Source organism: Streptomyces sp. HP-A2021 (assembly GCF_022807935.1).
In the GTDB taxonomy this organism is placed as follows: Bacteria; Actinomycetota; Actinomycetes; order Streptomycetales; family Streptomycetaceae; genus Streptomyces; species Streptomyces afghaniensis.
The window spans coordinates 7,225,303-7,282,398 of sequence record NZ_CP094344.1; the positions used below are offsets into that span (position 1 = coordinate 7,225,303).

Consider the following 57,096-nt stretch of genomic DNA (forward strand, 5'->3'; position numbering starts at 1 on the left):
CCGCGACGACGGCCCGCGCGAGCACGCCAGCAAGCGCGGGACGCCGACCATGGGCGGTATCGCCTTCATCCTGGCGACGGTCGCCGCGTACTTCCTGGCCAAGGTGATCACGGGCTATCTCGACCCGGACGTCGACGCGGCGCCGACCTTCTCGGGTCTTCTGGTGCTCGGCCTGATGGTCGGCATGGGTTTGGTGGGCTTCCTCGACGACTACATCAAGATCGTCAAGCGGCGTTCGCTGGGTCTGCGGGCCAAGGCGAAGATGGCCGGCCAGCTGATCGTCGGCATCGGCTTCGCGGTGCTCTCGCTCCAGTTCGCGGACAACCGCGGCAACACCCCGGCCTCCACGAAGCTGTCGTTCATCACGGACTTCGGCTGGACGATCGGACCCGTGCTGTTCGTGGTCTGGGCGCTGTTCATGATCCTCGCGATGTCGAACGGCGTGAACCTGACCGACGGTCTGGACGGTCTGGCCACCGGCGCCTCCGTGCTCGTCTTCGGCGCCTACACCTTCATCGGCGTCTGGCAGTTCCAGGAGTCCTGCGCCAACGCGCAGACGCTCACCAACCCGGGCGCGTGCTACGAGGTGCGCGATCCCCTCGACCTGGCGGTGGTCGCCTCCGCGCTGATGGGCGCCTGCCTGGGCTTCCTGTGGTGGAACACCTCGCCGGCCAAGATCTTCATGGGTGACACCGGATCGCTCGCGCTCGGCGGTGTGCTCGCCGGCCTCGCGATCTGCTCGCGCACCGAGCTGCTGATGGCCATCCTCGGCGGCCTCTTCGTCCTGATCACCATGTCCGTGGTGATCCAGGTCGGCTCCTTCCGCCTCACCGGGAAGCGTGTCTTCCGGATGGCGCCACTCCAGCACCACTTCGAACTCAAGGGCTGGTCCGAAGTGCTCGTCGTGGTCCGCTTCTGGATCATTCAGGGCATTTGTGTGATCGTCGGACTAGGCCTCTTCTACGCAGGATGGGCAGCGGACAAGTGACCTCCTCGGTGTCTTCGGAGCTCAAGGGCAAGCACGTCACCGTCGCCGGGCTCGGCGTCTCCGGCGTCCCGGCGGCCAAGGTGCTGCACGGCCTCGGCGCGATCGTCACGGCCGTCAACGACGGCGCCGACGAGCGCGCGCGGGCGCAGGCCGCCGAGCTGGAGGCGCTCGGCATCACCGTGCGCCTCGGTGACGGCGACACCCTGCCCGAGGGCACCGAGCTGATCGTCACCGCGCCCGGCTGGAAGCCGGACAAGCCGCTGTTCGCGGCGGCGGAGCGGGCGGGCGTCCCCGTCTGGGGCGACGTCGAGCTGGCCTGGCGCCTGCGCGGCCCCGACGCCGCCCCCTGGCTGGCCGTCACGGGCACCAACGGCAAGACCACCACCGTCCAGATGCTCGCCTCGATCCTGAAGGCCGCGGGCCTGCGCACGGCCGCCGTCGGCAACATCGGTGTCTCCCTCCTGGACGCGGTGCTCGGCGAGGAGCAGTACGACGTGCTGGCCGTGGAGCTGTCCAGCTACCAGCTCCACTGGGCGCCCTCGCTGCGCGCCCACTCGGCCGCCGTGCTCAACCTCGCCCCCGACCACCTCGACTGGCACGGCTCCATGGAGGCGTACGCCGCCGACAAGGGCCGTATCTACGAGGGCAATCGTGTCGCCTGCGTCTACAACGCCGCCGACAAGGCCACCGAGGACCTGGTCCGCGAGGCCGACGTCGAGGAGGGCTGCCGCGCCGTCGGGTTCACCCTCGGCACGCCCGCGCCCTCCCAACTCGGCGTCGTGGAGGGCATCCTGGTCGACCGTGCCTTCGTCGAGAACCGGCAGAAGAACGCCCAGGAGCTGGCCGAGGTCGCCGACGTCAATCCGCCCGCCCCGCACAACATCGCCAACGCCCTCGCGGCGGCGGCCCTCGCGCGGGCCTACGGCGTGCCCGCCAAGGCCGTACGGGACGGGCTGCGGGCCTTCACCCCGGACGCCCACCGCATCGCGCACGTGGCCGACGTGGACGGGGTCGCGTACGTCGACGACTCCAAGGCCACCAACACCCATGCCGCGGAAGCCTCGTTGGCGGCCTACGAGCCGATCGTGTGGATCGCGGGCGGGCTCGCGAAGGGCGCCACCTTCGACGAACTGGTCACCAAGTCGGCGCCCCGGCTGCGCGCTGCCGTGCTGATCGGCGCGGACCGCGCGCTGATCCGCGAAGCCCTGGCGCGACACGCCCCCGAAGTACCCGTCGTCGACCTCGACCGGACCGACACTGGGGCGATGCGCGCGGCGGTTCAGGAGGCGCGACGGCTCGCTCAGGCCGGTGACACGGTGTTGCTGGCTCCGGCCTGCGCCTCCATGGACATGTTCGCCAACTACAACAAGCGCGGGGACGCTTTCGCGGACGCCGTTCGCGAGCTCGGCTCCGTCGACGGCTGACCCGGGTCCGCCTCGCCCGGCGGCGGTGCCGGGCGTATCTGGGAGGGACGCGTGACACGGATGTGGCTGGTGCCCGAGCGGCCGGGGAGCGTGCGCGGCACGACCTTCCCCTCCGGCAAGGCGGGGTGAGCGGCGATGCCCACCAGCCGCACCGGACGGCCCCCGGCCCCCCGCGCTCCCCGGCGCCCCGCCGCTCCCCGGCTCGCCCGCGAGAACCCCGTCCTGGCCTTCTACAGCCGTGCGCGCAGGGGCTGGGACCGGCCGCTGACCGCCTACTACCTCATCTTCGGCGGCAGTCTGCTGATCACCGTGCTGGGCCTGGTGATGGTCTACTCGGCCTCCCAGATCACCGCGCTCCAGATGTCGCTGCCCGGCTCGTACTTCTTCCGCAAGCAGATGCTGGCCGCCGTGATCGGCGCCGGGCTGCTCCTCGCCGCCTCACGGATGCCGGTGAAGCTGCACCGGGCCCTGGCCTACCCGATCCTCGCCGGCGCCGTCTTCCTCATGGCCCTCGTGCAGATCCCCGGGATAGGAGTGTCGGTCAACGGCAACCAGAACTGGATCGCGCTCGGCGGCTCCTTCCAGATCCAGCCCAGTGAGTTCGGCAAGCTCGCGCTCGTGCTGTGGGGCGCCGACCTGCTCGCCCGCAAGCAGGACAAGAAGCTGCTGACCCAGTGGAAGCACATGCTGGTTCCGCTCGTGCCGGCCGCCTTCATGCTGCTCGGGCTGATCATGATCGGCGGCGACATGGGCACCGCGATCATCCTCACGGCCATCCTGTTCGGCCTGCTCTGGCTGGCCGGCGCACCCACGCGGCTGTTCGCCGGAGTGCTGTCGATCGCCGCCGTACTCGGCCTGATCCTCATCAAGACCAGCGCGAACCGCATGGCGCGCCTGCAGTGCCTCGGCGCCACCGAACCCCAGTCGGGACCGGTCGACTGCTGGCAGGCCGTGCACGGCATCTATGCCCTCGCCTCCGGCGGAATCTTCGGTTCCGGGCTGGGTGCGAGTGTGGAGAAATGGGGGCAACTCCCCGAAGCCCACACCGACTTCATCTTCGCCGTCACCGGTGAGGAACTGGGCCTGGCGGGGACGCTGTCGGTACTCGCCCTCTTCGCGGCTCTAGGCTATGCGGGTATCCGCGTGGCCGGACGCACGGAGGACCCCTTCGTGAGGTATGCCGCGGGAGGCGTGACCACCTGGATCACGGCCCAGGCCGTGATCAACATCGGTGCGGTGCTCGGTCTGCTGCCGATCGCCGGCGTCCCCCTCCCGCTGTTCTCCTACGGGGGATCCGCCCTGCTGCCGACCATGTTCGCCATCGGGCTGCTGATCGCCTTCGCGCGCGACGAGCCCGCTGCGCGGGCGGCGCTTGCGATGCGGCAACCCCGCTTTGGTAGAAAGCGGGGGGCTGGGGGAACCGGTTCCGGCCGGAGTCCCCGGAGATGGAACACGATGCGACGGCGCGCCTCGGTGGCGCGCTCGTCCGGAGAGCGGTGAATTTCGGTGCATGTCGTACTCGCCGGCGGAGGAACCGCGGGCCACATCGAGCCCGCGCTCGCCCTCGCGGACGCCCTGCGCAGGCAGGACCCGAGCGTGGGCATCACGGCCCTGGGCACGGAGCGCGGCCTCGAGACCCGTCTCGTACCCGAGCGCGGGTACGAACTCGCGCTGATCCCCGCCGTCCCGCTGCCACGCAAGCCCACCCCCGAGCTGATCACCGTCCCGGGCCGGCTGCGCGGCACGATCAAGGCGACCGAGCAGATCCTGGAGCGCACCAAGGCGGACGCAGTGGTCGGCTTCGGAGGCTACGTCGCCCTGCCCGGCTATCTCGCGGCCAAGCGCCTCGGTGTGCCGATCGTCATCCACGAGGCCAACGCCCGCCCGGGCCTGGCCAACAAGATCGGCTCGCGCTACGCCAGCCAGGTCGCCGTCTCCACCCCGGACAGCAAGCTGCGCAACTCCCGCTACATCGGCATCCCGCTGCGCCGCTCCATCGCCACCCTGGACCGGGCCGCCGTGCGCCCCGAGGCCCGCGCCGCGTTCGGGCTCGACCCCAACCTGCCCACGCTCCTGGTCTCCGGCGGCTCCCAGGGCGCCCGCCGGCTCAACGAGGTCGTGCAGACGGTCGCGCCCTGGCTCCAGCAGGCCGGAATCCAGATCCTGCACGCGGTCGGCCCGAAGAACGAACTGCCGCAGGTCCAGCAGATGCCGGGAATGCCCCCCTACATCCCGGTAAGTTACCTGGACCGGATGGACCTCGCGTACGCCGCGGCCGACATGATGCTCTGCCGCGCGGGCGCGATGACCGTCGCCGAGCTCTCCGCCGTCGGGCTCCCCGCCGCCTACGTCCCGCTGCCGATCGGCAACGGCGAACAGCGGCTCAACGCCCAGCCGGTGGTCAAGGCCGGTGGCGGCCTGCTGGTCGACGACGCGGAGCTGACCCCCGAGTGGGTCCAGCAGAACGTCCTGCCCGTGCTCGCCGATCCGCACCGGCTGTACCAGATGTCCCGCGCCGCCGCCGAGTTCGGCCGCCGGGACGCCGACGACCTGCTCGTCGGCATGGTGTACGAGGCGATCGCCGCCAGTCGTGCACACCGCTAGGACCGTATGACGGAAGGCAGGGGAGCGTGGCCGGATCGACCACCGCCGAGCGCGGTGAACGCCAGCAGGAGTCGTCCGGCCCGCCGCCCGTCAGGCGTCTGAGGCGACGTCACCTTCGTGTGATCGTCATCCTGGGGCTGGTCCTGGTGTTCCTCGGCATCCCGACGGTTTGGCTGTTCTACGGCTCCGACTGGCTGCGCGCCGAGCAGGTCTCCGTGTCGGGGACACGGGTCCTGACGCCGGATCAGGTCGAGGCGGCCGCCGACGTCCCCCTCGGGAAGCCGCTCATTTCCGTCGACACCGATGCGATCGAGACGCGACTGCGGCAAAAATTGCCCCGAATTGACTCGGTTGACGTGGTCCGCTCCTGGCCCCATGGAATCGACCTGAAAGTGGTCGAGCGGACTCCGGTTCTGATTGTCCAAAAAGCCGGAAAGTTCATCGAAGTGGACGATGAAGGTGTCCGTTTCGCCACGGTTTCCCAGGCGCCGAAAGGCGTGCCCGCACTGGAATTGACGCTCTCCCGGTCCAGCTCCGCCGCCGCGAGCCTGCGCCGCTTCGGCGAGACCCGGCTGGTGCGCGAGGCGGTGCGCGTCGCCCGTGCCGTTCCGGCCGCCGTCGCACGCGACACACGGACCGTCAAGGTCCGTTCCTACGACGACATCTCGCTGGAGTTGAGGGACGGCCGTACGGTCGCCTGGGGGAGCAGCGAGAAGGGCGCCGCGAAGGCCCGTACGCTCACCGCCCTGATGAAAGCCTCGCCCGGCGCGCGGTACTTCGACGTGAGTGTTCCCACCGCGCCCGCGTCATCAGGGAGTTGACGCACATCCGCGCAGGCCAGCACCCTGGTTGGGCAGTGCTACGGCTGATCACATAGGGTGAAAAGAAAAACGGGAGGTTCGGCGTGTTCGTTGAAGGAGCGCCACTTGTCGACTTAGTGTCCTGTTCAGAAGACTCCAAGGAACAGACACACTGGTAACCCTAAACTTCAGGGTTAGGGTTCGGGTCGGCGATACGGACCGTCCCATTCGGCATCAGTCGTCGGGTCGCGGGGCGCAGCGCGCCACGGTGATTCGGCGACACGTAACTCGAGGCGAGAGGCCTTCGACGTGGCAGCACCGCAGAACTACCTCGCAGTCATCAAAGTCATCGGTGTCGGCGGCGGTGGTGTCAATGCCATCAACCGGATGATCGAGGTCGGTCTCAAGGGCGTCGAGTTCATCGCCATCAACACCGACGCGCAAGCTCTGTTGATGAGCGACGCCGACGTCAAGCTGGACGTCGGCCGTGAACTCACCCGCGGACTCGGCGCCGGAGCCAACCCGGCCGTGGGCCGCAAGGCCGCCGAGGACCACCGCGAGGAGATCGAGGAGGTCCTCAAGGGGGCCGACATGGTCTTCGTGACAGCCGGTGAAGGCGGCGGCACCGGCACCGGCGGCGCGCCCGTCGTGGCCAACATCGCCCGCTCGCTCGGTGCCCTCACCATCGGTGTGGTCACGCGCCCGTTCACCTTCGAGGGACGGCGCCGCGCGAACCAGGCCGAGGACGGCATCGCGGAGCTCCGCGAAGAGGTCGACACCCTCATCGTCATCCCGAACGACCGGCTGCTGTCCATCTCGGACCGCCAGGTCTCGGTGCTGGACGCCTTCAAGTCGGCCGACCAGGTCCTGCTCTCCGGTGTCCAGGGCATCACCGACCTCATCACCACCCCGGGCCTCATCAACCTCGACTTCGCCGACGTCAAGTCGGTCATGTCCGAGGCCGGCTCGGCCCTGATGGGCATCGGCTCCGCTCGCGGCGACGACCGCGCGGTGGCCGCCGCCGAGATGGCGATCTCCTCGCCGCTGCTGGAGGCGTCCATCGACGGCGCCCGCGGTGTGCTGCTCTCCATCTCCGGCGGTTCGGACCTCGGTCTGTTCGAGATCAACGAGGCCGCCCAGCTGGTGAGCGAGGCCGCCCACCCCGAGGCCAACATCATCTTCGGTGCGGTGATCGACGACGCCCTCGGCGACGAGGTCCGGGTCACCGTGATCGCGGCCGGCTTCGACGGCGGCCAGCCCCCGGCCCGCCGGGAGAACGTGATCGGCTCGACCTCGGCCAAGCGCGAGGAGCCGGCCCCGGCACGGCAGACCGAGAGCCGCCCGTCCTTCGGTTCGCTCGGCAGCGTGACCCCGAAGGAGGACCCGGAGCCCGCTCCGGAGCCGGTCAACGACATCCCGGTCGCGCCGCCGGTCCCCCCGGCGCCGCGGACCTACTCGGACAGCGCGGCCGAGGAACTGGACGTACCGGACTTCCTCAAGTGATCCTTCTGACGTGATAGGACAGCGCGAAAGCGTGAGCGGCGCCCACTTCGCCTTCACCGACCGGTGGGGCGGGGTGAGCGCCGCTCCGTATGAGGAGCTCAATCTCGGCGGAGCGGTCGGTGACGACCCCGACGCCGTACGCACCAACCGCGAACTGGCGGCGAAGTCCCTGGGCGTCGATCCGGACCGGGTGGTCTGGATGAACCAGGTGCACGGGGCCGATGTGGTGGTGGTGGACGGGCCGTGGGGATCTTCGTCCGAGATCCCGTCGGTCGACGCGATCGTCACGACGCGGCCGGGGCTCGCCCTCGCCGTGCTCACCGCCGACTGCGTGCCGGTCCTGCTCGCCGACCCCGTCGCCGGGATCGCCGCCGCGGCCCACGCGGGCCGGCCCGGCATGATCGCCGGAGTCGTCCCGGCCGCGCTACGCGCGATGACGGACCTGGGGGCCGAGCCCTCCCGGATCGTCGCCCGCACCGGACCCACCGTCTGCGGCCGGTGTTACGAAGTGCCCGACGCGATGCGCGCCGAGGTGTCCGCCGTCGAGCCGGCGGCGTACGCCGAGACGAGTTGGGGCACACCGGCGGTCGACGTGAGCGCCGGAGTGCACGCACAACTGGACCGGCTCGGAGTACGTGACCGGGCGCAATCGCCGGTGTGCACGCTGGAGTCGGACGATCACTTCTCGTACCGCCGCGACCGTACGACCGGTCGGCTCGCGGGTTATGTGTGGCTGGACTGATAGGCATGACGGACCGTAAGGACGAACTCGCCGCGAATCTGGCGAAAGTGGAGCGGCGTATCGCCGACGCGTGCGAGGCCGCGGGGCGCGGGCGTGACGAGGTGACCCTGATCGTGGTCACCAAGACCTACCCCGCGACCGATGTGCGGATCCTCGCGGAACTAGGCGTGCGCCACGTCGCCGAGAACCGTGACCAGGACGCGGCGCCGAAGGCCGCCGCCTGTATGGATCTGCCCCTTTCTTGGCATTTTGTCGGTCAACTCCAGACCAACAAGGTGCGATCCGTGGTCGGTTACGCGGACTTCGTGCAGTCCGTCGATCGTTCCAAGCTCGTCACAGCTCTGTCGAAGGAGGCCGTCCGCGCCGGACGAGAGCTCGGGTGTCTCATTCAGGTCGCACTCGACGCCGGCGAGAGCGAGCGGGGTGAGCGCGGAGGCGTCGCGCCCGCCGGGATCGAGGAGTTGGCCGACCTCGTCGCGCAGGCTCCGGGGCTGCGGCTCGGCGGACTGATGACCGTCGCACCGCTCACCGGGGAGTACGCGGGGCGCGAACAGGCGGCGTTCGGGCGGTTGATGGATTTGTCGACTGACCTGCGCCGGAGCCATCCGGCTGCCACCATGGTCTCGGCAGGGATGAGTGCGGACCTCGAACAGGCCGTGGCGGCCGGAGCGACACATGTGCGCGTCGGCAGCGCGGTACTCGGAGTCCGCCCCAGGCTCGGGTAACGTCGCCAGGAAGTCGGACCACAGCAGAAAATATGGTCATTGCCGCCGATAGGCGGATTCAAGGACCACGTGGATCGCGGGCACTTGGCAGTCGTCAGCCGATCCACCACAGAGCGGAGGACTCAGAGCATGGCCGGCGCGATGCGCAAGATGGCGGTCTACCTCGGCCTCGTGGAGGACGATGGGTACGACGGCCGCGGATTCGACCCCGACGACGACTTCGAACCCGAACTGGACCCGGAGCCCGAGCGGGACCACCGACGGCACGAGCCGTCCCACCAGCCGCACGTCTCACATCAGCCCCAAAGGGACGAAGAGGTACGAGTCGTACAGCCGTCCGCACCTCGTGAACCGGCCGCCCGTTCCGCTTCGCTACCCGCGGAATCCGGCCGCCCGGCGCGCATCGCGCCCGTGGCATCCATCACACAAGAACGCGCAAGTCTGGAGAAGAACGCACCGGTGATCATGCCCAAGGTCGTGTCCGAACGAGAGCCTTACCGGATCACCACGCTCCACCCACGGACCTACAACGAGGCCCGTACCATCGGGGAACACTTCCGTGAAGGCACTCCGGTGATCATGAATCTGACTGAGATGGACGACACAGACGCGAAGCGACTTGTCGACTTTGCGGCCGGTTTGGTGTTTGGTCTTCACGGCAGTATCGAGCGGGTGACGCAGAAGGTGTTCCTGTTGTCGCCTGCTAACGTCGATGTCACGGCGGAGGACAAGGCCCGCATCGCAGAGGGCGGGTTCTTCAACCAGAGCTGAGACGTAACACCGGAAGCAGCAGCAACAGCAGGGCACAGGGGAGAGGGAAGCAACAGGTCATGAGCGTGGTTTTGGATGTCGCCTACATCGCGCTGATGTGCTTCCTCATCGTGCTCATCTTCCGGTTGGTCATGGACTACGTCTTCCAGTTCGCCCGCTCATGGCAACCAGGCAAGGCGATGGTGGTCGTTCTGGAGGCCACCTACACTGTCACGGATCCACCGCTCAAGCTTCTGCGGCGGTTCATTCCGCCGCTGCGTCTCGGGGGCGTGGCGCTCGACCTGTCCTTCTTCGTGCTGATGATCATCGTCTACATCCTGATCTCGATCGTGAGCCGGCTGTGAGCGATGTGAACTACGGTCTTGCCGAATGCCGACGACTACGTTGAGGTGAAGAGATGCCGTTGACCCCCGAGGACGTGCGGAACAAGCAGTTCACGACCGTCCGCCTCCGAGAAGGCTATGACGAGGACGAGGTCGATGCCTTCCTCGACGAGGTCGAAGCCGAACTGACCCGCCTGCTCCGCGAGAACGAGGACCTGCGCGCCAAGCTGGCCGCGGCCACGCGCGCTGCTGCCCAGAACCAGCAGAACATGCGCAAGCCTCCGGAGCAGCAGGATCAGCAGCAACAACAGCAGCAGCAGGGCATGCGCGGTCCTGGTGGTCCTGTTCCCGCCGGCATATCGGGCCCGCCGCAGCAGCAGATGGGTGGCCCCATGGGTGGTCCGCCCCAGCTGCCGAGCGGTGCCCCGCAGCTGCCCGCCGGTCCCGGCGGTCAGGGTGGCCCGCAGGGGCCCGGCCCGATGGGCCAGGGTCCGGGCGGTCCGGGCCCGATGGGCCAGCCCCCCATGCAGCAGCAGATGGGTGGTCCGATGGGCGGCCCCATGGGCGGTCCGATGGGCGGCCCCGGTCAAGGAGGCCCCGGTGGCGACAGCGCCGCCCGTGTCCTCTCGCTGGCCCAGCAGACCGCCGACCAGGCGATCGCCGAGGCCCGTTCCGAAGCCAACAAGATCGTCGGCGAGGCGCGTTCGCGTGCCGAGGGTCTGGAGCGTGACGCCCGTGCCAAGGCCGATGCCCTGGAGCGGGACGCGCAGGAGAAGCACCGCGTCGCGATGGGCTCCCTGGAGTCCGCCCGCGCCACGCTGGAGCGCAAGGTCGAGGACCTGCGCGGCTTCGAGCGCGAGTACCGCACGCGCCTGAAGTCGTACCTGGAGTCGCAGCTGCGTCAGCTGGAGACCCAGGCCGACGACTCGCTGGCCCCGCCGCGCACTCCGGCGACCGCGTCCCTCCCGCCGTCCCCGGCGCCTTCCATGGCACCGGCCGGCGCGAGTGCCCCGTCGTACGGCGGTGGCAACCAGACGATGGGCGGCGGTCCCTCGCCGTCCGGTCCGTCCTACGGCGGTCAGCAGCAGATGTCTCCGGCGATGACCCAGCCGATGGCGCCGGTGCGTCCGCAGGGCCCGTCGCCGATGGGCCAGGCGCCCTCGCCCATGCGGGGCTTCCTGATCGACGAGGATGACAACTGACGGCCTGATGGCCAGTAGTACGGCATAGACGTCGGCAGCGTTCAGGGCGGGGCCCCGGGTTTGCACCCGGGGCCCCGCCCTTTGTCGCGCGCGCCGTCCCTTTGCCACACGCGTTCGTGCGCACACAACGCCGAAGGCCCGGTCCCGCCAAGATCTTTGGCGGGACCGGGCCTTCGGTCCGTGGCTTACCCCCTGTGGGTTACGCCTTGCGCAGGCGGAACGTCAGCGTCAGTCCCTCGTCCGTGAACGGGCTCCCGTAGCTGTCGTCCGCATCACCTCCGGCGAAGTCCGTCGCGAGGACCTCATCGGCGATCAGGCCGGCGTGGTCGGTGAGGGCCGCGACCGTCGCCGGGTCCGTGGCGGTCCAGCGCAGTGCGATGCGGTCGGCCACGTCGAGGCCGCTGTTCTTGCGGGCCTCCTGGATCAGGCGGATCGCGTCACGGGCCAGACCCGCACGGCGGAGCTCCTCCGTGATCTCCAGGTCCAGGGCGACCGTCGCGCCCGCGTCGGACGCCACCGACCAGCCCTCGCGCGGGGTCTCCGTGATGATGACCTCGTCGGGGGCCAGCGTGATGGTCTCGCCGTCGACCTCCACCGACGCCGTACCCTCGCGCAGGGCCAGGGACAGGGCGGCAGCGTCCGCGTTGGCGACGGCCTTGGCCACGTCCTGGACCCGCTTGCCGAACCGCTTGCCCAGGGCGCGGAAGTTGGCCTTCGCCGTGGTGTCCACCAGGGAGCCGCCGACCTCGCTCAGCGTCGCCAGGGACTCGACGTTCAGCTCCTCCGTGATCTGCGTGCGCAGTTCGGAGTCCAGGGTCTCGAAGCCCGTCGCCGCGATCAGGGCGCGGGACAGCGGCTGACGGGTCTTGACGCCCGACTCCGCGCGCGTGGCACGGCCCAGCTCCACGAGCCGGCGCACCAGCACCATCTGCTTCGACAGCTCCGGGTCGATGGCGGTGAGATCCGCCTCGGGCCAGGACGACAGGTGGACCGACTCCGGTGCACCCGGGGTGACCGGAACGATCAGGTCCTGCCACACCCGCTCGGTGATGAACGGGGTCAGCGGGGCCATCAGCTGCGTCACCGTCTCGACGACCTCGTGCAGGGTGCGCAGCGCGGCCTTGTCGCCCTGCCAGAAGCGGCGGCGGGAGCGGCGCACGTACCAGTTCGACAGGTCGTCGACGAACGCGGACAGCAGCCTGCCGGCGCGCTGGGTGTCGTAGGCGTCGAGGGCCTGGGTGACCTGGTCGGTGAGCGCGTGCAGTTCGGACAGCAGCCAGCGGTCCAGGACCGGGCGGTCCGCCGGGGCCGGGTCGGCCTCGGACGGGGCCCAGCCCGACGTGCGGGCGTACAGGGCCTGGAAGGCGACCGTGTTCCAGTACGTGAGGAGCGTCTTGCGGACGACCTCCTGGATCGTGCCGTGGCCCACGCGCCGGGCCGCCCAGGGGGAGCCGCCGGCGGCCATGAACCAGCGGACCGCGTCCGCGCCGTGCCGGTCCATGAGCGGGATCGGCTCCAGGGTGTTGCCCAGGTGCTTGGACATCTTGCGGCCGTCCTCGGCGAGGATGTGGCCGAGGCAGACCACGTTCTCGTACGACGACTTGTCGAAGACGAGCGTGCCGACCGCCATCAGCGTGTAGAACCAGCCGCGGGTCTGGTCGATGGCCTCGCAGATGAACTGCGCCGGGTAGCGGGCCTCGAACAGCTCCTTGTTCTTGTACGGGTAGCCCCACTGTGCGAACGGCATCGAACCCGAGTCGTACCAGGCGTCGATGACCTCGGGCACGCGCGTGGCCGTCTTGCCGCAGCCGTCCTGCGGGCAGGCGAAGGTGACCTCGTCGATGAACGGGCGGTGCGGGTCCAGGCCCGACTGGTCGGTGCCGGTCAGCTCGGTCAGCTCGGTGAGGGAGCCGACGCAGGTGAGGTGGTCGTCCTCGCAGCGCCAGATCGGCAGCGGGGTGCCCCAGTAGCGGTTGCGGGACAGGGCCCAGTCGATGTTGTTGTTCAGCCAGTCGCCGTACCGGCCGTTCTTGACCGTGTCCGGGAACCAGTTGGTGTTCTCGTTCTCCGCGAGGAGGCGGTCCTTGACCTCCGTGGTGCGGATGTACCAGGAAGGCTGGGCGTAGTAGAGCAGCGCGGTGTGGCAGCGCCAGCAGTGCGGGTAGCTGTGCTCGTACGGGATGTGCTTGAAGAGCAGGCCGCGCTGCTGGAGATCCTCGGTGAGCTTTTCGTCCGCCTTCTTGAAGAAGACGCCGCCGACGAGGGCGACGTCCTCCTCGAAGGTGCCGTCCGGGCGGACCGGGTTCACGACCGGCAGGCCGTACGCGCGGCAGACCTTGAGGTCGTCCTCACCGAAGGCGGGGGACTGGTGGACCAGACCCGTACCGTCCTCGGTCGTGACGTACTCGGCGTTCACCACGAAGTGCGTGCCGCCCTCGGTCTCCGGGAACTCGACGAGCTCGAACGGGCGCTGGTACGTCCAGCGCTCCATCTCGGCGCCCGTGAAGGTCCGGCCGGTGGTCTCCCAGCCCTCGCCGAGGGCCTTGGCGAGGAGCGGCTCGGCGACGACCAGCTTCTCCTCGCCGTTCGTCGCGACGACGTAGGTGACCTCGGGGTGCGCGGCGACCGCGGTGTTGGAGACCAGCGTCCAGGGCGTGGTCGTCCACACCAGGAGCGCGGCCTCGCCGGCCAGCGGGCCGGAGGTGAGCGGGAAGCGGACGAAGACCGACGGGTCGACGACCGTCTCGTAGCCCTGCGCCAGCTCGTGGTCCGACAGGCCCGTGCCGCAGCGGGGGCACCAGGGGGCTACGCGGTGGTCCTGGGCCAGCAGGCCCTTGTTGAAGATCTCCTTGAGCGACCACCAGACCGACTCGATGTACTCGGGGTCCATGGTGCGGTAGGGCTCGGTGAGGTCGGTCCAGTAGCCCATGCGGGTCGTGAGCTCTTCGAAGGCGTCCGTGTGCCGGGTCACCGACTCGCGGCACTTCGCGTTGAACTCGGCGATGCCGTACGCCTCGATGTCCTGCTTGCCGGAGAAGCCGAGCTCCTTCTCCACCGCGAGCTCCACCGGGAGGCCGTGGCAGTCCCAGCCGGCCTTGCGGGCCACGTGGTAGCCGCGCATGGTGCGGAAGCGGGGGAAGACGTCCTTGAAGACGCGGGCCTCGATGTGGTGGGCACCGGGCATGCCGTTGGCGGTGGGCGGGCCCTCGTAGAACACCCACTCGGGGCGGCCCTCGGACTGCTCCAGGCTCTTGGCGAAGATCTTCTGCTCACGCCAGAAGTCGAGCACGGCGTGCTCGAGGGCGGGCAGGTCGACCTGGGCGGGCACCTGGCGGTACGTCGGCGATGTCATCAGCGGGCTTCCTCCGGCGGACTTGCTGCCTTCCGTCCGGAGGGACGAGAGCTACGTCTGCCTGCGCCGCCTTCGGCGCGCTCCCGCGGTACCACCCTCCTTGGCCCTCCGGCGCGGGGTGTGCGTCGGTGGGCCCCCTCATTGGGGTCGCGATGCCGGTTCTACTGGCCGCCGCGCTCGGCGGCGGTTTTCTTCCGGCGGCTCCGGGGTGATCTTCACGTCGCGCTCGCCCCCGGGCTTCCACCGTCCCCGGGTCGCTCTGGGCTGCGTACGCCGCTACTCGTCCCCATCCACGCTTTTCGCTCCGCCCAGTGTACGGCGCCGCGCGGACAGCGGCCGACCGCTTTTTCGGGGCGGTCGGGGACAGAGGGCCGTAAGGGACGTCGCAATGGGTGGCGTATGGGTTTGATGACCTGAATGGAGTGGTATGGGTGTTCGGATCCTGGGACGTCCGGCTCGGCGGATTACCGGGCGGGGAGCTGGGCACAACGGATGCAGGTTCGCCGCGCGGCGTGCGCGAGGTGGGCGAATCGGGCGGTGTGCCCCGTTGCCGCGGGACTCAAGTCGATTTATCGTCCCAGCACGATTCGCGCACAAGATCACAATATGTGAAGGGGCCGCGGCCATGGTGGCGAAGAAGACCGCCGTACAGCAGCCGGCGTCCGGCAGGTCCGCGGAGGCCTCCGGCGGTGCGGCCAAGGACGTGGGCGGGAAGAAGACCACGCAGGGGGGCTCGGCGGGGCGGGCGGCGAAGGGGGCGGCCGGGAAGGCGACCGAGGGGACGAAAGCGGCTGTCAAGAAGACGAAGGCGGCTGTCAGGAAGGTGACGGCCAAGAGGGCCGTGGCCGAGGAAGCGCTGGCCAAGGCCGGGAAGGCTGTGACCAAGAAGGCGGCGACGGAGCCTCCGGCTGAGAAGGCGACGGTTGAGAGGGCCCCGGCGAAGCATGCGGCCGCCAAGGCGGCGGCCAGGAAGACGGCAGGCAGGACGGCGGCAGGCACGGCTGCGGTGGGGAGAGCCTCGGCCAAGGGGACGGCTGCCAAGAAGACGGTGGCTGAAACTGTCGCCAAGAAGACGGTGGCCAAGAAGACGGTGGCCAAGGAGACGGTGGCCAAGAAGACGGTGACCAAGGAAACGGCAGCCAAGGCCGCGGCCGGGAAGGCCCCGGCCAGGAAAGCGGCTGCCAAGGCCCCGGCCAAGAAGGCCCCGGCCAAGAAGGCCCCGGCCAAGGAGGCGGCGGCCGACGAGGCGGTGGCGAAGAAGGCCGTGGCCAAGGAGGCGGCGGCGAAGAAGGCCGCTGTCAAGCGGGCGAAGGCCGCCAAGGCCGGCGCCGCGAAGAAGGCCGGCGTCGCCAAGAAAGGCGGCGCCGCGAAGAAGCGCGTCGAGGCCGAGGGCGTTCGCGCCGGAGGCGAGAGCACCACCACGAAGGGCGCTGTCGGGAAGGGCGCTGCCCGGACCGGCGCGGTCACACAGGACACGGCCGGGAGCAGCACGGCCAAGAAGGCGGGTGCGGCCGAGGCCGCGCAGCAGACGGGAGCGACGACCGTGGGTGCGAAGAAGACTCCTGGCACGGCGACGGCGGCCAAGACCGCTGTTCCGAAGGCACGGGCGGCAGCGGCGGAGCCCGGTGAGCTCGCGGTTCGCCCGGGCGAGGACCCCTGGACGGAGGCGGAGGTCGAGGAGGCGCGTGCCGAGCTGACGTCCGAGGAGATCCGGCTGCGTGAGGAGATCACGTCGTCGGAGCGGTCGCTCGTCGGTCTGATGCGGGACTCCGGGGACGGCGCGGGCGACGACCAGGCGGACACCGGCACCAAGAACATCACCCGCGAGCACGAGCTGGCGCTGGCCGCCAACGCGCGCGAGATGCTCGTCCAGACCGAGCGCGCCCTGGAACGCCTGCACGCGGGCACCTACGGCCTGTGCGAGAACTGCGGCAATCCCATCGGCAAGGCCCGCATGCAGGCCTTCCCGCGGGCGACCCTGTGCGTGGAGTGCAAGCAGAAGCAGGAGCGCCGGTACTGACCGGCGGCCGAATGCCTCCTGAGCACGTGGGACGCCCGGGGTGTGCCGTACCCTCGTCCTCAGTCAGGCACCTAGGTTGAGGGACTCACGTGGCAGAGGCGGAGCGCATCATCGGTACGCCGGACACACCGGACGCGACCGGCAACGGGCGGGAGCGCCCCGACGAGGCGGCGGCCGCCGGGGCGTCCGGCGCGGATGAGCCGGCGGCGGCCGGGCGGCCCCGGGGCAAGCGCCGGATCGCGGTCCTGTTCGCGGTCGCCACGTTCGCGTACGCCCTCGACCTGATCAGCAAGATGATCGTGGTGGCCAAGCTGGAGCACCACCCGCCCATCGAGATCATCGGGGACTGGCTGAAGTTCGAGGCGATCCGCAACGCGGGCGCGGCCTTCGGCTTCGGCGAGGCCTTCACGGTCATCTTCACCATGATCGCGACTGCGGTGATCGTGGTCATCGCCCGGCTCGCCCGCAAGCTCTACAGCCTGCCCTGGGCGATCGCGCTCGGGCTGCTGCTGGGCGGTGCGCTGGGCAACCTCACCGACCGGATCTTCCGGGCGCCGGGCGTCTTCGAGGGCGCGGTCGTGGACTTCATCGCGCCCAAGCACTTCGCCGTCTTCAACCTGGCCGACTCGGCGATCGTGTGCGGCGGCATCCTGATCGTGCTGCTGTCGTTCAAGGGGCTCGACCCCGACGGGACCGTCCACAAGGACTGAGCCCGCGAGGGGTTGTCCACAGGCGCGGTACGGGGCTGTCGGACCCGTCCGGCATACTCGACGGGTGAGCACGATTCCCGAGATCCGTACCCTGCCCGTGCCCGACGGCCTGGAGGGCGAGCGCGTCGACGCCGCCATCTCCCGCATGTTCGGCTTCTCCCGGACCAAGGCGGCCGAGCTCGCCGCCGCGGGGAAGGTCACGGTCGACGGATCGGTGGTCGGCAAGTCGGAGCGCGTGCACGGCGGCGCCTGGCTGGAGGTCGAGATGCCGCAGGCGCCCGCGCCGGTGCAGGTGGTGGCCGAACCGGTCGAGGGCATGGAGATCGTGCACGACGACGATGACGTGGTCGTGATCGTCAAGCCGGTGGGCGTGGCCGCGCACCCGTCGCCGGGCTGGACCGGCCCGACCGTCATCGGGGGCCTGGCCGCCGCCGGGTACCGCATCTCGACCTCCGGCGCCGCGGAGCGCCAGGGCATCGTGCACCGGCTCGACGTCGGCACGTCCGGTCTGATGGTGGTCGCCAAGTCGGAGTACGCGTACACGTCGCTGAAGCGCCAGTTCAAGGAGCGCACGGTCGACAAGCGGTACCACACGCTCGTCCAGGGCCATCCCGACCCGACCAGCGGCACCATCGACGCGCCCATCGGCCGCCACCCGCAGCACGACTACAAGTGGGCGGTCACCGCCGAGGGCAAGCCGTCCGTCACGCACTACGACCTGATCGAGGCCTTCCGCGCGGCGTCCCTGCTCGACGTGAAGCTGGAGACCGGCCGCACCCACCAGATCCGCGTCCACATGGCCGCCCACCGGCACCCCTGCGTCGGCGACCTGACGTACGGCGCCGACCCGACGCTCGCCAAGCGGCTCCATCTGACCCGTCAGTGGCTGCACGCGGTGCGGCTCGGCTTCGAGCACCCCGGGGACGGGCAGTGGGCGGAGTTCGCGTGCGACTACCCGGAGGACCTGCAGAAGGCCTTGGACCAGGTCCGGGAGGAGACCTACGCATGAGCGTCCCGTCGTACGTGGTGCGCGTCGCCGAGAACCCGGCCGACCGTGAGGCGTGCTTCGCGGTGCGCAAGGAGGTGTTCGTCGGCGAGCAGGGTGTGCCGGAGGACATCGAGTACGACGCGTACGACCCGGGGGCCGTCCATGTGCTGGCGGTCCGGGAGGACGGCGTTCCGCTCGGGACGGGGCGGCTGCTGCTCGGGGATGCGGCCGTGGCACAGACCGGAGCCGACGCGTCCGTGGGCTCCCTCGGCCGGCTCGCCGTGGCCGCCCACGCGCGCGGACTCGGCGTCGGCGTTGCCCTGGTGCGGGCCATCGAGGACGCGGCACGCGCGCGTGGTCTGGCGGCCGTGGACCTGCACGCCCAGACGCACGCACTGGGCTTCTACGAGCGGCTCGGCTACGAGCCGTACGGGCCGGAGTACTTGGAGGCGGGCATTCCGCACCAGGGGATGCGGCGTTCGCTTTAGCCCGTCATGAAAGGTGCCGAAACGGTTTGTCCCGGGAGTTGCGTGGCAGGCTTGAGATCAGTCGTGTGAACGTTTGACCTTCCGGAGCGCTGACCGTGGATCAGTTGGCCCTGCTGTTCGTGCTGCTGCTCGGGGCCGTGATCAGCGTCCCGGTCGGGGACCGGTTCAGCGTGCCCGCGCCGGTGCTGATGACGCTCCTGGGCATAGTCCTCGCGCTGCTCGACTTCGTACCGAACGTCGAGATCCCGCCGGACCTGATCCTGCCGCTGCTGTTGCCGCCGCTGCTGTACGCCGCGGTGCGGCGCACGTCCTGGCGGCAGTTCGCGGCGAACAAGAGGCCGATCTTCCTGCTGGCCGTGGCGCTGGTCTTCGTCACCATGGCCTGTGTGGCCGCCGCGGCCAACGCGATCGTGCCGGGACTGCCGCTGGCCGCCGCGTTCGCGCTCGGCGCGCTGGTCGCGCCGCCGGACCCGGTCGCGGCCACGGCAGTGGCCGGGCAACTGGGGCTGCCGCGCCGACTGGTGTCGATCCTGGAGGGCGAGGGGCTGTTCAACGACGTGACGGCCATCGTCCTTTACCACGTGGCGATCGCCGCCGCCGTCAGCGGGACGTTCTCGCCCTGGAAGGCCGGGCTCGACCTCGTGCTGTCGGCCGTGGTGGCGGTGGCCGTGGGCCTCGCGCTGGGCTGGGGCGCGAACAAGCTGATGGAACTGCTCGGGGACGCGACCCTCCAGATCGGGCTGACCCTGCTGGTGCCGTACGCCTCGTACGTCCTGGCCGAGGAGATGCACGGGTCCGGGGTGCTCGCCGTGCTCACCACCGCGCTGTTCCTCGCGGAGTACGGGTCCGACGCCGACGACGTCATGACGCGGCTGGCCGGGCACACGTTCTGGAACATCGTCGACACGCTCGTCACCGGCGTCGCGTTCGGGCTGGTCGGGCTGGAGCTGCACAACGCCATCCACACGGCGTCCGGCCGGTGGGGCGAGTTGCTCGGGTGGGCGGCGGTGGTCGTCTGCGTGGTCGTGTTCGTCCGGCTGTTGTGGCTGCTGCCGGCGACCTGGCTGACGAAACGGCTGCACGCGCGGCGGGACTACGACGAGGACATCCCGGTGAGCTGGCGCGAGACCGTGGTCATGTGGTGGTCGGGAATGCGCGGGGTGGCCTCGGTGGCGCTGGTGCTGGCCATTCCGCTGGAGACCGACGCGGGGGCGCCGTTCCCCAGCCGGGACGAGATCATCTTCATCGCGTTCGGGGTGATCGTGGTGACGCTGGTGGTGCAGGGGCTGACCTTGCCGTGGCTGGTGCGGCGGCTGGGGGTGCGGGCCGACACGGACGTCGAGAAGGAGTTCGCGAAGGCGCTGGCGATCCGGGCGTCCAAGGCGGCCAAGCGCAGGCTCCAGGAGATCGAGGAGGTCGAGGAGCTTCCGGAGGAGCTGTCCGAGCAGATGGTGCGGCGGGCGTTCGACATCGCCGTGCGGATCAGTCCCGCGGTGGCCGAGGACGAGCGGCGGGAGGCCTATCGGGAGCGGGCGCGGCGGCTGAAGCGGGTGCGGCGGATCCAGCAGGAGATGCTGAGCGCTGCGCGGCACGAGGTGCTGGCGGCGCGGAGTGAGCCGGGGGCGGACCCGGAGGTGGTGGACCGGGTGCTGCGGCATCTCGATGTGCGGTCCATGCGGTGAACTCGGGTCCCCGGGCCCGCCCCTGGCTGCCCGCCTCGCGTCAGCGCTCCGGCCTCGTAGAGCCGTGGTAGCGGCGCTGCTGGTGCGGGACGCCGTCCTGGGACGGGCGGTGGCCGTTGCGGGACGGGGGCTGGGCCGCGTCCGCCGTGTTGACCCGGGGCAGCGCGTAGGGGTGCTCTTCGGACAGCCAGCGGAGCATCTGCTCGCGGACCGACACCCGCACCGTCCAGATGTCGTCCGCGTCCTTGGCGGTCACCAGGGCTCGCACCTGCATGGTGTTCGGGGTGGTGTCCGTGACGGACAGGTCGTAGGCGCGGCCGTCCCAGGCCGGGCACTGGCGCAGGATGTCGCGGAGCTTCTCGCGCATCGCGTCCACGGGGGCCGTGTGGTCGACGTGCCAGAAGACGGTGCCGGTCATCTGCGGCGTGCCGCGCGACCAGTTCTCGAACGGCTTGGACGTGAAGTACGACACGGGCATGGTGATCCGCCGCTCGTCCCAGGTGCGCACGGTCAGGAACGTCAGCGTGATCTCCTCGACCGTGCCCCACTCGCCGTCCACGACGACGGTGTCTCCGATGCGGACCATGTCGCCGAAGGCGATCTGGAACCCCGCGAACATGTTGCTCAGCGTGGACTGCGCGGCGACACCGGCGACGATGCCGAGGATGCCGGCCGAGGCCAGCAGCGAGGCACCCGCGGCGCGGAACGCGGGGAACGTCAGCAGCATGCTCGCCGCGGCCACCACGCCGACGATCGCCGACACCACCCGCATGATCAGCGTCACCTGGGTGCGCACCCGGCGGACCCTGGCCGGGTCGCGATGGGCCCGGGCATTGGCGTAGCGGCTGTACGACGTCTCGACGATCGCCGCCGCGATACGGATCACCAGCCAGGCGGTCGACCCGATCAGCACCAGCGTCAGCGTCTGGCCGACGGCCTGGTCGCGGCTCTGCAGCAGTTGCGCCTCGTCGTACGACCCTCTCAGCAGGGCCGCGAGGAGCACGAGCTGGTAGGGGATGCGGCCGCGGCGGAGCAGCCCCCACAGCGGGGTCTCGTGGTGCCGTTCGTCGGCCTTGCGCAGCAGGAAGTCGGTGGCCCAGCCGATCACCAGCGTGAGCACGACCGAGCCACCGACCACGATCAGCGGTCGCAGCAGGTTTTCCATGCCCCCGAACCTAACCGGCTCGCGGGGTACATGAACATGTGACTTCGGCGGCGTCCTGGGTAGTGCCGTGATCCCGGGCTGTCACACCCGGCTGGCACCATGGGCTCATGAACATCATGCTCTTTCACTCGACCCATGGGCTGCGGCCCGCGGTGCTCCAGGCCGCCGACCGGCTGCGCGCGGCCGGACACGAGGTGTGGACGCCCGACCTCTTCGAGGGACGCACGTTCGACACGGTCGAGGAGGGCATGGAGCACAAGGAGAAGATCGGCAAGGAGGAGCTGCTGAAGCGGGCCGTGCTGGCCGCCGCGCCCTACTCGGAGCGCGGGCTGGTGTACGCCGGGTTCTCGCTCGGTGCCTCCATCGCCCAGACCCTCGCCCTCGGCGACGACAAGGCGCGCGGTCTGCTGCTCCTGCACGGCACGTCGGACATCGCGCCGGGCGTCACGGCGGACGAGCTGCCGGTCCAGCTGCACGTGGCGGAGCCCGACCCGTTCGAGACGGACGACTGGCTCAGCGCCTGGTACCTCCAGATGGGCCGCACCGGCGCCGACGTCGAGGTGTACCGGTATGCGGGCGCGGGCCACCTCTACACCGACCCCGACCTGCCGGACTACGACGAGGAGGCCGCCGAGGCCACCTGGCGGGTGGCGCTCGGCTTCCTCGACAGCCTGTAGCCGACGGTTGTCAGGGGCTCACACGGCGTCGTAGACGCGCTCGATCTTCTGCGTGCCGCTGCGCGTGCGGTACGAGCGGGACCACGTGGCGGTCGCGTCGCGCTCGGCGCGGTCCGAGATGACGTAGTAGTCCATCTGCGCGCGCTCGGCCGTGATGTCCAGGACGCCGAAGCCGTGGCGGTCGGTGTCGACCCAGTGGACGTGCCGGTTGGCGGCGCGGATCACGGGTGCGGCGACCGCGGAGACGGTGCCCTGAGGGACCTTGACCATGTCGTCGAGGTTGTCGGAGGTGACCGAGGTGACGACGAACTCCGTGGCCGCGGAGGGGGACAGCGGGTACGTACCGGCGTCCACCGGCACGTCGTTGGCCCACGCCATGTGGATGTCGCCGGTGAGGAAGACGGTGTTGCGGATGGCGTTGGACCGCAGGTGCGCCAGGAGCTCGCGGCGGTCGTCGGTGTAGCCGTCCCACTGGTCGGTGTTGAGGGCGAGGCCCTCCTGCGGCAGGCCCAGCAGCTTGGCCAGCGGCTTCAGCAGATCGGCGGAGAGCGAGCCGATGGCGAACGGCGAGACCATCACCGAGTTGCCGACCAGCCGCCAGGTGGTGTCGGACGCCTTCAGGCCCGCCTTGAGCCAGTCGAGCTGGGCACGGCCGGTGAGGGTGCGGTCCGGGTCGTCGACCTCGCCGTTGCCGACCTTGACCTGCTGCGAGCGGAACGAGCGCAGGTCCAGCAGCGAGAGGTCGGCCAGTTTGCCGAAGCGCAGCCGGCGATAGGTGGTGCCCGCGATCGCCGGGCGCACCGGCATCCACTCGAAGTAGGCCTGCTTGGCGGCGGCCTGGCGGGCGGACCAGGTGCCCTCGGCGCCCTCGGTGTGGTTCTCGGCGCCGCCCGACCAGGCGTCGTTGGCGAACTCGTGGTCGTCCCAGATCGCCACGACCGGGGCCGCCGCGTGCAGCGCCTGGAGGTCCGGGTCGGTCTTGTAGCGCGCGTGCCGGACGCGGTAGTCGGCGAGGGTGACGATCTCGTGGGCCGGGGCGTGCGGGCGGACGACCGTGCCGCGGGTGCCGTACTCGCCGGTGCCGTACTCGTAGATGTAGTCGCCGAGGTGCAGCCAGGCGTCCAGGTCGCCGCGGGTTGCGAGGTGGCGGTACGGGGAGAAGTAGCCGGCCTCCCAGTTGGCGCAGGAGACCACGCCGAAGCGGAGGCCCGTGACGGCCGCGTCGTGCGCGGGCGCGGTGCGGGTGCGGGCGGCGGGGGAGTCGGTGCCGCCGGCGGAGAAACGGAACCAGTAGTCCGTGCCCGGTTCCAGGCCGCGGATGTCGGCCTTCACGGTGTGGTCGGACGCGGCCGTCGCGGTGGTGGAGCCCTTGGCGACGACGGTGGTGAACGCCCGGTCCCTGGCGACGACCCAGCTCACCTCGGTGTCCGGGCCGAGTCCGGAGCCGGGTATGGCCTCCGGGACGGGGGTCACGCGGGTCCACAGCAGGACGCCGTCCGGCAGGGGGTCCCCGGAGGCGACGCCGTGCAGGAAGGCGGGAGCCTGGTCGACGGCGCGCGCGGGCAGGGTCGCTGCCAGCGGTCCGGCCAGGACAGCGGTCGCCGCCGCGGCCTTGACGACCGTACGGCGGCGCGGAGTGAGGGAGTTGAGGTCCTCTGACGGCTTCGATGATCTGTATCGACTGGTCACGGACGATCAGGTTACTGATCGGTACGCGCCAGAGCGGGCGAACTCCCGAAGTTCGCCCGCTCTTCACGTGGTGGCCGGTCCCGGACCCGCCGTCACTTCTTGAGGGCCTCGCCCACGACCCTGTTGAAGTCGGCCACTGTCATCAGCGGCGTGCCCTGGTTGTCGGCGGTGAGCTGCTTGCCGTCCATGACGAAGCCCGGGGTGCCCGTGACTCCGTCCTTGTTGTCGTCGAAGGTCTTCGACATGGCCATCGCCCAGGCGTCGTAGGTGCCCTTCTCGACCGCGTCCTGGAACTTCTTGTTGCCCTTCAGGTCCGGGACGGTGTTCGCGACCTTGATGAGGTAGCTGTCGTCCTTGAACTTGTCGGTCGTCTCCTCCGGGTGGTACTTCGCCGAGTACAGCGCGGCTTTGTAGTCGAGGAACGCCTCGGGGCTGACGTTCAGCGCGGCGCCCAGGGCGCTCAGCGCGTTCTTGGAGCCCTCGCCGTTGTCCTTGTTGTCGATGAAGGTGGCGCCGATGAACTGCATCTTGAACTTGCCGTCGTCGATGTCCTTCTTCACGGTCGGACCGACGGTCTGCTCGAACTGGGCGCACACGGGGCAGCGCGGGTCCTCGTAGACCTTCAGGGTCTTCTTGGCCGAGTCCTTGCCGATGACGACCGTGGTGCCCTTGGCGCCCGTGGTGTTGGCCGGGGCGACGACCTTGGCGTCCTTCTGGGCCTCCCAGTAGGTGGGCTTGTTGGCCTGGACGACCGCGTAGCCGATGCCGCCGGCTATCGCGAGGACGCCGACGATGGAGGCGGCGACGATGATCTGCCGCTTCGCCTTCGCCCGCTTGGCCTCGCGCTCGCGCTCGATGCGCAGCCGCTCACGGGCCGCCGTCTTCGCCGCCTGGGTGTTCCGCTTGCTCATGGTGATGTTCTCCGTCGGGGACGCGCACACGTCGTGTGCGGAATGGGTAAGGGGGACTGCCGGTGCTCGAAAGGTGCCTCACGCGAAGGCGGGCGAGCACGGCGGTCCACGCCGTCCCAGACAGTGGGCGAGGATCCGCTCGCGGGCGGTGGGCGTGCGGTCGGCGGCCCGCGACGGCAGCCGGCGCCCGGCCGGGGCCCGCGTCACCGTCACGGCGGAGACCGCCAGCAGCAGCGGCCGGAACGTGGTCGCCCCCACGGCCCGCAGCAGCTGGGCCAGGGCCCGCTCACCCCGGCGCAGCCAGACGGCGGCGGTCAGTCCCACGCCGACGTGTGCGCACAGCAGCAGCCAGGCGGTGGCCGGGTCGGCGTGCGCGACCGCGGCCGCGAGCCGGTCGGTGCCGGTGGCCCCTGCCATCCGGGCCAGCGGTGTGCCGATCTCGCCGCCCCCGCACAGCACGTCCAGGCCGACCGACCGCAGCGGGCCGGCGACCGGGCCGCCCGAGCGGCCGTAACAGGCGTGCTGCCCCGTGGTGAACACCGTGTCGGCGGCCAGCTCCAGCGGGATCAGCAGGGCCGCGATCCGCCCGAAGGAGCGCTCGCGGCCCGCCAGGGCGTAAGCGATCACGAACACGGTGGCGGCGACCGCGGCCACCGTGCCCAGCGGGAGCGGGACCCGGGACAGCAGCACGTGCGACGCGGTGCTGAGCGTCACGACCACTGCCGTGAACAGCGCCGCGCGTACGGCTCTGAGCTGGATCCCGGATATGTCCATAGCGAAAGGAGACCTTACAGACCCGGGATCCGGCCGTTGCGGAACAGGTCCACGAAGGTCTGGTGGTCGGCACGCGCGCGTGCGCCGTAGCCGTGCGCGAAGTCGGTCAGCAGCGGCGCGAAGCCCTCCTCGTCGGCCGCGATCGCCGCGTCGATCGCCCGCTCCGTGGAGAACGGCACCAGGGACTCACCGGACTGGTCGTCCGCCGCCGAGTGCATCGTGGCCGTGGCCCGGCCGAGGTCGGCCACCACCTGGGCGATCTCCTCCGCGTCGTCGATGTCGCCCCAGTCGAGATCCACCGCGTACGGCGAGACCTCGGCGACCAGCTGGCCCGCGCCGTCCAGCTCCGTCCAGCCCAGCCACGGGTCGGCGTGCGCCTGGAGGGCGCGCTGGGAGATGACCGTGCGGTGCCCCTCGTGCTGGAAGTAGTCGCGGATCGCCGGGTCCGTGATGTGCCGGGAGACGGCCGGGGTCTGGGCCTGCTTGATGTAGATCACCACATCGTTCTCCAGGGCGTCGCTGTGGCCCTCCAGCAGGATGTTGTACGACGGCAGCCCCGCCGAGCCGATGCCGATGCCGCGCCGGCCGACGACGTCCTTCACGCGGTAGGAGTCCGGGCGGGCCAGCGAGCTGTCCGGGAGCGTCTCCAGGTAGCCGTCGAAGGCGGCGAGGACCTTGTAACGCGTGGCCGCGTCCAGCTCGACGGAGCCGCCCCCGGACGCAAAACGGCGCTCGAAGTCGCGGATCTCCGTCATCGACTCCAGCAGCCCGAAGCGGGTCAGCGACCGGGCGTCGCGCAGCGCGTCCAGCAGCGGGCCCTGCGCCGTGTCCAGCGTGAACGGCGGCACCTCGTCGCTCTTGGCGCCGGTGGCCAGGGCGTGGATCCGCTCGCGGTACGCGACCGCGTAGATCGCCACCAGCTCGGAGATCTGCTCGTCGCTGAGCGCCTTCGCGTACCCGATGAGGGCGATGGAGGCGGCGAAGCGCTTCAGGTCCCAGGTGAACGGGCCGACGTAGGCCTCGTCGAAGTCGTTGACGTTGAAGATCAGGCGGCCGTTGGCGTCCATGTACGTGCCGAAGTTCTCCGCGTGCAGGTCGCCGTGGATCCACACGCGCGACGTGCGCTCGTCCAGGTACGGCCCGCTGAGTACTTTCCCGCCACCCCGCCCGGCGTTCTCCTGATCGAGATCGTGGTAGAAGAGGCACGCCGTGCCCCGGTAGAACGCGAAGGCCGAGGCCGCCATCTTCCGGAACTTCACGCGGAACGCGGCCGGGTCGGCGGCCAGGAGCTCGCCGAAGGCGGTGTCGAAGACGGCGAGGATCTCCTCACCGCGGTGCTCGTCGTCGAGCTGCGGGAACGACATCGCTGGGTGCCTCCTGGTGCATACGTCTCGGGGCGGCAGGTCCGCCCTCCGGCTAACGTGCGGCGGTCCGCGGGAGTGCCCGCGACCCCCGCACGAAGGTACGCGGGTCAGGCCTCCGAGTGTCAGTGTCGAGGCATAGACTTCGACGCTGTCCCCCAGACTGTCCGCAGCCTGTCGGGCCCCATTCCGCACATGTTTTCTCTGGAGGCCGCAGCCGTGTCAAAGCCGCCGTTCACGCACCTGCACGTCCACACCCAGTACTCGCTGCTGGACGGTGCCGCGCGGCTGAAGGACATGTTCAACGCGTGCAACGAGATGGGCATGACGCACATCGCCATGTCCGACCACGGCAACCTCCACGGGGCGTACGACTTCTTCCACTCCGCGCAGAAGGCCGGGGTCACCCCGATCATCGGCATCGAGGCGTATGTCGCGCCCGAGTCGCGCCGCAACAAGCGCAAGATCCAGTGGGGCCAGCCGCACCAGAAGCGGGACGACGTCTCCGGTTCCGGTGGTTACACCCACAAGACGATGTGGGCGGTGAACAAGACCGGCCTGCACAACCTCTTCCGGCTCTCCTCGGACGCCTACGCCGAGGGCTGGCTCCAGAAGTGGCCCCGGATGGACAAGGAGACCATCGCCCAGTGGTCCGAGGGGATCGTCGCCTCCACCGGCTGCCCCTCCGGCGAGGTCCAGACCCGGCTGCGCCTCGGCCACTTCGACGAGGCCCTCAAGGCCGCCGCCGACTACCAGGACATCTTCGGCAAGGACCGCTACTTCCTGGAGCTGATGGACCACGGCATCGAGATCGAGCACCGGGTCCGCGACGGCCTGCTGGAGATCGCCAAGAAGCTCGGCATCCCCCCGCTGGTCACCAACGACTCCCACTACACCTACTCGCACGAGGCGAGCGCCCACGACGCGCTGCTGTGCATCCAGACCGGCAAGAACCTCTCCGACCCGGACCGCTTCAGGTTCGACGGCACCGGCTACTACCTGAAGTCCACGGACGAGATGTACGCCATCGACTCCTCGGACGCCTGGCAGGAGGGCTGCGCCAACACCCGGCTGATCGCCGAGATGGTCGACACCACGGGCATGTTCGAGAAGCGCGACCTGATGCCCAAGTTCGACATCCCGGAGGGGTACACGGAGGTCAGCTGGTTCCGCGAGGAGACCCTGCGCGGCATGCACCGCCGCTTCCCGGACGGCATCCCGGACGACCGCATGAAGCAGGTCGAGTACGAGATGGACACCATCATCTCGATGGGGTTCCCGGGCTACTTCCTCGTGGTCGCCGACTTCATCATGTGGGCCAAGAAGCAGGGCATCGCGGTCGGCCCCGGCCGAGGCTCCGCGGCCGGCTCGATCGTCGCCTACGCCCTCGGCATCACCGACCTCGACCCCATCCCGCACGGCCTGATCTTCGAGCGGTTCCTCAACCCCGAGCGCATCTCCATGCCCGATGTCGACATCGACTTCGACGAGCGCCGGCGCGTCGAGGTGATCAGGTACGTGACGGAGAAGTACGGCGCCGACAAGGTCGCCATGATCGGCACGTACGGCACCATCAAGGCCAAGAACGCGATCAAGGACTCCGCGCGCGTGCTGGGCTACCCGTACGCGATGGGCGACCGCCTCACCAAGGCCATGCCCGCCGACGTCCTCGGCAAGGGCATCAACCTCGACGGCATCACCAACCCCGAGCACCCCCGCTACTCGGAGGCGGGCGAGATCCGGGCGATGTACGAGAACGAGCCGGACGTGAAGAAGGTCATCGACACCGCCAAGGGCGTCGAGGGCCTGGTCCGGCAGATGGGTGTGCACGCCGCCGGCGTGATCATGTCCAGCGAGACCATCACCGACCACGTCCCGGTCTGGGTCAGGCACACCGACGGCGTGACCATCACGCAGTGGGACTACCCGAGCTGTGAGTCGCTCGGCCTGCTGAAGATGGACTTCCTGGGCCTGCGCAACCTGACGATCATGGACGACGCCGTCAAGATGGTGAAGTCCAACAAGGGGATCGACATCGATCTCCTGAGCCTCCCGCTCGACGACCCCACGACCTTCGAACTGCTCCAGCGCGGCGACACCCTCGGCGTCTTCCAGTTCGACGGCGGACCCATGCGCTCCCTGCTCCGGCTGATGAAGCCGGACAACTTCGAAGACATCTCCGCCGTGTCGGCCCTGTACCGGCCGGGCCCGATGGGCATGAACTCCCACACGAACTACGCGCTGCGCAAGAACGGGCAGCAGGAGATCACGCCGATCCACCCCGAGCTGGAGGAGCCGCTCAAGGAGGTCCTGGACGTCACCTACGGCCTGATCGTCTACCAGGAGCAGGTGCAGAAGGCCGCCCAGATCATCGCCGGCTACTCGCTCGGCGAGGCCGACATCCTCCGCCGCGTGATGGGCAAGAAGAAGCCCGAGGAACTGGCGAAGAACTTCGTGCTGTTCAAGGAGGGCGCCCGCAAGAAGGGCTACAGCGACGAGGCCATCCAGGCGCTCTGGGACGTGCTGGTGCCCTTCGCCGGCTACGCGTTCAACAAGGCGCACTCCGCCGCGTACGGGCTGGTCTCGTACTGGACGGCGTACCTCAAGGCGAACCACCCCGCCGAGTACATGGCCGCGCTCCTCACGTCCGTGAAGGACGACAAGGACAAGTCGGCCGTCTACCTCAACGAGTGCCGCCGCATGGGCATCAAGGTGCTCCCGCCGGACGTCAACGAGTCGATGTCCAACTTCGCGGCCCAGGGCGACGACGTGATCCTCTTCGGCCTCTCCGCCGTCCGCAACGTCGGTACGAACGTCGTCGAGTCGATCATCAGGTGCCGCAAGGCCAAGGGGAAGTACGTCTCCTTCCCGGACTACCTCGACAAGGTGGAGGCGGTGGTCTGCAACAAGCGCACCACCGAGTCCCTGATCAAGGCCGGCGCCTTCGACGCCATGGGCCACACCCGCAAGGGCCTGACTGCGCAGTACGAGCCGATGATCGACAACGTGGTCGCGGTCAAGCGCAAGGAGGCCGAGGGGCAGTTCGACCTCTTCGGCGGCATGGGCGAGGCCGAGAGCAGCGAGCCGGGCTTCGGGCTCGACGTGGAGTTCACCACCGAGGAGTGGGACAAGACCTATCTGCTCGCCCAGGAGCGGGAGATGCTCGGTCTGTACGTCTCCGACCACCCGCTGTTCGGTCTGGAGCACATCCTGTCCGACAAGGCCGACGCGGGCATCTCCCAGCTGACCGGCGGTGAGCACTCCGACGGCGCGGTCGTCACCATCGGCGGCATCATCTCCGGCCTCCAGCGCAAGATGACCAAGCAGGGCAACGCCTGGGCCATCGCCACCGTCGAGGACCTCGCGGGCTCGATCGAGTGCATGTTCTTCCCGGCGACGTACCAGCTCGTCTCGACCCAACTCGTCGAGGACGCCGTGGTGTTCGTCAAGGGCCGCCTCGACAAGCGCGAGGACGTACCGCGGCTGGTCGCGATGGAGCTGCAGGTCCCCGACCTGTCGAACGCGGGCACCAACGCGCCCGTCGTGCTGACCATCCCGGCCACCCGGGTCACTCCGCCGCTGGTCAGCCGCCTCGGCGAGGTCCTCAGCCACCACAAGGGCGACAGCGAGGTCCGGATCAGGCTCCAGGGACCGACCAAGACGACCGTGCTGCGCCTGGACCGGCACCGGGTGAAGCCGGACCCGGCGCTCTTCGGTGACCTGAAGGTGCTGCTCGGTCCGTCCTGCCTGGCGGGATGACCCAGGGGGTGTCCGCCTAGCCCGCGGACGGCGCTTGAGGCGCGTGAGGGGCGTACCCGGTACCTGGTACGCCCCTCACGCATGTGCGTGGGTCTCAACAACCCGTTACACAGATGTCAGTTGTGGCCGAAGCTGCGCTTCCGCTTGCGGGACGCCACGTCACCGGGGGTCAGCTCGACCTCGGGCTGGGGCTCCGCCTCCGCCCCGGGGCTGCGGTCCGCGCGCTGCCCGCGCTCGGTCGGACGCTGCTGCTTACGGTCACGGTTCTTGTTCTTGGCCATGGTGATGCCTCCTGTGGGGGATCTAGGGGCCAGGGCCGGGACCAGATTCACACAGGCCGACAACGATCGCATGTCGGACAATTACCCTGCGTGACAGGGGTAGTCGGAGCAGGCCGGAGCGAAACGCCACGCCGAAGATCGAGTTCCGGCCGTTAACCTCCGCGCCGTCGGGCAGACTCGAAGCAAGCCCGAAGCAAACCTCCCGGGAAGAGGGTGAGTCGTGTGGACCGCTGCATCGTCCTGGTGGACGCGGGGTATCTGCTGGGGGCGGCGGCGAGTCTCCTCGCCGGGGAGCCCTCACGATCCCGGATCACCGTCGACCACACCGCCCTCATCCAGGGGCTGCGCGAACGCGCCGAGTCGGACACGCAGCAGCCGCTGCTGCGGATCTACTGGTTCGACGGCGCCCCCGACCGCGTCCCGCAGCCCGAGCACCGCAGGCTGCGCGTGATGCCCCGGGTCACCGTCCGGCTGGGCGCGCTGACCCGCAGCGACGGCCGCTGGGCGCAGAAGGGCGTGGACGCCGCGATGCACGCCGAGCTCACCGAGCTGGCCCGCAACCGCGCCTGCTCCGACGTCGTCCTCGTCACCGGCGACGGCGACCTGCTGCCCGGCATGATGGCCGCCAAGGAGCACGGCGTCGCCGTCCACCTGTGGGCCGTGCAGGCCGCCGACGGCGACTACAACCAGTCCGAGGACCTGGTCGCCGAGGCCGACGAGCGGCGCGTCCTGGACCGGACCTGGATCACCAAGGCCGTCCGCGCCAAGGAGCACACCGGCGTGTGCGCCCCGCAGCCCGCGCCCCGGCCCGAGATCGCCGCGATCCTCTCCGCCCCGCTGCCCGAGTCCGCGCTCGCCGCCGCGACCGAGCGCCCCGCCCCGCAGCCGCAGCACCCCGCGGCCGGCGCCGGGCAGAACGGCGCGGAGGAACGGGCACCCGCCCCCAAAGGCGTCCCCACACCCAAAGACCTGGCCGCCCTGCGCGCCCCCGGCCCCCAGTCCGCCCAGCAGCCCGCCGCCACCCTCCGCTGGTCCTCCGACAAGGGCTGGGTCGACCGGCCCACGGCCGAGCCCCCCGAGGCCGCCTCGATGCCGACGCTCGCCCAGCTGACCACGGCCGAGCAGCGGTGGGCCGACCGCGAGGAGGACATCACCACCGTCGGCGGTGACCCCTACGAGGTGGGGCAGGTCTTCGCCCGGCGCTGGGTCGAGCGCCTCGGCGACCAGAGCCACCTGCAGAAACTGTCCGGGATGTACCCGCGCATCCCGCACCGCGTCGACGGGGAGCTGCTGCGCTACGCGGCCCGCTTCGGCCTGCTCGCCCACAAGGACGACCAGATCGACGAGCGGGACCGGTACGCCATCCGGGCCGGCTTCTGGAAGGAGATCGGCGTGCGCACGGGGGTGGAGCACGCGCCCGTCGGCGAATGAGAACTTTGCCGACGGATTTCCCGTTGTGGACCGACCCGAGAGCGGGCCGGGGCAGTCGACCCCGTAGTCTCGTTGCTTGTGAGTAAGCGCGCGGCACAGGCATTTCGGCACGATGGTGACGTCGTGTGCGCGGTGCGCGGGCTGACCAAGACCTATCCGGCAGTACGCGGCCGGCGCGGCGCGCCCGGAACGCCCGAGGTCCGCGCCACGGACGACGTGACCCTGGACATCCGGCGCGGCGAGATCTTCGGCCTGCTCGGGCCGAACGGCGCCGGCAAGTCCACCCTCGTACGGCAGCTCACCGGGCTGATGCGGCCCGACCGGGGCAGCGTGGAGATCCTCGGGCACGACATCGTGCGCCACCCGGAGCGGGCCGCGCGGATCCTCGCCTACCTCGGCCAGGAGTCCACCGCCCTCGACGAGCTGACCGTGTCGCTCGCCGCCGAGACCACCGGGCGGCTGCGCGGTCTGGCCGTACGGCGGGCGCGGGCCGAGCGGGACGACGTACTCGACGAGCTGGGGCTCGTGCCGCTCGCCGGGCGGCCGCTGAAGAAGCTCTCCGGGGGCCAGCGGCGCCTGGCGTGCTTCGCCGCGGCGCTGGTGGGGGAGCGGCCGCTGCTCGTGCTCGACGAGCCGACCACCGGCATGGACCCGGTGGCGCGGCGGGCCGTGTGGTCCGCCGTCGACCGGCGGCGGGCCGAGCGCGGGACGACCGTGCTGCTCGTCACCCACAACGTCATCGAGGCCGAGACCGTGCTGGACCGGGTGGCCGTCCTCGACCGGGGGCGGGTGATCGCCTGCGACACCCCGGCCGGGCTCAAGGAGCAGGTCGCCGGCGAGGTGCGGGTCGACCTGGTGTGGCGGGACGCGGCGCCACTGCACGTCCCCGAGGTGGCCGCGCTGCGGGACCGCGCCGTGGAGGCGGGGCGCCTGTGGACGCTCCGGCTCGGACCCGAGGAGGCCCGGGCGGTCGTCGCCACCGTCACCGGAGGGGCCGCCTTCGCCGCCCTGGACGACTTCACGCTGGCCACGCCGAGTCTGGAGGACGTGTACCTGGCCCTGGGCGGTGCCGTGCAGCAGGGGCTGGTGAAGGCGTGAGGAGTACGAAGGCCTTGAGTACGCGGGCCGCCGCATACGTACCGAACACATACGTACCGAACAGGGCGACTGCCGCACCGGACCCGACGAAGGGGAGCAGCGCGACGTGAGTGTCGTACCCGCCGATGTCCTGCCGGGCAGTGCCCTGGCCGTGGACGAGCCCGCCGCGTGCGCGGCCGAGCTCGGGCCCCGGGCGCGGCTGTGGCCGTCGCTGGCGGCCGTGTACCGGGCGCAGCTGTCCCGGGCGCGGGTCGCGCGGATCCCGCTGCTGTTCGTGGCGACGTTCCAGTCGGTCGGGATCATGATCCTGATGCGCGGGGTCGTGGACGACGGGTCCGAGGCGCAGGCCGTCGTCGCCGGGTCGTCCGTGCTGGTGGTGGCCTTCGTGGCGCTGAACCTGCTCGCGCAGTACTTCGGGCAGCTGCGGGCCAGCGGCGGGCTCGACCACTACGCGACGCTGCCGGTGCCGCCGGCGGCGGTGGTGCTGGGCGCGGCGGGCGCGTACGCGTCGTTCACCGTGCCGGGCACCCTCGTGACGGCGGTGTTCGGCTGTGTGCTGTTCGGGCTGCCGCTGGCCCATCTGTGGATCCTGGTGGCCGTGATCCCGCTGGCGGGCGCCGCGCTCGCCGGGCTGGGGGCGGCGCTCGGGCTGCTCGCGCCCCGGCCGGAGCTGGCCACGCTGCTCGGGCAGCTGGGCATGTCGGCGGCGCTGCTGCTGGGCGTGCTGCCGGCGGACCGGATGCCGGAGGTCGTGCGGTTCGCGCGGGATCTGCTGCCGTCGACGTACGGGGTGGAGGCCTTCGCGCGCACGTTCGGGCCAAACCCCGACTGGGCCTTCGTGCTCGGTGACCTCGCCGTGTGCGGGTTCGTGGGCGTCGTCTCGCTGGCCGTGGCGACCTGGGCGTACCGCCGGGCGGCCGTCCGGTGAGCGGGGAGGGATCGTCCGGTGACGCGGGGCACAGGCGGGCCTGGCACGATGGCAGGGTGACCGCACCACTGAATCCGCCACCGCCGCCGCATGAACGTTCCACACAGGACGCGTGGCCGCCGCCGGGCACCGGGTCCGGGGCGCATGGATCGCAGGCCCCCGGGTCTCAGCACGCCGAGTACGCCGCGTACTCCGGGCACGGCTGGTACTGGCAGGACGGGCCCGGCATGAAGACGGAAGTGCGGGAGGCCGGACTGGTCGCCGTGGCGGTGGCGCTCGGCGGGGTGCTGCTGGGTGTGCTGTGGTGGTGGCTCGCGCCGCACGTGCCGCTGGTCGGTGACGTGGTCGAGGGCAAATGGATCGTCTTCCTCAAGGACACCGAGGGGGAGCAGGCCGTCGGGGTCGACGGCACGTTCGCGTTGCTCGGGCTGGCCTTCGGGGTCGTCAGCGCCCTGGTCGTGTTTCTGCTGCGGCGGCGTGGGGGCGTGCCGCTGGTGGTGGGGCTGGCCGTCGGAGGGCTGCTCGGGTCGTTGCTGGCCTGGCGGATCGGGGTCTGGCTCGGGCCTGCCGAGGATGTGGTCGCGCATGCGCGGGACGTGGGGCGGGGGGTGACGTTCTCCGCGCCGTTGAAGTTGGGCGCGAAGGGGGCGTTGCTGGCCTGGCCGCTTGCCGCGCTGGTGTTCCATCTCGGGTTGACGGCGTTGTTCGGGCCTCGGGATCCGGAACCGGAGTTTCCCGACGGGCCGTATCAGGCACCGCCGGTCGCGTAGTGCTCGGCGCTGGTGCTGCCGGCGGGTGGGTGCGCAGCTAAGCGGCTGAGCGGCTAAGGGCGTCCGATCGGGGCCAGCACCGCCTCCGTCAGCCTCGCCAAGTCCTCCGGGGACAGTTCCACCTCCAGGCCCCTCCTGCCCGCCGAGACGCAGATGGTCGGGTGCGCGGAGGCCGACGCGTCCAGCACCGTCGGGAGCTTCTTGCGCTGGCCCAGGGGTGAGATGCCGCCCCGTACGTAGCCCGTCGTGCGTTCCGCCAGGGTCGGGTCGGCCATGGTCGCGCGTTTGCCGCCGACCGCCGCTGCCAGGGCCTTCAGGTCGAGTTGGCCCGCCACCGGGACCACCGCGACCGTCAGCGCGCCGTCGATGTCCGCCACCAGGGTCTTGAAGACGCGGTCCGGTGAGACGCCCATCGCCTCGGCCGCCTCCTCGCCGTAGGAGGGGTGGGCGGGGTCGTGGTCGTAGGAGTGGACCGTGAACTCCGCGCCCGCCGCCGTGAGGGCGACCGTCGCCGGGGTGCCGCCGGGCTGGTGCTGCTTCTTCGACTTCTTCGCCATGGGCGTCCGCTTCAGTTGAGACTCGTCGGGCCGCGCGTCAGGTCCGACGCCGGCAACGACGGCAGATTACGGATGATGGCCGTCTCGGAGCGAAGGAGTTTCAGCTCGTCCCGCAGGCGGGAGGCCGTGTCGGGGGCCTGGAGCAGGCGTTGCTTGGTGGGGGTGTCCAGCATCATCGCCGCGGCCACCAGATACGACACCACGCCGGGCTCGTCCGGCAGGTCGGAGCCGGTCGTCAGGGACCGTTCCCGCGCGCCCGCCAGCCGCTTCTGGTACTGGCGGAAGGACCGCAGAACCCCTTCGGCCAACGGCGCCGCCTCGTCGCCGGGTTCCTCCGGCAGGGTCTCCAGCTCGGCCGTCAGGAAGGGACCCGACTCCTCGACCGAGAGCAGCCGCACCCGGGTCGTGCCGGTCGCCAGCACCTCGAAGGAGCCGTCGGTCCGCTCCCGGATCGTCGCGGCGTCCGCGATGCAGCCGACCTTGTGGAACGCCTTGGCCGGGTCCGTGCCGAAGCCGGCGGCGGGCCCCCGCTCGGGCAGGGACGTGGGGTCGGGCATGCCGGGCGCGCTCGGGGCCACCTCGTGGCCGTCGCGGATCGCCACGACGGCGAACCGGCGCGGCTCGTCCTCCGGCGTCTTCAGCAGTTCGCGCATCATGGCGCGATACCGCTCCTCGAAGACGTTGAGCGGGAGCACGAGCCCCGGGAACAGCACCGAGTTCAGGGGGAAGAGGGGGAGCCGGACGGTGGTCACGACGCAAAAGCCTAATGGTCGCCGGAGCGGACTCGTCCGCCCCGTTCACTCCGTGGATGCCCGGGCGGCCGGCCGGCTGCCGCTGACCGGATGTCGTCGCGGACCCGCAGGAAGTGGCCGAGCGGGTCGTCCGACACCTGGTCCCAGGGGAACGAGGTGGCGTACGGGCCGTTCAGGCGCAGCTGTTCCCGGGCGTCCGGCCAGCGCTCCAGGTACACCAGGACGAAGACGAGCAGGTTCCGCATCCGGGCCGGCCAGGGGTCGGCCGCCGGCAGGCGCGGGGACAGCGCGATCGCCCGGTCGGCGGCGGCGTCCAGCCGCTCCCTGGGCAGCTCGGGCCCGCAGCCGTCGGTGAGGTAGCCGAAGGCCGCCCGCAGCGGGAGCGCCTGGACGAGCGAGTCGGCGGGCGCGTCCTGTGCGGCCCGGTCGGCGAAGTCGAAGCACTCCTGGTGCGAACCGTGCCAGGACGCGGCCAGATAGCGCAGGGCCGACTCGTGGCAGCCGTAGTGGTGCGGGGCGCGGCGGACGGCCGCCGCCCACAGTTGCTCGAAGTAGCTGTGTCCGGCCCGGGCGCCGCGCGCGTGGTCCAGCGCGAGTCGCCAGGGCACCGGGTCGGCGTGGTCGGCCCGGGCGGCGGCCGTGATCAGCGGGCTGACCTCGCGCAGCATCTCGGCCCGGGCCGGTGACTGCCAGGCGCGGTCCACCGCCAGCTGGGCCCGGAGCAGCAGCGCGTCCGGGTCGTGCGGGGCGATGGCGAGCCAGGCGTCCAGCCAGTCGGGGCGCGAGCGGGCGAAGGCGGCCAGCCGGGTCACGTACCGGTCGCGCCGCTCCCACTCGGCCGCCGCCCGGGTGGCGCGGAGCAGCCCGGAGGCCGGTCCGTGGTCCCCGCGGGCGGCCGCGACCAGTGCCGGACTGAGCCGGGCGTCGGGCGCGTCGAGCAGCACCTCGTCGTCGGCGCGTGGCCCGCTGACGGGGTGGGAAGCGGTCCTTGTCATCCGGCTCGGGCGGATGAACGGCAGCTGCATGGCCATGGTGCCGACCATTGAAAGTCCGCTGGTCACGGCGGCGCCAGATCGTTCGGTGAACTCGCGGAAAGTTGTACGCCCTATGGTCAAGAGAACGTAAAGGTGTGACAGTTCAACAACACTGATCACACCGGCATCATCAGTTACGCCGCAGCAAGCGGGTCGCCCCCGCCGCCACCGTCGTCGCCAGGATCCAGCCCAGCAGGATCATCGCCGTCGCCAGCCACTGCCAGCCCCCGCGCAGCTGCCAGAAACCCACCTGGCCCAGGTCGATGACCGGCAGCAGCAGATCGAGCGTGAACAGCGTGGGGTTCCACTCCGGATGCTCACCGCGCTTCAGCGGCGGATGCCCGGCCTGCGCGAAGGCGAACGAGCCCGCCGCCCACAGCACCGCCATCCATACCGCGGCCCGGCCCGGCCGGTACCCGTAGGCGACCGTCAAGTCCTGCGCGTAGCCCCACAGCTTGGCGGCCGGCGGCAGGCTCTCCCGGTGCCGGCGCTGCTTGGCGAGCAGCACCTCGCGGGCGTCCTCGTCCTCCCCGCCGGCCCGCAGCACGGCCGCGAGCCGCTCGTACGGCTCCGGGTTGTACTCGGCGGTCGCCGCCGCCACCCAGTCCAGCCGCTCGGCCAGCGGGAACGGCCCGCGCGGCACGAGGTTCTCGTAGGCGAAGCCGCCCATGTGCAGCCGCCCCGGGCCGGGCCAGGCGTCCGCCCGGTCCATCAGGTTGACGATCTTCGCCCCCGACAGCACGACACGCCCGCGCGCGGGATGCTCGCCGAGGAACCGCAGCTCCGGCGTCTGCACCCGGCGCAGCGACAGCTCCTGGTCGTCGGTGAGGGTGAACCTGGCCCGCTCGAAGTCGACCGCGTCGCCGAACCGCCCGTCGTCCAGCCGGATCCCGCCCTCGCACGAGAACCGCTGGATCCGCGTCCCGCGCGCCGGGGTCATCCCGCTCATCGCCTGGGCGCCGACGCCTGCCGGGGTCAGATACAGGCTGCGCTCGACGGTCAGCTGGGGTGCGTTGAGGGCGAGCCGCTCGTACGGGTTGGCGAGGCGGGCGCCGCGCAGGCTCAGGGAGACACCGATGGTGGCGGCGCGCAGGCTCAGCTCGCCGTGCGACTCCAGCAGCTCGGCCTGTAAGTCCTGGCCGACGGTCAGGCCGTCCGCGGCGATCGACCGGCCGCTGCGGTCCCGGTGCGCGATCGCCTGGTTGAGCATCAGGTCCGTGCCGATCTGCGCGTCCGTGAGCCTGATGCCGCGATGGAACCGGCAGCGCGGCAGATGCAGATCGCCCTCCGTCTGCACCCGGGCGGCCTCCAGCCGCGGCACCGAGCAGTCCACCATCCGTACGGTCGTGAAGCGGGCCTCGGGCAGCAGCACGTCCTGCTCGAACCGGCACTGGCGCATCTCGACGTACGGCACCACCGTGCCGCCCGCGAGGTCCAGCGAGCCGCTGATCAGTACGCCGGCCAGCTTCAGCGACGACACCCGGCCGGCCAGGGCGGGCGGGCCGTCCAGGAGCAGCCAGCAGACGATCCGGGCCCGCACGGTCCGCTCCTCGCCCCAGGGGTGGCCGCCGTGCGGATCGTCCACCACCGGGTCGCCGCTGCTCAGGTCGTACACGCTGCCGTTGCGGAACGCCTGCCACATTCCGGCCTCGGCCGCCGTCAGGTCGTCGGGCACATCCCCGGCACGCACGCCGGCCCCCTCGGTCACGTCTCTTCCTTCCTCCCCGGATACTCGCGGGTCAGGTGCTTCGTACAGCTGTTCATGCCCGCTGGGTGACGCCCCGAACGCGAAACGTGAAGGGGATCTTCCGGGTGCCGGCGGCGTTCTGTATCAGCCATTGATACGAGCGGACGGCGCGTCATCGGGGTCTGAGAGAATTGAGCACGTGATCTCCCGAATCGATCTGCGCGGCGACGCCCTCCCCGAGGGCCCCGCCCTGCGTGACCTGCTGCCCCGAGCCGAGTTCGACGTAGCGGCCGCCCTGGAGAAGGTGCGTCCGATCTGCGAGGACGTGCATCATCGGGGCGACGCGGCGCTGATCGATTTCGCCGAGCGGTTCGACGGGGTCAGGCTCGACCAGGTGCGGGTGCCGGCCGCCGCGCTCACGCGCGCGCTGGAGGAGCTCGACCCGGCCGTATACGCGGCCCTTGAGGAGTCCATCCGGCGCGCCCGGACCGTCCACCGCGAGCAGCGCCGCAGCACGCACACCACCCAGGTGGTGCCCGGCGGCTCCGTGACCGAGAAGTGGGTTCCGGTCGAGCGGGTCGGGCTGTACGCGCCCGGCGGCCGGTCCGTGTATCCGTCCTCCGTGGTCATGAACGTGGTGCCCGCCCAGGAGGCCGGCGTCGAGTCCATCGCGCTCGCCTCCCCGGCCCAGGCCGAGTTCAACGGCCTGCCGCACCCGACGATCCTCGCCGCCTGCGCCCTGCTCGGCGTCGACGAGGTCTACGCGGCCGGCGGTGCCACGGCTGTGGCGATGTTCGCGTACGGCACCGAGTCCTGCCCGCCCGCCAACATGGTCACCGGCCCCGGCAACATCTGGGTCGCCGCCGCCAAGCGCTACTTCACCGGCAGGATCGGCATCGACGCCGAGGCCGGACCGACCGAGATCGCGGTCCTCGCCGACGACACGGCCGACCCGGTGCACGTCGCCTCCGACCTGATCAGCCAGGCCGAGCACGACCCGCTGGCCGCCGCCGTGCTCGTCACGGACTCCGCCGAGCTCGCGGACGCCGTGGAGAAGGAGCTGGCGCCGCAGGTCGCGGCCACCAAGCACGTCGACGACCGGATCGTCCCGGCGCTGTCCGGCAAGCAGTCCGCGATCGTCCTGGTCGACGGCATCGACGAGGGCCTGAAGGTGGTCGACGCGTACGGCGCCGAGCACCTGGAGATCCAGACGGCCGACGCGGCCGCCCTGGCCGACCGCGTCAAGAACGCCGGCGCGATCTTCATCGGCCCGTGGGCCCCGGTCTCCCTCGGCGACTACGCGGCCGGCTCCAACCACGTCCTGCCCACCGGCGGCTGCGCCTGCCACTCCTCGGGCCTGTCCGTCCAGTCCTTCCTGCGCGGCATCCACATCGTCGACTACACGCAGGACGCGCTGGCCGAGGTCGCGCACCACGTGGTCACGCTGGCGGAGGCGGAGGACCTGCCCGCGCACGGCGCGGCGATCAAGGCCAGGTTCGGCTGGAAGGTGCCGGAGAGCAAGTGAGCGACGTACGCATCGACGATCTGCCCGTACGGGACGAGCTGCGCGGCAAGTCCCCCTACGGCGCGCCCCAGCTGGACGTCCCCGTCCGGCTGAACACCAACGAGAACCCCTACCCGCTGCCCGAGCCGCTCGTCGAACGCATCGCCGAGCGGGTCCGTGAAGCGGCCCGCAACCTCAACCGCTACCCCGACCGGGACGCGGTCGAGCTGCGCACGAAGCTCGCCGAGTACCTGACGGACACGTCCGGCCACGAGGTCGGCCTCGCCAACGTCTGGGCGGCCAACGGCTCCAACGAGGTCATCCAGCAGCTGCTCCAGACCTTCGGCGGGCCCGGCCGCACCGCGATCGGCTTCGAACCGTCGTACTCGATGCACGGGCTCATCGCGCGCGGCACCGGCACCGGCTGGATCTCGGGCCCGCGCAACGACGACTTCACGATCGACCTCGCCGCCGCCGAGAAGGCGATCGCCGAGCACCGGCCCGACGTCGTCTTCATCACCACCCCCAACAACCCCACCGGCAACGCGGTCCCGCCCGAGACGGTCCTCGCGCTCTACGAGGCCGCGCAGGCGGCGAAGCCGTCGATGGTCGTGGTCGACGAGGCGTACATCGAGTTCAGCCACGGCGACTCGCTGCTGCCGCTGATCGACGGGCGCCCGAACCTCGTCATCTCCCGCACGATGTCGAAGGCGTTCGGCGCCGCGGGCCTGCGCCTCGGCTACCTCGCCGCGCACCCGGCCGTCGTCGACGCCGTCCAGCTCGTCCGGCTGCCCTACCACCTGTCGGCCGTCACCCAGGCGACCGCCCTGGCCGCCCTGGAGCACACCGCCACGCTGCTGGGCTACGTCGAGCAGCTCAAGGCCGAGCGGGACCGCCTCGTGCGCGAACTGCGCGCCATCGGCTACGACGTCGTCGAGTCCGATGCCAACTTCGTGCAGTTCGGCAGGTTCGAGGACGCGCACACAACCTGGCAGAAGATCCTCGACCGGGGCGTCCTGGTCCGGGACAACGGCATCCCCGGGTGGCTGCGGGTGTCGGCCGGCACCCCCGAAGAGAACGACGCGTTCCTCGACGCGGTACGTGCACTGAAGAAGGAGCAGAGTTCATGAGCCGCACCGGACGCGTGGAGCGGACGACCAAGGAGACCTCGGTCCTCGTCGAGATCGACCTCGACGGCACCGGCAAGACGGAGATCTCCACCGGCGTCGGCTTCTACGACCACATGCTCGACCAGCTCGGCCGGCACGGTCTGTTCGACCTGACCGTGAAGACCGAGGGCGACCTGCACATCGACTCGCACCACACCATCGAGGACACCGCCCTCGCCCTCGGCTCCGCCTTCAAGCAGGCCCTCGGCGACAAGGTCGGCATCTACCGCTTCGGCAACTGCACGGTCCCGCTGGACGAGTCCCTCGCCCAGGTCACCGTCGACCTGTCCGGCCGCCCCTACCTCGTGCACACCGAGCCCGAGAAGATGGCGCCGATGATCGGCGAGTACGACACCACGATGACCCGGCACATCCTGGAGTCCTTCGTCGCCCAGGCCCAGATCGCGCTGCACGTGCACGTGCCCTACGGGCGCAACGCCCACCACATCGTGGAGTGCCAGTTCAAGGCGCTGGCCAGGGCCCTGCGCTACGCCTCCGAGCGGGACCCGCGCGCGTCCGGCATCCTCCCCTCCACGAAGGGCGCCCTGTGAACGGCATCTCGACCCTGCTGATCGTCGTCGGCCTGTTCCTCGTCGGCGGGATCTACTCCTTCGTCAAGCAGAAGATGCCCAAGGGCCTGATCGTGCTGCTCTCCATCGGCGCCGCGATGTGCCTGGCGGCCGGTGTCGTGAGGCTGGAGGTGTGGAATTGAGCGCCCCGTCGAGCTCCCCCTCGAAGAAGCAGAAGAAGGTAGTCGTCTTCGACTACGGCTTCGGCAACGTCCGCTCCGCCGAGCGTGCCCTCGCCCGCGCGGGAGCCGACGTCGAGATAACGCGTGACTACGACAAGGCCCTGAACGCCGACGGGCTGCTCGTGCCGGGCGTCGGCGCCTTCGCCTCCTGCATGAAGGGCCTGCGCGAGGCACGCGGCGACTGGATCGTCGACCGCCGGCTGTCCGGCGGCCGCCCGGTGATGGGCATCTGCGTCGGCATGCAGATCCTCTTCGCCCGCGGCATCGAACACGGCGTGGAGAGCGAGGGCCTCGACGAGTGGCCCGGCTCGGTCGAGCCGCTCCAGGCCGAGATCGTGCCCCACATGGGCTGGAACACCGTCGAAGCAGCGGCCGGCTCGCAGCTGTTCGCGGGCCTGGACGCGGACGCGCGCTTCTACTTCGTGCACTCCTACGCCGTCCACGACTGGTCGCTGGAGACCCACAACCCCGCGATGGAGGCCCCCAAGGTCACCTGGTCCACGCACGGCAAGCCGTTCGTCGCGGCCGTCGAGAACGGCGCCCTGTGGGCCACGCAGTTCCACCCCGAGAAGTCCGGCGACGCCGGAGCCCAGCTCCTCACCAACTGGATCGGAACACTGTGAGCAAGCTCGAACTCCTCCCCGCCGTCGACGTCCGCGACGGCCAGGCGGTGCGCCTGGTGCACGGCGAGTCCGGTACGGAAACCTCCTACGGCTCGCCCCTGGAGGCCGCCCTGGCCTGGCAGCGCTCCGGCGCCGAGTGGCTGCACCTGGTCGACCTGGACGCCGCGTTCGGCACCGGCGACAACCGCGAGCTGATCGCCGAGGTCGCCCGGGCCATGGACATCAAGGTGGAGCTGTCCGGCGGCATCCGCGACGACGACAGCCTGGCCGCCGCCCTGGCCACCGGCTGCACCCGCGTGAACCTCGGCACGGCCGCCCTGGAGACCCCCGAGTGGGTCGCCAAGGTCATCGCCGAGCACGGCGACAAGATCGCGGTCGGCCTGGACGTCCGCGGCACCACCCTGCGCGGCCGCGGCTGGACCCGCGACGGCGGCGACCTCTACGAGACGCTGGAGCGCCTCAACAAGGAGGGCTGCGCGCGGTACGTCGTCACGGACATCGCGAAGGACGGCACGCTCCAGGGCCCGAACCTGGAACTGCTGCGCAACGTGTGCGCCGCGACGGACCGCCCTGTCGTGGCCTCCGGCGGCGTGTCCTCGCTGGACGACCTCCGGGCCATCGCCGGCCTCGTGCCGCTCGGTGTCGAGGGCGCGATCGTAGGGAAGGCGCTGTACGCGAAGGCGTTCACCCTGGAAGAGGCATTGGAGACTGTGTCGTCATGAGCGATGCCGTACGGCGCGTGCAGAGCGGAAGTCCCTGGGAAGAGAGTTTCGGTTTCGCGCGCGCCGTGGCGGCGGGCGATCGGGTGCTGGTGGCGGGTACGACGCCCTTCAAGGGCGACGTGCTGTACGGGGAGGGCGACCCGTACGAGCAGGCCAAGGCGGCCTTCACCAGCGCCCTCGAAGCGATCGGCGAGTTCGGGCTCGGCATCGGGTCCGTGGTCCGGACGCGGATGTATCTGGCACACACGCGCGACCTCGACGAGGTGGGCCGGGCGCACAAGGAGCTGTTCGACTCCGTGCGTCCGGTCGCGACCTTCCTCGTGGTGGACGGCTTCGTCGACCCGCGCGTCCTGGTGTCGGTGGAACTAGAGGCATTCAGAGGAACGGTGGATTCATGACCCTGGCGGTCCGAGTCATCCCCTGCCTGGACGTGGACAACGGCCGGGTCGTCAAGGGCGTCAACTTCCAGAACCTGCGCGACGCGGGCGACCCCGTCGAGATGGCCAAGGTGTACGACGCAGAGGGCGCCGACGAGCTGACGTTCCTGGACATCACCGCCTCGTCGGGCAACCGCGAGACGACCTACGACGTCGTGCGCCGCACGGCCGAACAGGTGTTCATCCCGCTCACGGTCGGCGGCGGGGTGCGCACCGCCGAGGACGTGGACAAGCTGCTGCGGGCCGGCGCGGACAAGGTCGGCGTCAACACGGCCGCGATCGCCCGCCCGGAGCTGATCCGGGAGATCGCGGAACGCTTCGGCCGCCAGGTCCTGGTCCTGTCGGTGGACGCGCGCCGCACCGAGTCCGGCTCCTTCGAGGTGACCACCCACGGCGGCCGCCGCGGCACCGGCATCGACGCCGTCGAGTGGGCGCACCGGGCCGCCGAGCTGGGCGCCGGCGAGATCCTGCTCAACTCCATGGACGCGGACGGCACCAAGGACGGCTACGACCTGGAGATGATCCAGGCCGTCCGCAAGCACGTGACCGTGCCGGTCATCGCCTCGGGCGGCGCGGGCAAGCTGGCGGACTTCCCGCCGGCCATCGCGGCGGGCGCGGACGCGGTGCTGGCCGCGTCGGTGTTCCACTTCGGGGACCTGCGCATCGGCGAGGTCAAGCAGACGCTGCGGGAGGCGGGCCACCCGGTGCGGTGACCCGCCTGCCGGGAGCCCCGAACCGCTGCTTCAGATCCCGAGCTGCTTCGCCTCGTGCAGCTTCGCGATCGCGTCCTCGTCGCCGTCCAGCTCGACCTTGGCCTTGCTCTGCCGGCCGTAGGAGAACAGCACCAGCTCCGAGGGCTCACCCGTCACCGTGACCACCGGCGCGCCCCGCTGCGCGACGACCGTCTGGCCGTCCGGGCGGCGCAGCACCAGGCCCGTCGGGACGCCGCGCCCCATCAGCCGGGCGGTGCGCTCCAGTCGGGACCACAGGGCGTCCTGGAACACCGGGTCGAGCTCGCGCGGCGACCAGTCGGGCTGGGCGCGCCGGACGTCCTCCGTGTGGACGTAGAACTCGATGATGTTCGACATCTCGTCGACCGGCTTGAGCGAGAAGGGCGAGAACCGCGGCGGCCCCGTGCGGATCAGCTGGATCAGCTCCTCGTACGGCTTGTCGGTGTACTCGGCCATCACCCGGTCCAGGCGCGGCGCGAGCTGCTTGATCAGTATCCCGCCGGCGGCGTCCGGGCGGCGCTCGCGCACCACCACGTGCGCGGCGAGGTCCCGCGTGGTCCAGCCCTCGCACAGGGTGGGCGCGTCCGGGCCCGCGGTCTCCAACAGATCGGCGAGGAGAAGTCGTTCACGCTTGGCATGGGTCGACATGCGGCCCAGCCTACGACCGCAGATCAGGTCCGCACAGTGGACACTCCACCTGGCCTGTCAGTGGCGCGCGGCACAATGGTCGGCATGACCAGCACGTCCCCCCGGCCCAGCCGTCTCGACCCGGAGATCGCCGCCCGCCTCAAGCGCAGCGCCGACGGCCTCCTGCCCGCCATCGCCCAGCAGTACGACACCGGAGAGGTGCTGATGCTCGGCTGGATGGACGACGAGGCGCTGCATCGCACCCTCACCACCGGCCGGTGCACGTACTGGTCGCGCAGCCGCCGGGAGTACTGGGTCAAGGGCGACACCTCGGGCCACTTCCAGTGGGTGAAGTCCGTCGCCCTCGACTGCGACGCCGACACCGTCCTGGTGAAGGTCGACCAGGTCGGCGCCGCCTGCCACACCGGCGCGCGCACCTGCTTCGACGAGGACGTGCTCCTCAAGGACGGCGGCTCCGACGCCCCCGCCTCGGATCAGTAAGGTCAGCGGCCATGGACCTCGAGACGTTCCGCAAGCTCGCCACCGACCGGCGGGTCATCCCGGTCACCCGCAAGCTCCTCGCCGACGGCGACACCCCGGTGGCGCTCTACCGCAAACTCGCCGCCGAGCGCCCCGGCACCTTCCTGCTGGAGTCCGCGGAGAACGGCCGCTCGTGGTCCCGTTACTCCTTCGTGGGCGTGCGGTCGGCGGCGACGCTGACCGAGCGCGACGGGCAGGCCCACTGGCTCGGCGCCCCGCCCGTCGGGGTCCCCGTCGACGGCGACCCCCTCGCCGCGCTGCGCGCCACCATCGAGGCCCTGCACACGCCCCACCAGGACGGCATGCCGCCCTTCACCGGCGGCATGGTCGGCTACCTCGGCTACGACATCGTCCGCCGCCTGGAGAAGATCGGCCCCGGCGAGCGCGACGACCTGAAGCTGCCCGAGCTCACCATGCTGCTCACCAGCGACCTGGCGGTCATGGACCACTGGGAGGGCTCGGTCCTGCTGATCGCCAACGCGATCAACCACAACGACCTGGAGACCGGCGTCGACGAGGCCTACGCGGACGCCGTGGCCCGGCTCGACGTCATGGAGGCCGACCTCTCCCGCGCGGTCGCCCAGCCCCCGGCCGCCCTGCCGCCCTCCGAGCTCCCCGAGTACACCGCGCTGTGGGGCGGCCCCGACTTCCAGGTGGCCGTCGAGGACATCAAGGAGCGCATCCGGGCCGGCGAGGCCTTCCAGGTGGTCCCCTCGCAGCGCTTCGAGACGCCGTGCACGGCGAGCGCGCTGGACGTCTACCGGGTCCTGCGGGCCACCAACCCGTCCCCGTACATGTACCTGTTCCGCTTCGACGGCTTCGACGTCGTCGGCTCGTCCCCAGAGGCCCTGGTCAAGGTCGAGGACGGACGCGCCATGGTCCACCCCATCGCCGGCACCCGCTGGCGCGGCGCCACCCCGCAGGAGGACCAGGCCCTCGCCGACGAGCTGCTCGCCGACCCCAAGGAGCGCGCCGAGCACCTCATGCTCGTCGACCTGGGCCGCAACGACCTGGGGCGGGTCTGCGAGCCCGGCTCGGTCGAGGTCGTCGACTTCATGTCCGTCGAGCGGTACTCGCACGTCATGCACATCGTCTCGACGGTGACGGGCCGCGTCGCCCCGGGCCGCACGGCCTTCGACGTCCTCACCGCCTGCTTCCCGGCCGGCACTCTCTCCGGAGCCCCCAAGCCCCGCGCCATGCAGATCATCGACGAACTCGAACCGTCCCGGCGCGGGCTCTACGGCGGCTGTGTCGGCTACCTCGACTTCGCGGGCGACTCCGACACCGCCATCGCCATCCGCACGGCCCTCCTCCGTGACGGAACCGCCTACGTGCAGGCCGGTGCGGGCATCGTCGCCGACTCCGACCCGGTCGCCGAGGACACCGAGTGCCGCAACAAGGCGGCGGCGGTCCTCAGGGCCGTACACACGGCGAACCGGCTGGGAAAGGCCTGAGATGAACCCCGGGTGACGGTTCGCCCGGGGTTCAGGCGATAGTGGGGTACGTGACTGCTGTACCTCACCCCCGTTCCGAAGCCGCCGGATCCGCCCGGGCCGGTCGCCTGAGCCTCGCCGTCGCGCTGCTGTGCGGCGCGCTCGGCGCGGCCGTGGCGCTGCTCGCCACCCGGCAGCGCTGGGCGGAGGGCACCGCGACGGTGGCCGGCGGCGCCTTCCCCCTGACCGCCAAGGGCAGCGACGTCACGGGCGTACCCGCGGCGCTCGCCGTAGTGGGCCTCGCCGCGCTCGTCGCCGTCTTCGCCGTCCGCCGGGCCGGTCGCCTCATCGTGGCCGCGCTGCTGGCGCTCTCCGGCGCGGGCATCGTCGCCGCCGCCCTGCTCGGCGCCTCCGACGGCTCCGCGCTCGACGAGCAGGCCGCCCAGGCCTCCGGCGACACCTCCGCCTCCGTGGCCACCCTCAGCCACACCGCCTGGCCGTACGTCGCGGCCGTCGGTGGCGTCCTGATCCTCCTGGCCGGGCTGCTCGCCCTGCGCTACGGCCGACTGTGGCCCGCGATGTCCGGCCGCTACGAGCGCGGCGGCACGCCCCAGCCGCGCCGCAAGGCCCCCGCCGTCGACCCCGACCGGCCCGAGGACCTGTGGAAGGCACTCGACCGGGGCGAGGACCCGACCGGGGCGTGAGCCACCCGGGGGAGCGGGGACACCCCCGCTCACGGCGGGCGCGCACGTGCGGGACAATGGGCCCGAGCGTCCTGCTCAGACACGCACACAGCAACGAGGAGCAAGCAATGGCGGGCAGCAGCCACGGTCACACCCCGGCCGCCTGGACCGGTGTCACGATCGCCTTCATCGGTTTCTGCGTCGCGGGCGCGTTCATGGTGATGGACCAGCCCGTGGGCTTCTGGGCGGGCATGGTCGTCGTGCTCCTCGGTGGTGTCGTCGGCGCCATCATGCGGATGATGGGCCTCGGCCAGCCGAAGGACCTGCACCAGCCGCACGCGATGACGGGCGACCGCGAGCCCGCGCGCGCCGAGGGCTGACCCCCGCGGAGCACCGCGCTGTCGCGTGAGGGGCGGCCGGCACTTGGGTGCCGGGACCGCCCCTCACGCGTGCGCCGGGCACAATGCCTACCGTGAACGCCGACAGCCGAAGGGTGACGCGCAGCGTCCCGGGCCGCCTGGCCGTCCCCGCCGGGGTGCTCGCGGCCGTCGCCGCCGCGTTCGCCTACGTGGGCGCGGTCGATCCCAACGAACCCGGCCACTACCCCGCCTGCCCGCTGCTGCGCTACACCGGCCTGTACTGCCCCGGCTGCGGCGGACTGCGCAGCGCGCACGCCTTCGTCCACGGCGACGTCCCGGCGGCACTGCACGCCAACGCGCTCGCCGTCCTCGGCTATCTGGCCTTCGCCGTGCTGTGGACCGTATGGGTGGTCCACGCGGTGCGCGGGCGTGCGATGCGGATCGACCCCCGCCCGGGGCTGGTGTGGAGCCTCGGCGCGTTGCTGCTGGTCTTCACCGTTGTCCGGAACCTGCCCTTCGGAGGCTGGCTCCATCCTTGATCAACCAGCGGAAGTCCAGGTAGTGGGACCGGCGTCAACCGGATGCGAAGCCTACGCCCCGCTGCGGATACCATCGCAGTGACCATCGGTTTTCGATCGGTCGCTGGAACTGTCAAGAGTCTGGAAGGGGGCCGCTCGCGTGAGTGTGCTCGACGAGATCATCGACGGAGTCCGTGCCGACCTCGCGGAGCGGCAGGCGCGCGTCAGCCTCGACGAGCTCAAGGAGCGTGCGGCGAAGGCTCCCGCGGCCAAGGACGGTGCGGCCGCACTGCGCGGCGACGGCGTCAAGGTCATCTGCGAGGTCAAGCGCTCCAGCCCCTCCAAGGGCGCGCTGGCCGCGATCGCCGACCCGGCCGGACTCGCCGCGGACTACGAGGCGGGCGGCGCGGCCGTCATCTCCGTCCTCACCGAACAGCGGCGCTTCGGCGGCTCGCTCGCCGACCTCGAAGCGGTCCGCGCCCGCGTGGACATCCCGGTCCTGCGCAAGGACTTCATCGTCACGTCGTACCAGCTGTGGGAGGCCCGCGCCTACGGCGCCGACGTCGTCCTGTTGATCGTCGCCGCCCTCGACCAGCCCGCCCTGGAGTCCCTCATCGAGCGCGCCGAGTCCATCGGGCTCACGCCGCTCGTCGAGGTGCACGACGAGGACGAGGTCGAGCGCGCGGTCGACGCCGGCGCCCGTGTGATCGGCGTCAACGCGCGCAACCTCAAGACCCTCGAGGTCGACCGTGGCACCTTCGAGCGCGTGGCACCCGAGATCCCCGACCACATCATCAAGATCGCCGAGTCCGGCGTCCGCGGCCCGCACGACCTCATCGCCTACGCCAACGCCGGCGCCGACGCGGTCCTGGTGGGCGAGTCCCTCGTCACCGGCAAGGACCCCAAGACGGCGGTCTCCGACCTGGTGGCGGCAGGCGAACATCCCGCACTCCGGCACGGCCGGGGCTGATCTCCCGCTAGGCTTGCCCCGATGACTCTCACCATGACGACCGTGGACCGGTACGCCCGCCTCGCGCGCGGCTGCCGCCCCCGCGGCTGCCGTGCGCCCGCGCGCCGCGTACACGGCCGCCGCGTCCGGTACGTCATCGGTGACGAGCCCGGGCAGGTCAACGGCATGCGATGGCAGGGCTTTTAGGGGCGCGGGGAACTGCGCGACCAGCCCCAACGGGCCCGCAGCCAACTGACAATCCCTGCCCCCACGGCGATCAGTGCATTCACACACACTCACCGTGAAGGTTTCCGCATGCCCAGCCAGTTCTTCATCCCCGACCCCGAGGGTCAAACGCCCAACCCCGAAGGCTACTTCGGGACATTCGGCGGCAAGTTCATCCCGGAGGCCCTCGTCGCCGCAGTCGACGAGGTGGCCGTCGAGTACGACAAGGCCAAGCACGACCCCGAGTTCGCCAAGGAACTCGACGACCTCCTGGTCAACTACACCGGCCGCCCGTCGGCCCTCACCGAAGTCCCTCGTTTCGCCGCGGAAGCGGGCGGCGCTCGCGTCTTCCTCAAGCGCGAGGACCTCAACCACACCGGCTCCCACAAGATCAACAACGTCCTCGGCCAGGCCCTGCTCACCAAGCGCATGGGCAAGACCCGGGTCATCGCCGAGACCGGCGCCGGCCAGCACGGCGTCGCCACCGCGACGGCCTGTGCCCTCTTCGGCCTCGAGTGCACGATCTACATGGGCGAGATCGACACCCAGCGCCAGGCCCTCAACGTGGCCCGCATGCGCATGCTCGGCGCCGAGGTCATCGCCGTGAAGTCCGGCAGCCGCACGCTGAAGGACGCGATCAACGAGGCGTTCCGCGACTGGGTCGCCAACGTCGACCACACGCACTACCTCTTCGGCACGGTCGCCGGCCCCCACCCCTTCCCGGCCATGGTCCGCGACTTCCACCGCGTCATCGGCGTGGAGACCCGCCGCCAGCTCCTGGAGCGCGCGGGCCGCCTCCCCGACGCGGCCGTCGCCTGCGTCGGCGGCGGCTCCAACGCCATCGGCCTCTTCCACGCCTTCATCCCGGACGAGTCCGTCCGCCTCATCGGCTGCGAGCCGGCCGGCCACGGTGTCGACACCGGCGAGCACGCGGCGACCCTGACCGCAGGCGAGCCCGGCATCCTGCACGGCTCCCGCAGTTACGTCCTCCAGGACGACGAGGGCCAGATCACCGAGCCGTACTCGATCTCGGCCGGTCTGGACTACCCGGGCATCGGCCCCGAGCACTCCTACCTCAAGGACTCGGGTCGCGGTGAGTACCGCGCGATCACCGACGACGCGGCCATGCAGGCCCTGCGCCTGCTGTCCCGCACCGAGGGCATCATCCCGGCCATCGAGAGCGCCCACGCGCTGGCCGGAGCCCTGGAAGTCGGCAGGGAGCTGGGCAAGGACGGGCTGATCGTGGTCAACCTGTCCGGCCGCGGCGACAAGGACATGGACACCGCCGCCCGCTACTTCGGCCTCTACGACACCGACGCCGAGGTCGCCGCCGACGCGGACACCGACACCGCCGAGATCGAAGGGGACGCCAAGTGAGCGGCAACATCGAGCTGTTGAGCGACACCCTCGCCGCGGCGAAGTCCGAGGGGCGCTCCGCGCTCATCGCCTACCTCCCGGCCGGGTTCCCGACCGTGGACGGCGGCATCGAGGCGATCAAGGCCGCCCTGGACGGCGGTGCCGATGTCGTCGAGGTCGGTCTGCCGCACAGCGACCCCGTCCTCGACGGCCCCGTCATCCAGACCGCCGACGACATCGCCCTGCGCGGCGGGGTGAAGATCGCCGACGTGATGCGCACGGTCCGCGAGGCCCACGCGGCCACCGGCAAGCCGGTCCTCGTCATGACGTACTGGAACCCCATCGACCGCTACGGCGTCGAGCGGTTCACCGCCGAGCTCGCCGAGGCGGGCGGCGCCGGGTGCATCCTGCCCGACCTGCCCGTACAGGAGTCGGCGCTGTGGAGGGAGCACGCGCAGAAGCACAACCTCGCCACCGTCTTCGTCGTCGCGCCCAGCAGCAAGGACGAGCGGCTCGCGCAGATCACCACGGCGGGCAGCGGCTTCGTCTACGCCGCCTCCCTCATGGGCGTCACCGGCACCCGCGAGTCGGTCAGCTCGCAGGCCGAGGACCTGGTGGCCCGCACCCGGGCCACCGGCACGGACCTGCCGGTCTGCGTCGGGCTCGGCGTCTCCAACGCCACCCAGGCCGCCGAGGTCGCCGGCTTCGCCGACGGCGTGATCGTCGGCTCGGCCTTCGTCAAGGCCATGCTGGACGCCCCGGACGACGCGGCCGGTGTCGAGGCCGTCCGCACCCTGGCGGCCGGCCTGGCGAAGGGCGTACGCCGACAGGCGTAAGAAACCGGGTAGTCGTACAGGTCCCTCGTACGGGTGGACCTGGGGCCGGGGAGGCGCGGTGCGCCTCCCCGGTTCGTTTCCGGGGTGTGAGCGAGAAGAACCGTGAGGGAAAGCGCACCGCCCGGGAGAAGCTGGCGGTGGAGCGCGAGAAGCAGAAGGCCTCGGAGAAGCGCAGGCGCGCGCTGATCGTGGGTGGTGCCGTCGTGGCCGTCCTGGGGCTCGCGGCGGTGATCGGCGTCGTCGCCGCCAACGCCGGGAAGGACGACGACAGCGAAGCGGCGGGCCCGGTCGTGGCGCCCTCGGGAGCACAGGGCAAGGACGGCCTGGCCATCCCGGTCGGCAAGGACAGCGCCAAGTCCACGCTCACGGTGTGGGAGGACTTCCGCTGCCCGGCCTGCAAGGCCTTCGAGACGGCGTACCGGCCGGTGATCCACGAGCTGACGAACGCCGGCAAGCTGAAGACCGAGTACCACCTGGTCACCCTCATCGACGGCAACATGGGCGGCAGCGGCTCCCGCAACGCGGCCAACGCCGCGGCCTGCGCCCAGGACGCCGGGAAGTTCCCCGCGTACCACGACGTGCTCTTCGACAACCAGCCCCAGGAGGTCGAGGACGCCTACGCCAGGAACGACAAGCTGATCGAGCTGGCCGGCAAGGTCGACGGCCTGGACACCCCCGCCTTCCGCAAGTGCGTCGAGGACGGCACGCACAACAGCTGGGTCGCCAAGTCCCACCAGGCGTTCAACAAGGGCGGCTTCTCGGGCACGCCGACCGTCCTGTTCGACGGCAAGAACATCTACCAGGACCGGACGATGACCCCGGCCAAGCTGAAGCGGATGGTGCAGGAGCAGAACAAGGGGTGAAGGCTTTTCTCACCCGCCCGTTATGGACCCGTAGCCGGGCTGCCTGCCGCGGCCCCGGCCGGGCACGGTAGCGTCGACCTTGCCATGGAACTTGCCTTCATTCCCAGCCCGTCACGCGGGGTGCTGTATCTCGGCCCCATTCCGCTGCGCGGCTACGCGTTCTGCATCATCATCGGCGTCTTCGTTGCCGTCTGGCTCGGCAACAAGCGCTGGATCGCCCGGGGCGGGCGGGCCGGCACGGTGGCCGACATCGCGGTCTGGGCCGTGCCCTTCGGCCTCGTGGGCGGCCGGCTCTACCACGTGATCACGGACTACGAGCTGTACTTCAGCGAGGGCCGTGACTGGGTGGACGCCTTCAAGATCTGGGAGGGCGGCCTCGGCATCTGGGGCGCGATCGCGCTGGGCGCGCTGGGCGCCTGGATCGGCTGCCGGCGCCGGGGCATCCCGATGCCGGCGTACGCCGACGCCGTCGCGCCGGGCATCGCCCTCGCCCAGGCGATCGGCCGCTGGGGCAACTGGTTCAACCAGGAGCTGTACGGCAAGCCCACCGACCTGCCCTGGGCCCTGGAGATCACGTCCACCGCGGACGGCCGGGTGCCGGGCACCTACCACCCGACGTTCCTGTACGAGTCGCTGTGGTGCATCGGCGTCGCGCTCCTGGTGATCTGGGCGGACCGCCGCTTCCGGCTGGGCCACGGCCGGGCGTTCGCGCTGTACGTCGCCGCGTACTGCGCGGGCCGGGCGTGGATCGAGTACATGCGGGTCGACGACGCCCACCACATCCTGGGTGTCCGGCTGAACGTGTGGACCGCGATCCTGGTGTTCCTGCTCGCCGTGACCTACCTCGTGCTGTCGTCGAAGAAGCGGCCGGGCCGGGAAGCGGTGGTGGAGCCGGGCGTGGAGGCTGCCGGCGGTGAAGCCGACGGCGACGACGAGTCCGCCGGCGAGTCCGTCGGGGAGGGCAAGGACGACGAGTCCAAGGCCGACGAGGCCAATGACGAGGCCGGGTCGGCGAAGAAGACCTGACGATCAGCCGCGCTACACCGAGGGGTGCCCGGAGATGTCCGGGCACCCCTCGGTGCGTCTAACGACGGCGTGCCAGGGACAGGGTGCGCTGGGCCGCCGTCACCACTGCCGTGTCGATGAAGCGGCCGTCCCGGAGGGCCTGGGCGCCCGGTTCCGTCGCCGCCGCCTTGACGATCGTCTCCGCTTTCTCGATCTCCTCCTCGGTGGGGAGGAAGGCCCGCTCGATGACCGGGAGCTGGCGGGGGTGGATCGCGGCCCGGCCCAGGAAGCCCAGGGCGCGGCCATGGGCGCAGGACGCGGCCAGCCCTTCCAGGTCACGGACGTCCGGGTGGACCGACTGGGCCGGAGGGGGCAGGCCGGCGGCCCGGGCGGCCACGATCACCCGGGAGCGGGACCAGTCGAGCCCCTCGTCGTGTCGTACGCCCAGGTCGGCCCCCAGGTCCGCCTCCCCGAGCGCGATGCCCCGCAGGGACGGGTGGGCCGTGGCGACGGCGTACGCCTGTTCCACGCCGAGGGCCGTCTCCAGGAGGGCGTACAGGGGCAGCCCGGCGGGTACGGCGTGCTGGGCGATCCGGACGACCTCGGCGGGCGAGCCGATCTTGGGGAGCCGCAGGGCGCAGAGGCCGGGAGCCGGGGCCACGGCGGCGAGGTCCTGCCCGGCCCAGGGGCTGTCCAGGGCGTTGACGCGGACGTGGACCGGGACCGGCGGCAGGTCGGCGAGCAGTTCGGCGGTGGCGGCACGGGCGTATGCCTTCCGGTCGGGGGCGACCGCGTCCTCCAGGTCGACGACGACGATGTCGGCGTCGGAGGTGAGGGCCTTGGCGACCACCTGGGGACGGTCGCCCGGGGCGTAGAGCCAGGTGAGCGGGAACGCCGTCACAGGGCGCCCTCCGCGCGCAGCGCCGTGAGGTCGGCCGGGGTGAGGCCCAGTTCGGTGAGGACCTCGTCCGTGTCCGCGCCGTGGGGACGGCCGGCCCAGCGGATCGCGCCGGGCGTGGCGGAGAGCCGGAAGAGGACGTTCTGCATGCGCAGGGGGCCCAGCTCCGGGTCGTCGACGGTGGTGATGGTGTTCAGGGCCTGGTACTGCGGGTCCGCCATCACGTCGCGGACGTCCTGGACCGGGGCCACGGCCGCCTCTGCCTTCTCGAAGGCGGCCAGGACGTCCGTGCGAGTGCGTGCGGCGATCCAGGAGCCGACCGCGTCGTCCAGGACGTCGGCGTGGCGGGCGCGGTCGGCGCCCGTGGCGAACCACGGCTCGTCGATCAGTTCCGGGCGGCCCACCAGGTGCATCACGCGTTCCGCGACCGACTGGGCCGACGTCGAGACGGCGACCCAGGTGCCGTCCGCGGTGCGGTAGACGCCGCGCGGGGCGTTGTTCGGGGAGCGGTTGCCGGTGCGGGGCTGGACGTGGCCGAGCTGGTCGTACCAGAGGGGCTGGGGGCCGAGGGCGGCCAGGATGGGCTCGATCAGGGCCATGTCGACGACCTGGCCCTCGCCGGTCCTGTCCCGGGCGGCGAGGGCCGTCATCACGGCGTACGCCGTCGTCAGGCCGGCGATGGAGTCGGCCAGGCCGAACGGCGGGAGCGTCGGGGGCGCGTCCGGCTCGCCGGTGATCGCGGCGAAGCCGCTCATCGCCTCGGCGAGGGTGCCGAAGCCGGGGCGGTGGGCGTAGGGGCCGAACTGGCCGAAGCCGGTGACCCGGGCCAGGACCAGGCGGGGGTTGGCGGCCGACAGCTCCGGCCAGCCCAGGTCCCACTTCTCCAGGGTGCCGGGGCGGAAGTTCTCGATGATCACGTCGGCGCCGGCGGCGAGGCGCAGGAGGGTGGTGCGGCCACCGGGCTTCGACAGGTCGAGGGTGATGGTGCGCTTGTTGCGGCCGAGCATCTTCCACCACAGGCCCACGCCGTCCTTCGACGGGCCGTGGCCGCGGGACGGGTCCGGTTTCGACGGGTGCTCGACCTTGACGACCTCCGCGCCGAAGTCGCCGAGCAGGGTGGCGGCGAGCGGGCCGGCGAAGAGGGTGGCGAGGTCCAGGACGCGGAGGCCGGTGAGGGGCGCGGTCATGAGCGGTGGGTCTCCCGGTGGGTGAGGTGGGCGAGGGTGTCGAAGCCGATGCCGTTGAAGTCGCCGATGGAGGTGGACAGGCGGTTCTTCAGCGGGGCCGTCCAGCGGTCGGGGAGCGCCGCTGGGTCTCCGGCCAGCAGGCCGGCGATGCTGCCGGCGGTCGCGCCGCCCGAGTCGGTGTCCCAGCCGCCGCTCACCGCGCGGCAGACCGAGCCGGAGAAGTCGCCGTTCGCGTGGGTGAGGGCGGCGGCGATGAGAGCGGTGTTGGGGACGGCGTGCACCCAGTGGTGGGTGCGGGCGTGGGTGGCGTGCAGTTGGTCGACGACCGTGTCGAAGTCCTTGTGGTCCTGGGCCAGTTGGATGGCGTGGTGGACGGCTCGGGCGAGGCGGGAGCGGGGCGGGACGACGGTGAGGCCGGTGCGCAGGCAGGCGTGGACGTCGTGGTCGCCCGTCGCGGCCTGCGCGATGGTGGCCGCCGTGAACA

At 71.0% G+C, this 57,096-nt stretch carries 56 protein-coding genes (2 of these 56 cut by a window edge); 41 read left to right on the forward strand and 15 right to left on the reverse strand.

The features are described 5' to 3' along the window. From mraY to MQE23_RS32675, 11 genes are all read left to right on the forward strand, one after another. Positions 1–988 carry the 3' portion of a phospho-N-acetylmuramoyl-pentapeptide-transferase gene (gene mraY / locus MQE23_RS32625; protein ID WP_037670865.1) on the forward strand. 104 nt of this gene lie to the left of the window's left edge, so the window shows 988 of its 1,092 coding nt (coding positions 105–1,092); its start codon lies beyond the left edge, outside the window; its stop codon occupies positions 986–988. Further along, a complete protein-coding gene (gene murD / locus MQE23_RS32630; protein WP_243380981.1) occupies positions 970–2,412 on the forward strand; it encodes a UDP-N-acetylmuramoyl-L-alanine--D-glutamate ligase in 1,443 nt (480 codons plus the stop codon). Before mraY ends, murD begins: the two co-directional genes overlap by 19 nt. Positions 2,413–2,547: 135 nt before the next feature. Continuing rightward, positions 2,548–3,912, forward strand: coding sequence for a putative lipid II flippase FtsW (gene ftsW, locus MQE23_RS32635; protein ID WP_243380982.1), 1,365 nt, complete (start codon positions 2,548–2,550; stop codon positions 3,910–3,912). Positions 3,913–3,918: 6 nt separating this feature from the next. Beyond that, positions 3,919–5,016, forward strand: a complete 1,098-nt coding sequence (gene murG, locus MQE23_RS32640) for an undecaprenyldiphospho-muramoylpentapeptide beta-N-acetylglucosaminyltransferase (RefSeq protein WP_020277549.1) — start codon at positions 3,919–3,921, stop codon at positions 5,014–5,016. Between the two features lie 26 nt (positions 5,017–5,042). Continuing rightward, entirely contained in the window at positions 5,043–5,837 is a 795-nt protein-coding gene (locus tag MQE23_RS32645; RefSeq protein WP_243380983.1) for an FtsQ-type POTRA domain-containing protein, read from the forward strand. A 288-nt stretch (positions 5,838–6,125) separates the two neighbouring features. Continuing rightward, the gene (gene ftsZ, locus MQE23_RS32650) at positions 6,126–7,319 is read left to right on the forward strand and encodes a cell division protein FtsZ (RefSeq protein ID WP_020277551.1); all 1,194 of its coding nucleotides are present in this window, start codon (positions 6,126–6,128) and stop codon (positions 7,317–7,319) included. A 10-nt stretch (positions 7,320–7,329) separates the two neighbouring features. After that, on the forward strand, positions 7,330–8,061 hold the full coding sequence (gene pgeF / locus MQE23_RS32655) for a peptidoglycan editing factor PgeF (RefSeq protein ID WP_082320115.1): 732 nt from the start codon (positions 7,330–7,332) through the stop codon (positions 8,059–8,061). Positions 8,062–8,066: 5 nt separating this feature from the next. Then, positions 8,067–8,786 carry a YggS family pyridoxal phosphate-dependent enzyme gene (locus tag MQE23_RS32660; protein WP_020277553.1) on the forward strand — a complete coding sequence of 240 codons (720 nt, stop codon included), beginning with the start codon at positions 8,067–8,069 and terminating at the stop codon, positions 8,784–8,786. Between the two features lie 129 nt (positions 8,787–8,915). Next, on the forward strand, positions 8,916–9,557 hold the full coding sequence (sepF, locus tag MQE23_RS32665; protein WP_020277554.1) for a cell division protein SepF: 642 nt from the start codon (positions 8,916–8,918) through the stop codon (positions 9,555–9,557). A gap of 59 nt (positions 9,558–9,616) precedes the next feature. Beyond that, complete coding sequence (locus MQE23_RS32670) at positions 9,617–9,901, forward strand: YggT family protein (RefSeq protein WP_037674328.1); 285 nt, start codon at positions 9,617–9,619, stop codon at positions 9,899–9,901. A gap of 53 nt (positions 9,902–9,954) precedes the next feature. Continuing rightward, positions 9,955–11,082 (forward strand): DivIVA domain-containing protein, encoded by a 1,128-nt coding sequence (locus MQE23_RS32675; protein ID WP_158101880.1) that lies wholly within the window; start codon positions 9,955–9,957, stop codon positions 11,080–11,082. Between the two features lie 199 nt (positions 11,083–11,281). Here the strand turns inward: MQE23_RS32675 and ileS are convergent, their stop codons facing one another. Beyond that, a complete protein-coding gene (ileS, locus tag MQE23_RS32680) occupies positions 11,282–14,434 on the reverse strand; it encodes an isoleucine--tRNA ligase (RefSeq protein WP_020277558.1) in 3,153 nt (1,050 codons plus the stop codon). 625 nt (positions 14,435–15,059) lie between these two features. Between ileS and MQE23_RS32685 the strand changes: the two genes are divergently transcribed. The 5 genes from MQE23_RS32685 (at position 15,060) to MQE23_RS32705 (ending at position 20,322) form a co-directional block, all read left to right on the forward strand. Continuing rightward, on the forward strand, positions 15,060–16,454 hold the full coding sequence (locus MQE23_RS32685; protein ID WP_243380984.1) for a TraR/DksA family transcriptional regulator: 1,395 nt from the start codon (positions 15,060–15,062) through the stop codon (positions 16,452–16,454). Positions 16,455–16,543: 89 nt separating this feature from the next. Continuing rightward, a complete protein-coding gene (gene lspA / locus MQE23_RS32690) occupies positions 16,544–17,164 on the forward strand; it encodes a signal peptidase II (RefSeq protein WP_020277561.1) in 621 nt (206 codons plus the stop codon). A 64-nt stretch (positions 17,165–17,228) separates the two neighbouring features. Continuing rightward, a complete protein-coding gene (locus MQE23_RS32695; protein WP_020277562.1) occupies positions 17,229–18,173 on the forward strand; it encodes an RluA family pseudouridine synthase in 945 nt (314 codons plus the stop codon). After that, positions 18,170–18,640 (forward strand): GNAT family N-acetyltransferase, encoded by a 471-nt coding sequence (locus MQE23_RS32700; RefSeq protein ID WP_020277563.1) that lies wholly within the window; start codon positions 18,170–18,172, stop codon positions 18,638–18,640. Before MQE23_RS32695 ends, MQE23_RS32700 begins: the two co-directional genes overlap by 4 nt. Before the next feature lie 95 nt (positions 18,641–18,735). After that, positions 18,736–20,322 carry a Na+/H+ antiporter gene (locus MQE23_RS32705; RefSeq protein WP_020277564.1) on the forward strand — a complete coding sequence of 529 codons (1,587 nt, stop codon included), beginning with the start codon at positions 18,736–18,738 and terminating at the stop codon, positions 20,320–20,322. A gap of 40 nt (positions 20,323–20,362) precedes the next feature. Here MQE23_RS32705 and MQE23_RS32710 read toward each other — a convergent pair whose 3' ends face one another. Beyond that, positions 20,363–21,487 carry a mechanosensitive ion channel domain-containing protein gene (locus MQE23_RS32710; protein WP_243380985.1) on the reverse strand — a complete coding sequence of 375 codons (1,125 nt, stop codon included), beginning with the start codon at positions 21,485–21,487 and terminating at the stop codon, positions 20,363–20,365. Between the two features lie 107 nt (positions 21,488–21,594). Here MQE23_RS32710 and MQE23_RS32715 point away from each other — a divergent pair, with 107 nt between their 5' ends. Next, on the forward strand, positions 21,595–22,164 hold the full coding sequence (locus MQE23_RS32715) for a dienelactone hydrolase family protein (protein ID WP_020277566.1): 570 nt from the start codon (positions 21,595–21,597) through the stop codon (positions 22,162–22,164). An 18-nt stretch (positions 22,165–22,182) separates the two neighbouring features. Here MQE23_RS32715 and MQE23_RS32720 read toward each other — a convergent pair whose 3' ends face one another. The 4 genes from MQE23_RS32720 to MQE23_RS32735 form a co-directional block, all read right to left on the reverse strand. Continuing rightward, positions 22,183–23,853: an alkaline phosphatase D family protein gene (locus MQE23_RS32720; protein ID WP_243380986.1), complete on the reverse strand. Its 1,671-nt coding sequence runs from the start codon at positions 23,851–23,853 to the stop codon at positions 22,183–22,185. A 92-nt stretch (positions 23,854–23,945) separates the two neighbouring features. Beyond that, a complete protein-coding gene (locus tag MQE23_RS32725; RefSeq protein ID WP_020277568.1) occupies positions 23,946–24,764 on the reverse strand; it encodes a DsbA family protein in 819 nt (272 codons plus the stop codon). Between the two features lie 78 nt (positions 24,765–24,842). Continuing rightward, positions 24,843–25,538, reverse strand: a complete 696-nt coding sequence (locus MQE23_RS32730) for a hypothetical protein (protein WP_243380987.1) — start codon at positions 25,536–25,538, stop codon at positions 24,843–24,845. Positions 25,539–25,552: 14 nt separating this feature from the next. After that, positions 25,553–26,902, reverse strand: a complete 1,350-nt coding sequence (locus MQE23_RS32735; RefSeq protein WP_243380988.1) for a DUF2252 domain-containing protein — start codon at positions 26,900–26,902, stop codon at positions 25,553–25,555. A gap of 216 nt (positions 26,903–27,118) precedes the next feature. Between MQE23_RS32735 and dnaE the strand changes: the two genes are divergently transcribed. Then, positions 27,119–30,658 carry a DNA polymerase III subunit alpha gene (gene dnaE, locus MQE23_RS32740; protein WP_037674333.1) on the forward strand — a complete coding sequence of 1,180 codons (3,540 nt, stop codon included), beginning with the start codon at positions 27,119–27,121 and terminating at the stop codon, positions 30,656–30,658. Between the two features lie 116 nt (positions 30,659–30,774). Here the strand turns inward: dnaE and MQE23_RS32745 are convergent, their stop codons facing one another. Beyond that, positions 30,775–30,939, reverse strand: a complete 165-nt coding sequence (locus MQE23_RS32745) for a hypothetical protein (RefSeq protein WP_243380989.1) — start codon at positions 30,937–30,939, stop codon at positions 30,775–30,777. A 222-nt stretch (positions 30,940–31,161) separates the two neighbouring features. Between MQE23_RS32745 and MQE23_RS32750 the strand changes: the two genes are divergently transcribed. From MQE23_RS32750 to MQE23_RS32765, 4 genes are all read left to right on the forward strand, one after another. After that, on the forward strand, positions 31,162–32,370 hold the full coding sequence (locus MQE23_RS32750; protein WP_243380990.1) for an NYN domain-containing protein: 1,209 nt from the start codon (positions 31,162–31,164) through the stop codon (positions 32,368–32,370). A 123-nt stretch (positions 32,371–32,493) separates the two neighbouring features. Then, positions 32,494–33,468, forward strand: a complete 975-nt coding sequence (locus tag MQE23_RS32755; protein ID WP_243380991.1) for an ABC transporter ATP-binding protein — start codon at positions 32,494–32,496, stop codon at positions 33,466–33,468. A gap of 106 nt (positions 33,469–33,574) precedes the next feature. Beyond that, positions 33,575–34,396: an ABC transporter permease gene (locus MQE23_RS32760; RefSeq protein ID WP_243380992.1), complete on the forward strand. Its 822-nt coding sequence runs from the start codon at positions 33,575–33,577 to the stop codon at positions 34,394–34,396. A 56-nt stretch (positions 34,397–34,452) separates the two neighbouring features. Beyond that, positions 34,453–35,166 (forward strand): DUF2567 domain-containing protein, encoded by a 714-nt coding sequence (locus MQE23_RS32765; protein WP_243380993.1) that lies wholly within the window; start codon positions 34,453–34,455, stop codon positions 35,164–35,166. Positions 35,167–35,219: 53 nt separating this feature from the next. On the opposite strand, the gene ybaK is transcribed toward MQE23_RS32765, so the two are convergent. From ybaK to MQE23_RS32785, 4 genes are all read right to left on the reverse strand, one after another. Beyond that, positions 35,220–35,723: a Cys-tRNA(Pro) deacylase gene (gene ybaK / locus MQE23_RS32770; protein ID WP_020277577.1), complete on the reverse strand. Its 504-nt coding sequence runs from the start codon at positions 35,721–35,723 to the stop codon at positions 35,220–35,222. 11 nt (positions 35,724–35,734) lie between these two features. Continuing rightward, on the reverse strand, positions 35,735–36,475 hold the full coding sequence (locus MQE23_RS32775) for an LON peptidase substrate-binding domain-containing protein (RefSeq protein ID WP_243380994.1): 741 nt from the start codon (positions 36,473–36,475) through the stop codon (positions 35,735–35,737). A gap of 11 nt (positions 36,476–36,486) precedes the next feature. After that, the gene (locus MQE23_RS32780) at positions 36,487–37,518 is read right to left on the reverse strand and encodes a hypothetical protein (RefSeq protein ID WP_243382840.1); all 1,032 of its coding nucleotides are present in this window, start codon (positions 37,516–37,518) and stop codon (positions 36,487–36,489) included. A gap of 121 nt (positions 37,519–37,639) precedes the next feature. Continuing rightward, positions 37,640–39,217, reverse strand: a complete 1,578-nt coding sequence (locus MQE23_RS32785) for a hypothetical protein (RefSeq protein WP_020271427.1) — start codon at positions 39,215–39,217, stop codon at positions 37,640–37,642. 178 nt (positions 39,218–39,395) lie between these two features. Between MQE23_RS32785 and hisD the strand changes: the two genes are divergently transcribed. From hisD to hisF, 8 genes are read left to right on the forward strand one after another with little or no spacing between them, the layout of a single operon-like run. After that, a complete protein-coding gene (gene hisD / locus MQE23_RS32790) occupies positions 39,396–40,721 on the forward strand; it encodes a histidinol dehydrogenase (RefSeq protein ID WP_243380995.1) in 1,326 nt (441 codons plus the stop codon). After that, positions 40,718–41,830, forward strand: coding sequence for a histidinol-phosphate transaminase (locus MQE23_RS32795; protein ID WP_020271429.1), 1,113 nt, complete (start codon positions 40,718–40,720; stop codon positions 41,828–41,830). Before hisD ends, MQE23_RS32795 begins: the two co-directional genes overlap by 4 nt. Beyond that, positions 41,827–42,420 carry an imidazoleglycerol-phosphate dehydratase HisB gene (hisB, locus tag MQE23_RS32800; protein ID WP_243380996.1) on the forward strand — a complete coding sequence of 198 codons (594 nt, stop codon included), beginning with the start codon at positions 41,827–41,829 and terminating at the stop codon, positions 42,418–42,420. Before MQE23_RS32795 ends, hisB begins: the two co-directional genes overlap by 4 nt. Further along, positions 42,417–42,581 (forward strand): hypothetical protein, encoded by a 165-nt coding sequence (locus tag MQE23_RS32805; RefSeq protein ID WP_010039417.1) that lies wholly within the window; start codon positions 42,417–42,419, stop codon positions 42,579–42,581. The genes hisB and MQE23_RS32805 overlap by 4 nt, the downstream gene beginning before the upstream one ends. After that, complete coding sequence (gene hisH / locus MQE23_RS32810; protein WP_037668090.1) at positions 42,578–43,243, forward strand: imidazole glycerol phosphate synthase subunit HisH; 666 nt, start codon at positions 42,578–42,580, stop codon at positions 43,241–43,243. The genes MQE23_RS32805 and hisH overlap by 4 nt, the downstream gene beginning before the upstream one ends. Continuing rightward, positions 43,240–43,965, forward strand: a complete 726-nt coding sequence (gene priA / locus MQE23_RS32815) for a bifunctional 1-(5-phosphoribosyl)-5-((5-phosphoribosylamino)methylideneamino)imidazole-4-carboxamide isomerase/phosphoribosylanthranilate isomerase PriA (protein WP_020271432.1) — start codon at positions 43,240–43,242, stop codon at positions 43,963–43,965. The genes hisH and priA overlap by 4 nt, the downstream gene beginning before the upstream one ends. Then, positions 43,962–44,363, forward strand: a complete 402-nt coding sequence (locus MQE23_RS32820) for a RidA family protein (RefSeq protein ID WP_020271433.1) — start codon at positions 43,962–43,964, stop codon at positions 44,361–44,363. Before priA ends, MQE23_RS32820 begins: the two co-directional genes overlap by 4 nt. Then, entirely contained in the window at positions 44,360–45,115 is a 756-nt protein-coding gene (gene hisF / locus MQE23_RS32825; protein WP_020271434.1) for an imidazole glycerol phosphate synthase subunit HisF, read from the forward strand. The genes MQE23_RS32820 and hisF overlap by 4 nt, the downstream gene beginning before the upstream one ends. 30 nt (positions 45,116–45,145) lie before the next feature. Here the strand turns inward: hisF and MQE23_RS32830 are convergent, their stop codons facing one another. Continuing rightward, positions 45,146–45,781, reverse strand: a complete 636-nt coding sequence (locus MQE23_RS32830; protein WP_020271435.1) for a TIGR03085 family metal-binding protein — start codon at positions 45,779–45,781, stop codon at positions 45,146–45,148. An 84-nt stretch (positions 45,782–45,865) separates the two neighbouring features. Between MQE23_RS32830 and hisI the strand changes: the two genes are divergently transcribed. From hisI to lgt, 11 genes are all read left to right on the forward strand, one after another. Continuing rightward, a complete protein-coding gene (gene hisI, locus MQE23_RS32835) occupies positions 45,866–46,261 on the forward strand; it encodes a phosphoribosyl-AMP cyclohydrolase (protein ID WP_243380997.1) in 396 nt (131 codons plus the stop codon). An 11-nt stretch (positions 46,262–46,272) separates the two neighbouring features. Continuing rightward, entirely contained in the window at positions 46,273–47,754 is a 1,482-nt protein-coding gene (locus MQE23_RS32840; protein WP_243380998.1) for an anthranilate synthase component I, read from the forward strand. Positions 47,755–47,795: 41 nt separating this feature from the next. Then, positions 47,796–48,437: a TIGR02234 family membrane protein gene (locus MQE23_RS32845; RefSeq protein ID WP_243380999.1), complete on the forward strand. Its 642-nt coding sequence runs from the start codon at positions 47,796–47,798 to the stop codon at positions 48,435–48,437. 107 nt (positions 48,438–48,544) lie between these two features. Next, positions 48,545–48,796 carry an HGxxPAAW family protein gene (locus MQE23_RS32850; RefSeq protein WP_020271439.1) on the forward strand — a complete coding sequence of 84 codons (252 nt, stop codon included), beginning with the start codon at positions 48,545–48,547 and terminating at the stop codon, positions 48,794–48,796. Positions 48,797–48,879: 83 nt separating this feature from the next. Then, entirely contained in the window at positions 48,880–49,314 is a 435-nt protein-coding gene (locus tag MQE23_RS32855; RefSeq protein WP_037668092.1) for a DUF2752 domain-containing protein, read from the forward strand. A 139-nt stretch (positions 49,315–49,453) separates the two neighbouring features. Next, positions 49,454–50,263 carry an indole-3-glycerol phosphate synthase TrpC gene (gene trpC, locus MQE23_RS32860; protein WP_037668094.1) on the forward strand — a complete coding sequence of 270 codons (810 nt, stop codon included), beginning with the start codon at positions 49,454–49,456 and terminating at the stop codon, positions 50,261–50,263. Positions 50,264–50,284: 21 nt separating this feature from the next. Then, complete coding sequence (locus tag MQE23_RS32865) at positions 50,285–50,449, forward strand: hypothetical protein (protein ID WP_020271442.1); 165 nt, start codon at positions 50,285–50,287, stop codon at positions 50,447–50,449. Positions 50,450–50,557: 108 nt separating this feature from the next. Then, positions 50,558–51,844 carry a tryptophan synthase subunit beta gene (gene trpB, locus MQE23_RS32870; protein ID WP_020271443.1) on the forward strand — a complete coding sequence of 429 codons (1,287 nt, stop codon included), beginning with the start codon at positions 50,558–50,560 and terminating at the stop codon, positions 51,842–51,844. After that, the gene (gene trpA, locus MQE23_RS32875; protein WP_243381000.1) at positions 51,841–52,659 is read left to right on the forward strand and encodes a tryptophan synthase subunit alpha; all 819 of its coding nucleotides are present in this window, start codon (positions 51,841–51,843) and stop codon (positions 52,657–52,659) included. The genes trpB and trpA overlap by 4 nt, the downstream gene beginning before the upstream one ends. Before the next feature lie 86 nt (positions 52,660–52,745). Continuing rightward, a complete protein-coding gene (locus tag MQE23_RS32880; RefSeq protein ID WP_020271445.1) occupies positions 52,746–53,522 on the forward strand; it encodes a thioredoxin domain-containing protein in 777 nt (258 codons plus the stop codon). Positions 53,523–53,606: 84 nt separating this feature from the next. Next, positions 53,607–54,548, forward strand: coding sequence for a prolipoprotein diacylglyceryl transferase (lgt, locus tag MQE23_RS32885; protein ID WP_037668096.1), 942 nt, complete (start codon positions 53,607–53,609; stop codon positions 54,546–54,548). 58 nt (positions 54,549–54,606) lie between these two features. Here lgt and MQE23_RS32890 read toward each other — a convergent pair whose 3' ends face one another. The 3 genes in view from MQE23_RS32890 to MQE23_RS32900 are tightly spaced (each overlapping or abutting the next) and all read right to left on the reverse strand, a layout consistent with a single transcriptional unit that may run on beyond the window. Next, positions 54,607–55,428: a CoA ester lyase gene (locus MQE23_RS32890; RefSeq protein WP_020271447.1), complete on the reverse strand. Its 822-nt coding sequence runs from the start codon at positions 55,426–55,428 to the stop codon at positions 54,607–54,609. Further along, the gene (locus tag MQE23_RS32895; RefSeq protein ID WP_243381001.1) at positions 55,425–56,612 is read right to left on the reverse strand and encodes a CoA transferase; all 1,188 of its coding nucleotides are present in this window, start codon (positions 56,610–56,612) and stop codon (positions 55,425–55,427) included. Before MQE23_RS32895 ends, MQE23_RS32890 begins: the two co-directional genes overlap by 4 nt. After that, positions 56,609–57,096, reverse strand: the 3' portion of a protein-coding gene (locus tag MQE23_RS32900) for an ADP-ribosylglycohydrolase family protein (RefSeq protein ID WP_243381002.1). The gene runs 901 nt beyond the window's last position; 488 of the gene's 1,389 nt are visible here — the last part of the coding sequence; its start codon lies beyond the right edge, outside the window — the gene reads right to left on this strand; the stop codon is at positions 56,609–56,611. Before MQE23_RS32900 ends, MQE23_RS32895 begins: the two co-directional genes overlap by 4 nt.

Coding starts and splice junctions, on each gene's coding strand:
- MQE23_RS32780 (WP_243382840.1), bottom strand. CDS start 37,518: ATGGTCGGCACCATGGCCATGCAGCTGCCGTTCATCCGCCCGAGCCGG.
- MQE23_RS32675 (WP_158101880.1), top strand. CDS start 9,955: ATGCCGTTGACCCCCGAGGACGTGCGGAACAAGCAGTTCACGACCGTC.
- MQE23_RS32715 (WP_020277566.1), top strand. CDS start 21,595: ATGAACATCATGCTCTTTCACTCGACCCATGGGCTGCGGCCCGCGGTG.
- sepF (WP_020277554.1), top strand. CDS start 8,916: ATGGCCGGCGCGATGCGCAAGATGGCGGTCTACCTCGGCCTCGTGGAG.
- MQE23_RS32850 (WP_020271439.1), top strand. CDS start 48,545: ATGGCGGGCAGCAGCCACGGTCACACCCCGGCCGCCTGGACCGGTGTC.
- MQE23_RS32830 (WP_020271435.1), bottom strand. CDS start 45,781: ATGTCGACCCATGCCAAGCGTGAACGACTTCTCCTCGCCGATCTGTTG.
- MQE23_RS32710 (WP_243380985.1), bottom strand. CDS start 21,487: ATGGAAAACCTGCTGCGACCGCTGATCGTGGTCGGTGGCTCGGTCGTG.
- MQE23_RS32840 (WP_243380998.1), top strand. CDS start 46,273: ATGGACCTCGAGACGTTCCGCAAGCTCGCCACCGACCGGCGGGTCATC.
- MQE23_RS32700 (WP_020277563.1), top strand. CDS start 18,170: ATGAGCGTCCCGTCGTACGTGGTGCGCGTCGCCGAGAACCCGGCCGAC.
- MQE23_RS32895 (WP_243381001.1), bottom strand. CDS start 56,612: ATGACCGCGCCCCTCACCGGCCTCCGCGTCCTGGACCTCGCCACCCTC.
- ftsW (WP_243380982.1), top strand. CDS start 2,548: ATGCCCACCAGCCGCACCGGACGGCCCCCGGCCCCCCGCGCTCCCCGG.
- MQE23_RS32745 (WP_243380989.1), bottom strand. CDS start 30,939: ATGGCCAAGAACAAGAACCGTGACCGTAAGCAGCAGCGTCCGACCGAG.
- ileS (WP_020277558.1), bottom strand. CDS start 14,434: ATGACATCGCCGACGTACCGCCAGGTGCCCGCCCAGGTCGACCTGCCC.
- MQE23_RS32855 (WP_037668092.1), top strand. CDS start 48,880: ATGCCTACCGTGAACGCCGACAGCCGAAGGGTGACGCGCAGCGTCCCG.
- MQE23_RS32730 (WP_243380987.1), bottom strand. CDS start 25,538: ATGGACATATCCGGGATCCAGCTCAGAGCCGTACGCGCGGCGCTGTTC.
- MQE23_RS32865 (WP_020271442.1), top strand. CDS start 50,285: ATGACTCTCACCATGACGACCGTGGACCGGTACGCCCGCCTCGCGCGC.
- MQE23_RS32725 (WP_020277568.1), bottom strand. CDS start 24,764: ATGAGCAAGCGGAACACCCAGGCGGCGAAGACGGCGGCCCGTGAGCGG.
- MQE23_RS32670 (WP_037674328.1), top strand. CDS start 9,617: ATGAGCGTGGTTTTGGATGTCGCCTACATCGCGCTGATGTGCTTCCTC.
- murD (WP_243380981.1), top strand. CDS start 970: ATGGGCAGCGGACAAGTGACCTCCTCGGTGTCTTCGGAGCTCAAGGGC.
- hisF (WP_020271434.1), top strand. CDS start 44,360: ATGACCCTGGCGGTCCGAGTCATCCCCTGCCTGGACGTGGACAACGGC.
- MQE23_RS32685 (WP_243380984.1), top strand. CDS start 15,060: ATGGTGGCGAAGAAGACCGCCGTACAGCAGCCGGCGTCCGGCAGGTCC.
- ybaK (WP_020277577.1), bottom strand. CDS start 35,723: ATGGCGAAGAAGTCGAAGAAGCAGCACCAGCCCGGCGGCACCCCGGCG.
- MQE23_RS32660 (WP_020277553.1), top strand. CDS start 8,067: ATGACGGACCGTAAGGACGAACTCGCCGCGAATCTGGCGAAAGTGGAG.
- hisB (WP_243380996.1), top strand. CDS start 41,827: ATGAGCCGCACCGGACGCGTGGAGCGGACGACCAAGGAGACCTCGGTC.
- lgt (WP_037668096.1), top strand. CDS start 53,607: ATGGAACTTGCCTTCATTCCCAGCCCGTCACGCGGGGTGCTGTATCTC.
- trpB (WP_020271443.1), top strand. CDS start 50,558: ATGCCCAGCCAGTTCTTCATCCCCGACCCCGAGGGTCAAACGCCCAAC.
- MQE23_RS32735 (WP_243380988.1), bottom strand. CDS start 26,902: ATGTCGTTCCCGCAGCTCGACGACGAGCACCGCGGTGAGGAGATCCTC.
- hisI (WP_243380997.1), top strand. CDS start 45,866: ATGACCAGCACGTCCCCCCGGCCCAGCCGTCTCGACCCGGAGATCGCC.
- MQE23_RS32820 (WP_020271433.1), top strand. CDS start 43,962: ATGAGCGATGCCGTACGGCGCGTGCAGAGCGGAAGTCCCTGGGAAGAG.